Source organism: Nocardioides marinus (assembly GCF_013408145.1).
Classification (GTDB): Bacteria; Actinomycetota; Actinomycetes; order Propionibacteriales; family Nocardioidaceae; genus Nocardioides; species Nocardioides marinus.
This window is the reverse complement of record NZ_JACBZI010000001.1, coordinates 1,019,010-1,075,271: the sequence shown is the minus strand read 5'-3', so window position 1 is coordinate 1,075,271 and position 56,262 is coordinate 1,019,010. Positions and strand designations below refer to the sequence as shown.

Below are 56,262 nucleotides of genomic sequence, written 5' to 3'. Positions count from 1 at the left end.
AAGGACGTCGAGGAGGTGAACCAGTAGGCGGCGCCGATGTAGAGGCCGACCGCGGGGGCCGACAGCGCGCCGCGACCGGTGCGGGCGAGCGCGAAGATCAGCGTCACCAGGCCGGCGGTCGCGACCACCTCCGAGAGCCAGAGGTGCCCGGCGGAGCGGTCGGTCGAGGCCAGCTCGGTGACCGGCACCTCGAACATCAGGTTGGCGACCACGGCACCGGCGATGCCGCCGACGACCTGGGCCGCGGAGTAGGCGCCCACCTCGCCGCCGGTCAGGGCGCCCGAGGCGCGTCCTCCCCCGGCCAGGCGTCCCATCAGCCAGTCGGCGAAGGAGACCGCGGGGTTGAAGTGCGCGCCCGAGGTCGGCCCGAAGACCCAGATCAGGGCGGTGAGCCCGAAGACGGTGGCCGTGGAGTTGGCCAGCAGCTGCAGGCCGACGTCGTCGGAGAGCCGCTGGGCCATGATGCCGCTGCCGACCACGACGGCGACGAGCGAGGCGGTGCCGACGAGCTCGGCCGCCAGGCGGCGACTGAGGTCGGGTCGGGCGTCCGGACTGGTCATGCAGGGGCCCCCAGGGGTCGGAGTCGGTGGATCCGCCGCTCGATCTCGTCGGCGGCGGCGTCGAAGGCGTCGCCCTCGAGCGGGACGGGGTCGGGGACCGACCAGTGCAACGACCCGGGCAGGGCCCCGGTCGCGGCCCCGGCGACCAGCTCCTCGTGGGCCGCGTCGCACACGGTCACGACCAGGGCACCGCCCTCGAGGTCGGCCGGGTCGAGGGCGACCGGGCGCTCGGCCAGCTGCAGCCCGCGGCGTACGGCGACGCCGACGGCCCGGGGGTCGACGCGTGCGGCGGGGTGGGTCCCGGCGGAGCGCGCGACGGGGACGCCCTCCCCGCGGTGGCTGTTCCAGATCGCGGCGGCCAGCTGCGAGCGGGCGGAGTTGCCGGTGCACACGAACACCAGGTCCCCCGCCCCTGCCCAGGCCGGGGACGTCACGCTCTCCTGCGGGAGCGCCTCGTCGACGAGCCGGACGTAGGACCGCCGGCGGTCGGCCTCGGAGCGACGGCGCTCCACCAGCCCGGCCCGCTCGAGCACCGCGAGGTGGTGGGCCAGCAGGTTGGAGCCCAGGCCGAGGCGCTCGGCGATCTCGCGCGGCGAGGCGTCCTGGAGCGCGAGCATGTCGACCACCGCCAGCCGCGTGACGTCGGCCAGCGCGGCGTGGCGCGCGGCGCGGGTCTCCAGCTCGGTCACAGGACCGATGCTTTCACTCAAGTTTCATTGAGTCAATGAACGCTGAGTTAACTGTCCTCGACCTCAGGCTCCGCGCAGTCGCGGCACAGCCCGGACAGCGCCACGTGGTGCGGGTCGAGGCGGAAGCCGGCCGAGCGGTCGAGCCGCCGGCGTACGTCGTCGAGCACGTCGTCGGGGAGGTCGATGACCCGGTGGCAGGTGCGGCACTGCGCGTGCACGTGGGCCGGCATCCCGCCGGCGGAGTCGGCGAGGTGGTAGGCCGTGCCGGAGGCGAGGTGGACGTGGGTGACCACGCCGACCTCGGCCAGGGTCTCCAGGGTGCGGTAGACGGTGGTCAGGTGGATGCCCGGCCAGCGCTCGGCGATGTCGGCGGTGATCTGCTCGACCGTGGGGTGCCCCTCGGCGCGCGAGAGCGCGTCGATGACGGCCCGGCGCGGCATCGTGATCCGGTGCCCGCGCCCGCGCAGCGTCTGCAGCACGGCCTCCACGGCCGGCTCCCCGCTCACAGGACCGCCGCCCTCGGGGCCCGCTGCAGGCCCCGGCCACCGGTCGCGGCGAGCACCACGCCGAAGACGGTCGCGCCGGTCAGGACGATCGTGGTGCCGGAGGGCACGTCGAGGTGGTAGCTGAGGTTCATGCCGACCAGGCCGCAGACGGCACCGATCGCGCTGGAGAGCCACAGCATCGTCGCGAAGCGGTGGGTGAGCATCCGGGCCACCACGGCGGGGATGACCAGGGTCGCTGCCACCAGCGTCACGCCGATCACCGAGAGCGTCGCCAGGATCGCCAGCGAGAGCACCAGCATGAGCAGGGCGTCGGTGCGGGCGACCCGGACCCCGCTCACATCGGCGACCTCGGGGTCGAAGGTCGCGAAGAGCAGCGCGCGGTAGCGGGTGAGCACGACCCCCAGGGTGAGCGCGCTGACCGCTGCGAGGGTCCACACGTCGGCGGTCGAGATGCCGATGATGCTGCCGAACAGCGCCGCGTCGAAGCTGGGCCCGCGGTTGCCGAAGACGGTGAGCAGCGCGACGCCGAGCGCGAAGGAGGCGGTCGTGATGACGCCGATCGCGGCGTCGGCGCCGATGCGGTGAGCGCGGGCGACCCGGTTGATCGCCAGCGCCGAGGCGAACCCCCAGATGCCCGCGCCGAGCACGAAGTTCAGCCCGATCACGCTGCTCGCGGCGAAGCCCCCGAAGATCGCGTGCGAGAGGCCGTGGCCGATGTAGCTCATCCCGCGCAGCACGACGTAGACGCCGACCAGCCCGCAGAGCGCGCCGGCCATCGTCGCCACCACCACGCCCTTGACGAAGAAGGCGTAGGCGAAGGGCTCCAGCAGGGTCTCGATCACGTCGCCTCGGCCCGCTTGCGGTCCAGCACCACCGGCATGCCCAGGTGCTCCAGCACCTCCATGGGCGCCCCGAAGGTCCGCTCCAGCACGGCGGGCGTCATGACCTCCTGGGGACGACCCCGGTGCACCACGGTGCCGTGCAGGGCGACCAGCTCGGGGACGTGCGCGGCCACCCCGTTCAGGTCGTGGGTGGTGAGCAGGATGGTGGTCCCCTCGTCGTGCAGGTGCCCGAGCAGGTGCAGCATCTCGTGCCGGGTCGCGACGTCGATGCCGCTGGTGGGCTCGTCGAGCAGCAGCAGCTGCGGCTCGCGCAGCAGCGCCCGCGCCAGGAACATCCGCTGCTGCTGCCCCCCGGAGAGCTCACGGATGTGCCGGTCGGCGAGGTGGGCGATGCCGAGTCGCTCCAGCACCTCCCCCACCCGCTGCCGCTCGGCCCGCGTGGACCAGGGCAGCCAGCGCTCGCTGCGCACCATCAGCACGCACTCCGCCACGGTCACCGGGAAGGTCCAGCTCACCGTCTCCAGCTGCGGCACGTAGCCCACGCGCAGCCCCCGGGCCCGGCCGACCTCACCGGCACTCGGGTGCAGGGTGCCCAGGGCCAGTCGCAGCAGGGTGGTCTTGCCGGCGCCGGAGGGGCCGACCACGCCGACGAAGTCGCCCTGCCGCAGGTCGAGGTCGACCCCGCGCAGGACCGGCGCACCGTCGTACGCCACGTCGACGGAGTCCAGGCGCAGCAACGAGCGCGACCGCGCGCCGTCGAGCGGCACGACGCCCACGGGGTGCCCCTCGACGTCACTCACGGGACCATCCAACAGCACGCGTCACTGCGGGTAGTCCGCCTCGTCCTCGACGGCCGGGGTGACGTCGAGCGCCTCCAGCGCGGGGGCGCTGCCCCCGAGGCCGGTGATCATGGTGATGTAGTTGCCGCGCATCAGGCCCAGCCAGGAGTGCTCGGGGTCGCCGGGCGCGCCGGGGAGGTCGTCGTCGCGCAGGGTGTCCTCGTAGCGGGCGCCGGTCGCCCGGCCGATCTCCTCCAGCGCCGCGGAGGGGAAGACCTCCGACCCGAAGATCGTCGGCACCTGCTGGTCACGGATCTGGTCGATGAGCCGCGCGACCTCCTTGGGGGTCGGCTCCTCGAAGCTCTCGGGCTGGATCGCGCCGATCACCTGCCAGTCGTAGGTCTGGGCGAAGTAGGCGTAGGCGTCGTGGTAGGTCAGCAGCACCCGGTCCTCGGCAGGCAGCGACTCCTGGTCGGCACGCAGGGCCTCCGACAGCGCGGTCGCCTGCTCCTCGAAGGCGTCCAGGTTGGCGTCGTACGTCGCCGCGTTGTCGGGGTCGAGGTCGACCAGGTGCTCGTGGACCAGCTCGGCGTAGCGGATCGCCCAGGTGGGGTCGGTCCACAGGTGCGGGTTGGGCTTGCCGTCCTCCTCGGGGAAGGAGAAGTCGTAGAGGTACTCCGACTCCGGCAGCACCTCGGTGCCGAGCTCGACCAAGCGAGCACCCTCGCTCATGGTCGCCTCGGCCAGCTCGACGGTGGGCTCCTCGAGCTGCAGCCCGTTGACCAGCACCAGGTCCGCGCGCTCGAGCAGGGCCGAGGCGCTCGGCGGCGGCTCGAAGGTGTGGGAGTTGGTGCCCTCCGGCACCAGGCCCTCGATGACGGCGAGGTCCCCGGCGACGGCTGCGGTGATGGAGGTGATCGGCGCGACGGTCGTGACCACGCGCAGCTCCCCGTCGCCGGCGACGTCCGCGTCGGCGCCACAGGCGGTGAGCGGGAGCAGGGCGAGGAGTCCGGCGGCGAGGGTCGCGCGGGGGGCGCGCGGGACGGGGCGGAGGCTCATGCCACCGACCCTAGTCGAGAACAGGTTGCTCTTGCGAAATGCTTGCAACAAGCGCTTCCTCAGTGCGAGGGGAGCTCCCCGGTGAGCCGTGCGTGCCGCTCGGCGCTGGCCTCGTTGAGGCCCGTGATCTCGACCTCGGTCCCCCGCCGCTCGTACTTGGTGACGATCGCGTCCAGGGCCGCCACCGTGGAGGCGTCCCAGATGTGGGAGGCCGAGAGGTCCACGACGACCCGGTCGGGGTCCTCGGCGTACTCGAACTGGGTGTAGAGGTCGTTGCTCGAGGCGAAGAACAGCTCACCGGTGACCCGGTAGACCGCCTTGGCGCCCCGGTCGTCCTCCACCAGCTCGCGGTGGGTCTCGGTGAGGTGTGCGACCCGGCGGGCGAAGAGCGTCATCGCCACCAGGACGCCGACGCCGACGCCGATCGCGAGGTTGTGGGTGAGCACGGTGACCAGCACCGTCGCGACCATCACCGTGGTCTCGGACTTGGGCATCCGGCGCAGGGTGCTGGGCTGGATGGAGTGCCAGTCGAAGGTGGCGACCGAGACCATGATCATGACCGCGACCAGGGCGGCCATCGGGATCAGCGCCACGACGTCGCCGGCCCCGACGACCAGGACGAGCAGGAAGACGCCGGCCAGGAAGGTCGAGATCCGGGTCCGGGCCCCGGACACCTTCACGTTGATCATCGTCTGGCCGATCATCGCGCAGCCGCCCATGCCACCGAAGAAGCCGGTGATCACGTTGGCCGCACCCTGGCCCATCGCCTCGCGGGTCTTGTCCGAGTGGGTGTCGGTGATGTCGTCGACGAGCTTGGCGGTCAGCAGGGACTCCAAGATGCCGACCAGCGCCATCGCCAGCGCGTAGGGCGCGATGATCTCGAGGGTCTCCATCGAGAACGGCACGTCGGGCACGAACCACGCGGGCAGGCTGTCGGGCAGGTCGCCCTGGTCGCCCACCTCGGGGACGGCGACGGCCGCGACGAGGGTGAAGGCGGTGAGCGCGACGATGGCGACCAGCGGCGCCGGGACCACCGCGTTGACCCGCGGGAAGCCGACGATGATCGCGATGCCGACGGCCACCAGCGGGTAGACCGCCCACGGGACGTCGACGAGGTGCTCGATCTGGGCACCGAAGATGAGGATCGCCAGGGCGTTGACGAAGCCCACCATCACCGAGCGCGGGACGAAGCGCATCAGCCGGGCGACCCCCACCAGGGCCAGGCCGAGCTGCATCAGCCCGCCGAGCAGCACGGTGGCGATGAGGTAGTCGTAGCCGTAGTCGCGCATCACCGGCGCGATCACCAGCGCGATGGCGCCGGTCGCGGCCGAGATCATCGCGGGCCGGCCGCCCAGGAACGAGATCGCGACCGCCATCGTGAACGACGCGAAGAGCCCGACCTGGGGGTCGACCCCGGCGATGATCGAGAACGAGATCGCCTCGGGGATCAGCGCCAGCGCGACGACGAGGCCGGCCAGGACCTCGGTGCGCAGCAGCCGTGGCGAGCGCAGGGCCGCGCGCACGGTGATCTCCGTGGGGTGATGGGGGTGCTCGGTGGGGGTGACGCTCACCACGTTCTCCGTCCAGACGTGCCGAAGGCCCGGATCAGGACGTCCGGGCCTCTGCCCCCAGGGTACGGAACCGCACGCCCCACCGACGAACCGCGGATCCCGCAGCGCCCGGGCGCGACCCCCGCCCGAAGGCCTGCTTGACAGATGTGCCTGGTTTGTCAACCATGGCGGGACCGCCGACGATCTGGAGACCCATGTCCACCGCGTCCTCCCCCACCGCGACCTCCTCCGCGACCTCCGCCGAGCAGACCCGGCCGGTCTCCGGGCTGCCCGACCCCGGCGAGCGGGTCCCGCCGGTCGCCTGGCCCACCCTCGCGCTGTACGCCGGCACGCTGGCGCTGTTCGCCCTGGAGATGGTCGGGGTGCTGGCCGCGGGGTGGTCGCCGTGGGTGACGGTGCCGATGGGCACGGCGGTCACGTTCTTGATGTTCAGCGTCCTGCACGAGGCGACGCACCACGCGGTGAGCACCAGCGACCGGCTGAACAACCTGATGGGCCACCTCTCGGTGCCGTTCGTGGCGCCGTACGGCACCTTCGGGATGATCGGCTTCATCCACATCGAGCACCACCGCAACACCAACGAGCAGAAGTCGGTGGACCCCGACGCGTGGACCAGCGAGGGCCCGTGGTGGCAGCTGCCGTTCCGGTGGATGACGATCGACCTCTGGTACTTCGTGTTCTACCTGCGCCGCATCCCCCAGCGCCCGCGCGGCGAGGTGGTGGCCACGTCGTTGATGTTCGTGGCCGTGGTCGGCGGGTTCGGCTGGCTGGTCGCGGCCGGTCACGGCGCGACGCTGGCCGTGGCGTTCCTGGTCCCGCAGCGGCTCGGCCTCGGGGTCCTGGCGTGGTGGTTCGACTACCTGCCCCACCACGGCCTGCCGTTCACCGGCCGCCAGGACAAGTACCGTGCGACCCGGATCCGCGTCGGCGGCGAGGGGTGGATGACGCCGCTGTTCGTCTACCAGAACTACCACCTGGTCCATCACCTGCACCCGAGCGTGCCGTTCTACCGCTACGTGCGTGCCTGGCGACGCAACGAGCAGGCCTACCTGGACCACAACGCCGCCATCTCCACGGTCTTCGGCCGGTCGCTGACCCCGTCGGAGTACCGCACGTGGCGCCGTCTCACCGACACCTACGACGCCCCGGCCGCGACGACCGGCGGCACCGAGCGGGCGGTCCCGCGGTTCCACCCGCTGCGCGTGGCCACCGTCGAGCCGCTCACCTCCGAGAGCACCGCCGTGACGTTCACCGTCCCGGCCGACCTCGCGGCGGCGTACGAGCACCGCGCCGGCCAGCACGTCACGCTGCGCGCCGTCGTCGACGGCCAGGACGTGCGCCGCTCCTACTCGCTGCTGCCGGCCCAGGCGGGCACGCTGCGCGTCGCGGTGAAGCGGATCGAGGGTGGGGTGTTCTCCGGCTACGTGCACCAGCGGCTGCGCACCGACGACATCCTCGACGTGATGACGCCCGCCGGACGCTTCGGTCACGACACCGACGCCGATGCCCAGCGCAGCTACGTCGGCGTCGCTGCCGGCTCCGGCATCACGCCGGTCCTGGCGATCCTCGCCGACACCCTGGAGGCCGAGCCGCGCTCGACGGCCACATTGGTCTACGGCAACCGCACCACCGCCTCGACGATGCTGCGCGACGAGGTCGACGCCCTCGCCGAGCGGTACGCCGACCGGCTCACCGTCCACCACGTGCTCTCCCGCGAGCTCGGTGCCACACGCACCGCGCGCGCCGGCCGCATCAGCGCCGCCCTGCTCGACGAGCTGGTCCCCGGTGACGTCGACCGCTGGTTCCTGTGCGGTCCCGAGCAGCTGGTCGAGGACCTCTCGGCCGCGCTGCCCGCTCGTGGCGGGCAGGTGCTGACCGAGGTGTTCCACACCGAGCAGGGCCACGCCGACCTGGAGCTGGACGTGGAGAGCCAGGTGACCGTCACCCTCGCCGGCCAGGACACCACCTTCGCCCTGCGCTCCGGCAGCGACACCGTCCTCGATGCCGCACTGCGCGAGGGCGTGGACGCGCCGTACTCCTGCGCCGGCGGCGCCTGCGGCACCTGCCGCGCCAAGGTGCTGCTCGGCCGCGCCGTCATGGACCAGGACCACGCGCTCGACGACGCCGAGCGCGCCGCCGGCTACGTGCTCACCTGCCAGGCGCACCCGATCAGCGAGGAGCTGCGGGTCACGTACGACGAGTGACCGCGACGTCGCAACCGTGCCGCAGCGCGGCCCGACTGCTCGACGCGCACCCCGCGCCAGAAGGCAGCTCGGTCGGCGACCGACTCGGCGCCCGCCATCGGCTCGGGGTAGAACCACACCGCGTCCGGGTTGACCTCGCCGTCGACCTCGAGGCTGTAGAACGCGCTGGAGCCGGCAGTTCGTTCCCCGCGAGTGGGAGATGATCCAGGCGTGCGCGCAGTGGTGGTCGACGGAGTCCGAGCCCGACCCGAGGTGCGGGAGGTGCCCGACCCGGCCCCGCCGGCCGGCGGCGTGGTGGTGCGGGTCGGGGCGACGGGCCTGTGCCGCAGCGACTGGCATGCCTGGGCCGGGCACGACGACCTCGCCTATCCCCACGTCCCGGGGCACGAGCTGGCCGGCGAGGTCGTGGCGGTCGGAGCCGGTGTGCGGTCCTGGGGTGTCGGCGACCGGGTCACCGTCCCCTTCGTCTGCGGATGCGGCCGGTGCGTCTGGTGCCGCGCCGGCGACGCCCAGGTGTGCCCCGACCAGCAGCAGCCCGGGTTCACGCACTGGGATTCCTACGCCGGCGCGGGCCCGTGCCGCGTCGGGCCGGCCGGCCCCGAGCTGGTGGCCCTGCACGCGGCCGACACCAACCTGGTCGCCGTCCCGGAGGGCGTCGACGATGACACCGCAGCCTCGCTGGGCTGCCGGTTCGCCACTGCCTTCCGGGGTCTCACGAGCCGCGCGGATGTCCGCGAGGGTGAGTGGGTCAGCGTCGTCGGGGCGGGCGGGGTGGGCCTGAGCAGCGTCATGATCGCGCGCGCCCTGGGCGCGCGCGTGGTCGCCGTCGACCGGCACCCGGGCGCTCTCGAGCTCGCCCGCAGCCTCGGTGCCGAGCACACCGTCCTCGCCGAGCCCGGCGCCGACATCCCCGCCGCACTCGCCGACCTCACCGGGGGCGGCGCACACGTCTCGGTCGATGCGGTGGGTAGCGAGCAGACCCTCACCGACGCGGTCCTCGGCCTGCGTCGTCGGGGCCGACACGTCCAGGTCGGCCTGCTCCCCCACGACCTGACAGTCGTGCCGCTGGCCCGCGCGGTCGCCTGGGAGCTGGACCTGCTGGGCAGCCACGGCATGGCCGCGAGCGACTACCCGCCGATGCTGGCGATGGTCTCGGACGTGCGGCTGCGCCCCGACCTGCTCGTCGATCGCACCGTGGACCTCGACGAGGCGGCGGCGCTGCTGCCCCACCTCGACTCCGCGGTCACCGCTGGGATGGTCGTCGCGGTCCCCTGAGCCGGCGCCAAGGTGCTGCTCGGCCGCGCCGTCAGGGACCAGCAACGATTCCGGGACGACCGGGGACCCTCAGCAGCCCCGCTCGGGATCGATCTGGGCGAGCACCTGCTCGCAGGCCCGCCGCAGCGCGGCGAGGCCGTCGGGGTCGACGACGTCGACCACGAGCTCGCGCACCCGGCGTACGTGCCCGGGGGCCGCGGCCACCACGGCGTCGTAGCCGGCGTCGGTGAGGATCGCGCGGGTCCGACGCCCGGCACCGGGCAGGCGTTCGCGCTCGATCCAGCCGGCGCGCTCGAGCCGACTGACGGCGTGCGAGAGGCGCGAGAGCGAGGCGTTGGTGGCAGCGGCGATCTCGCTCATCTGGTCGCTGCGCCCCTCCTTCTCCGAGAGGACCGCCATGATCATGTACTCGAAGAAGCTCAGCTGGGCATCGCGCTGGAGCTGGGCGTCGAGCACTCCCGGGAGCTTGATGACCACGGCCGCGAGCGCCGTCCAGGCTCCCCGCTCCTCCGCACTGAGCCAGGGCACGTCGTCTGTCATGCGACGACCCTACGCCGCGCCAACTTGACTGTTCAAGTACGCGGCCCTACCTTCGTTGTTGAGCACTCAACAACTAAACGAGGAGCAACACCATGAACATCTTCCTGTGGATCCTGGCCGGCGTCCTGGCCGCCGTCTTCCTCATGGCCGGCGCCATGAAGGCCACCCAGCCGAAGGCCAAGCTGGCCGAGAACATGCCTTGGGTCGAGGACTTCAGCGACTCCCAGGTCCGCGCCATCGGCGTCGTGGAGATCCTCGGCGCCCTCGGCCTGATCCTGCCTGCGGCCACCGGCGTCGCCGTGGTCCTCACCCCGCTGGCCGCCGCCGGCCTGGCGCTCACCATGGCGGGCGCCGCGGTCGTGCACGCCCGCCGCAAGGAGTTCCCCAACATCGCCGTCAACGTGGTGCTGGGCGGGCTGGCCCTGCTGGTCGCGATCCTGCGCTTCGGCCCGCACGCCTTCTGATCCACCGCCCGGCCCAGCAGCGCTACTCCAGCAGCGTGACTGTCCCCCGGTCGCCGTCGACGCGGACGCGGTCACCGGTGCGCAGCACCCGGGTGGCTCCCTGGGTGTTGACGACACAGGGCAGGCCGTACTCCCGGGCCACGACGGCGCCGTGGGACACCGAGCTGCCGATGTCGGTGACCAGCGCGGCGATCAGGGTGAAGTACGGCGTCCAGCCGACGTCGGTCACGGGAGCGACCAGGACCTCCCCCGGCTGCAGGGCCTGGGCCTCCGAGACGGTCGAGGCCACCCGCACCACGCCCTCGACGACCCCGCTGCTGGCCGGGCGCCCCACGATGACCCCGTCCTCCCCGGAGGGCGGCGGCTGCGGGACGTGCGGCACCGGGCGCCCGACGCTGACGTCGGGGAACTCCAGCAGCTGCTGGAACGGCAGAGCCGCGCGCCGCGACTGGGCGGCGGACACCATGTCCGCGAGGTCGCGCTCGTCCCCGGCGCCCGAGGCGTCCACGAGCGCGGGCAGCTCGATCCGGTCGAAGAAGAAGACCAGGTCGGCGTCGGGGAGCACCCCGCGCTCGGCGAGCTGCTGGCCCAGCATCCGGTAGCCGCGCGAGAGGTGGTGGGCCACCAGGACCATGCGTGACTTGGTGGCCTCCCGCCCGGCCGCTCCCCAGCGGGCCCAGCGGGCGATCCGGCGTACGGAACCGGGCAGGTCGCCGTCGTCGACGGCCCGGGTGGGGCGCTCACCACGGTTGCCGAGCTGTCGCGCGTGCAGCATGGCCTGCATGATCGTGCCGAGCCCGTCGGGGTCGTCGCCCCACGAGGGGTCGCGCAGGCACAGCTCGCGGTAGCCACGGTGGCCGTGCCGGGCCAGGAAGTCCCGCAACGCCCGGGAGGTCGGCCCGTCGCCGTCGCGCACGTCGGCCACGGCGTCGGCCGGCGCCTTCGCCAGGAACCGCTCGGCGGCCTCGGCGTCGCCGGCCAGCGCCCCGACCACGTCGTCGAGCTGACCGAGCATGACCGCGCTCTCGACGTCGGTGCCGCCGGCGAGCAGGGCCGAGGCGCGCGCCCGCCCCTCCTCCTCGGTGCCGCCGGCCTTCACGGCCTGCTTGACCAGTGTCTGCTCCAGCACGTTCGCCGGGACGGCGGCGCGGGAGCTGGACCGCACGTGGGTGAGCGTCGCCTCGAAGTACAGCTCGAGCGCGGTGTCGAGCTCGGCGAGCAGGGCCCGGGGCTCCGACGCCGAGGGCGTCTCGAAGGTGGCCAGCTTGTCGTCGAGCCGGCGGATAGCCCGGCTGGCGGTGAGCGCGAAGGTCGTCAGCCGGACCGTGTTCGCCAGGCGCACCGGGAACGACTTCGGCGGCAGCGGGACCAGCTCGTCGACCACCCGGCCGCAGATGGACAGGGAGTACTGGTCGGCGGAGTTGCCCAGGATGCCCGAGCTCAGCCCCGTCCCCTCGGTCATGTTGAGGAACAGGTGGCCGGAGAAGTAGCCCAGCTGCAGCCAGCGGTCCTCGACGTAGGCGTCCTGGAACCCCGCCACGACCTGCACGGTCTGCATGGCGTACTCGATGGCCTGGCCGCTCACCGACGCCGTCAGGGGGCAGAAGGCGCCCGGCATCATCTCGCCGATGTTGCAGCGGGTGTAGACGTGGTCCTCACCGGCCAGCCGTGAGTCCATCGCGGACAGGTCGCCGGGCAGGGTCGTGATCGGGCGCGCCTGGAGCCAGCGCAGGCGCCCGGAGCGGTCGATGGCCCACTCCAGGTCCAGGGGCCGGCCCCAGCGCGCCTCGGCTGCGCGAGCGCCCGCCACGACCTCGGTCACCTCGTGCGGCTCCAGCGCCGGCAGGTCGCCCACCGCGCTGGCCACGACCGTGCCGCCGCTGTCGACCTCGTAGTGGTCCGACGTGGTCGAGCCGTCGACCAGCTGCTCCCCCAGCCCGCTCACCGCGTCGACGACGGCCAGGTCGCGGCGGGCACTGACGGGGTCGGCACTGAACACCACGCCCGCGGCACGCGCGTCGACCATCTCCTGCACGACCAGGTGCATGGTGCCCGTGATGCCGCTGTCGTGCTGGTAGGCGCTGGCCCGCTCCGAGCCGGTCGAGGCCACGCAGCGGCGTACGGCGTCGAGGAGCCCGACGTAGTCCCGGACGCCCAGGACCGTGTCGTACTGCCCGGCGAAGGAGCTCTCCACCCCGTCCTCGCCGGCCGCCGAGGAGCGCACCGCCACCGGCTGACCCTCCGGCGCCAGCTCCCGGTAGCGCTGCTCCAGACCGGGCGGCAGCGCGTCGGGGTCGGCGTCGGCCAGGACGAACGCCGCCGGCACGTCGAAGCCGGCGGCTCGGAGCTCGGCCAGGCCCAGGGCCTTGCCGCCGTAGCGGCCGTCGGTCACGTCATCGAGCTCGACGATGGCGGTGGTGAGGTGCGTCACACGACATTACGATACAGTTGGAACGGAAATGCGCAAGGAACCTGGACGACCCCGTGACGACCGCATCGACGCGGCGGTGCTCGACGCCGCCACCACGCTCCTGCTCGAGGTCGGGTACGCCGACCTGCGGGTCTCTGCCGTGGCCGATCGGGCCGGGACGACCCGGCCGGCGGTCTACCGGCGCTGGCCGACCAAGGCGCACCTGGTCCACGAGGCGGCGTTCCGCGACCACCCCCCTGCAGCCCCCGCCACCGCTCCCCCGCCGGCGGGGTCGCTCGACGACGACGTCCACCACCTGGTCCACGCCGTGGCCCTGCAGCTCTCCACCCCCCTGGCCCGCGCAGCGGTCCCGGGCCTGCTCGCCGACGCCGCCGGCGACCCGACCCTGCACGCCCAGCTGCTCGAGCGCTTCGCCCTCGCCGGGTGGGGCGGGGTCGACGCCCGGCTGGCAGCCGCCGTCGAGCGCGGAGAGGCCAGGCCCGACGTCGACGCCGGCACCCTGCTCGAGACGGCCATCGGCGCCGCCCTGCTCGCCACGTTCCTGCGCGGCGCCGACGCGCTGGACGACGACTGGGTGGCCCGCACCGCCGCGCTGCTGCTCCGCGGCCTGCACGCCTGAGCAGGCGGGTCCTGCTCTCGGTCAGCTCACCGACCCGGGCCGGGGGCCCGCCCCGTCGCGAGGCGATGGTGACCGGACTCGAGCTGCGGTGCGGCCTGCAGCAGCCGGCCGTTCTCCCACAGCCGGTGCACCACGACCGCGGCCGTGACCGCGCCGAGGACTCCGAGCCCGAGGTCGCCGAGCGTGTCGGCGTAGGCGAACCGGCGCTCCGACGACCCGTTGACGAAGGCGAAGTACTCCCCGATCTCCCACGCGATCGCGCCCGTCGCACCTACTGCGAGAGCACGCTCCAGCACGGCCACCAACGGCACGGTGCGGTGCATCGTCAACAGGACCACCGCTGCCGCGAGCAGACCGGTGTTCATGAAGTGCATCCAGTCGTCGAACCAGCCGATCGCGTCGTACAGGTCGAGCTGGTTGCCCAGGATGTCGGTGAAGCACGTGATGGTGACCAGGAAGTCGGCCAACCACGGGAACGACGCTCGCTCCTTCCACCACAGCATCCAGCAGACCGGCACCGTGAAGGCCAGCAGCGGGTACACCACCGCACGCGCCTCGGCACCCTTGTCCCGCAGGTGACTGGCATCGGGGAACAGCAGCGCCACCAGCAGCAGGACCAGCAGGCCCGCCTTCGCCGTCAGGTCAGCCGACCGCAGCACCGGCGGGATCGGGTGACGGATGATCGCCAGCTCGGTCATGCACGCTCCTGTCGTGGGGCCGACCGACTCGGAGCCTGCCAAAAACATCAGGCCCGGGATTCTCGAGGAATCCCGGGCCTGATCTCGTAGCGGGGGCAGGATTTGAACCTGCGACCTCTGGACCTCCAGCGCGTGTGCGTTCCGCCGCTGGCGCTTTTGACCCCACTTGCCGATGTGTGCTCTGACCTGCACAGATGCGCACAACCCGCCGTGTCGGCTCCAGATCATCTTGACGTTTTCTGCTCGGATCAGGCGGCTTGTGCTGGCGTTTTCGGGACATAAGCGCGGCGTGACTCGAATCGCAGTCGGCTCGGAGGATGAGCCACGATTCGTGCCTGTTCGTGCCCAACTAGGATCGGCGGCATGCGGGACCTCCGAGCACCGGCCGGGACACGCGGCGCGCGCTACGCGCTGGCCGCCGTGGCCGTCGCGCTGTTCGGTCTTCTGTCGATGCATGGTTGGGGATCTCACACCGGCGCCCACACCATGGGGGCAACATCCCCGAGTGCGAATGTCCTGATCGCCGCAAGCGGCCCCCTCAGTCATGACCACTCCGGGCCAGCGGCCAGTGAGCCGGATACCTCCGAACCGATCGTCGCGGGTCATCCAGTGAGAATGAGCTCTGAGGAGCCCATCGGCGAGAACGGTGCGGGGCTTCTTGGCCTCTGCCTAGCCGTGCTGGCCGGCCTGGTGCTCGGGATCGCACTCCTGCTGGTGCGTCGGGGTGTCCGCATCCCCCGGACCCTGCTGCCGGCATGGCAGCCCCGACTGTTCATCGGGCGTGACCGGGACCCGCCCAGCCTCGGCATGCTCTGTGTGATCCGCTGCTGACAGGCATTCGTCACGAGGCGCCCACGTTTGGGCGGCTCGTGGTCTCGCCTGCCCAGACCCGATCACACAGATGGAGAAACACTCATGCGCAAGTCGCTGATCACCGCCGTTGTGGCGGCCTCGCTGTTCACCCTTGCCGCCTGCAGCAACGACGACGACACTGACACCGCGGCCAGCCATAACGAGGCCGACGTCACCTTCGCCCAGGAGATGATCCCCCACCACCAGCAGGCCATCGAGATGGCCGACCTCGCCGAGTCACGAGCTGAAAGCCAGGAGGTCAAGGACCTCGCCACCGACATCGAGGCAGCCCAAGGCCCCGAGATCGAGACACTGACCGGCTGGTTGGAGTCATGGGGCGAGGACGTCCCGGATGAGGGCATGTCGGGCATGGATCACGGCGACATGTCCTCCGACGACATGGGCGGAATGATGACCGAGGACGAGATGGCCGACCTCGAGTCGGCGTCCGGCGCGGAGTTCGACCAGATGTTTCTCACCATGATGATCGAGCACCACGAGGGCGCGATCGAGATGGCGAAGACCGAGCAGTCCGAGGGCGAGTTCCCCGAGGCTGTCGACATGGCCAAGGAGATCGAGACGACACAGGCGGAGGAGATCCAGACGATGCAGGACCTGCTGAAGTCCTGATCTCGTCCCTGGTGCCGGGCAGGACGGAGCTACTCCGCCAGCCCGGCGCCATCCTCACCTCGGAGCCACTGTTATGTACCGACCCCATGTCGCCCTCACAGGCATCCTCCTCGGTGCCGTCCTCGTCTCGGGCGGTTGCGCCAAGGACACCCCAGCGACAGCGCCGCCCGCCGATGAGGACACGAGCGTCGGCCACATCCACGGTCTCGGCGTCGATCCGGCCGACGACAGCCTCTACGTCGCTACCCACTTCGGCCTCTTCCACGTCGACGAGAGCGGCCGGCCGAGCCGCGTCGCAGACCGGTATCAGGACACGATGGCGTTCACCGTTGTCGGCCCTGGCCACTTCCTGGGAAGCGGGCACCCGGACCTCCGCGAGGACCTGCCCGCCCACCTGGGCCTGATCGAATCCACCGACGCCGGAGAGACCTGGACCCCCCTCGCCCTCCAGGGTGAGGCGGACTTCCACATCCTCGAGCCCGCCGGCGACGCCCTCTACGCATACGACGCCACGTCCGGAAGCCTGCTGCGCACCGAGGACCGGAAGAGCTTCGACGAGACATACCGAGGTCCGCTGATCAGCGTTGCGGCGGTCGATGACAACGACTCGCTGATCGCTACCGACGCCAACGGCCAGCTCGTCAGCATCAACACCAGGTCCGGCGAGACCCGTGAGCTCGGCGGCCCGAACATGATGTACCTCGACACCACTCCCGACGGGAGCCTGGCGGGTGTCGACCCCGACGGCGTCGTTCGGGTCAGCACCGACACCGGTCGAACCTGGCGCGAGGTCGGATCGATCGATGGCCAGCCGGCCGCGTTCACCATCAGTGCCCAGCGCTGGTTCGCCGCGACCGAGACCACCGTCTACCAGTCCACCGATGGCGGCGACACCTGGTCCCGCGTGCTGTGACGGTGCCGGGACGATGAGTAGGCGCAAAGCCACGCATCGACGAGCGGGTTCCCATCGCGCGCCACGTCGGCGTGCCACGGCAGGGCTCACCGGCCTGGCGGCGCTGGCGACGACTGCCGCCGTGGCTGGACCCGTCGCGTTTCTCATCCCCCGCCCGACGGACACCGAAGACGCGGGCGGCCGCACTGCAATTGCCGCATCTCCTTCCGCTGAACAGGCTGTCAGGCGCGAGCGGACCGACGGCGAGGTGGAGGTCCGTCGAGATCGTGACCCAGATCCGAGTGGGCCCCCCTCCCCCGCCACTCGCATTCCGGAGCGCGGCGCAGGCACCTTTGAAGTCGCCGCCGCCGCGCCGCGCGGCTCGCAGAACGGGGTGACGTACCGGGTCGAGGTCGAGCAGGGCCTGCCCTTCAACACGGCGGATGTGGCGCGGCTGGTCGAAGAGACCCTGTCTGATCAGCGGGGCTGGGCGACGCGACACACGCTCGTCCGCGTCGATGGCCATGCCGACCTCCGGATCGTCCTGGCCACCCCAGAGACGGCCGATGAACTCTGCGCACCGCTCGACACGGGCGGTCGGCTGTCGTGCCGCAACGGCGACGACGTCGTCCTTAATGCCTGGCGCTGGCAGTTCGGCGCATACGGATACGCCGGTGACCTGCGGGCATACCGGCGCTACGTCGTCAACCACGAGACTGGCCACGCCCTGGGCTATCCCCACGTCGGGTGTCCCGGTCCGGGAAGGCTCGCGCCAGTGATGTTGCAGCAGACCAAGGGCTTGGCCGGTTGTCGGCCGAACCCGTGGCCGTCGCGAGTAGATCTCGTCCACTGACGGCACCATGGTTCGGACGGCCGACAGCAGCTTGCGTATGACCTCAGCGCCATAGGGGTACAGGTGGAGTGATGGACCGCCGCCAGCGACCGCCCTTCAGCCGAGCTCGAACGCTCGCCGGGTGTGTCCTGGCCGCTCTCTTCGTGCTCGCCGGTGCCTCAGGCGACAACCTGTTCGCCCGACACGTGGGCATGACCATGGTCGCGCCGGCGGGAGCCTCCGCCGCGACAGGAGAAGCCATGCAGGCGGCTTCCGTCGGGTCTGGCAGGGACGGCGAGGGTCTGCGCGGCGCCGGCTCTGACCACGGGCCTGGTAGCGAGAACGGAAGTGCACAGCTCCTGCACCTGCTGGGCGCCTGTCTCTCCATCCTTGCCGTCGGCATTCTGCTGTTACGCCGGGGCGGAATGTGGCGTGAACCGACCCGCCTGCTCAGGGCATTGCCCTCGCGGCGGCTCCTCGTCGCCCACTGGAGGGCAACCGCCCGCGGAAGTCCCCCGCCCCTCTCGCCGCCACGCGCGTCTCCGGTGATCCGGACCTGAGGGCTCTGTGCAGCCTGTGACACCACCACGGTGCCCGCTGCTGCGCACTCGATAGCCCACAGGACCACATCACGACGATACGGAGAAGCTCATGACCAGCACGATCAGCGACATGATGAAGACCTACCCGGCGGAGATCAACACCGACCGCGAGCTCTTGGCGCAATGCATAGAAGCATGCGTGGAGTGCGCTCAGGCGTGCACGGCGTGCGCCGACGCGTGCCTGAGCGAGGAAATGGTCGCCGAACTGACCAAGTGCATCCGCACGAACTCAGACTGCGCCGACATCTGCGAGGCCACTGGCCGGGTGCTGTCACGCCACACGGGCTACGACGCCAACATCACCCGCGCAGTGCTGCAGGCGTGCGCTCAAGCCTGCAGGTCCTGCGCGGAGGAGTGCGAGAAGCACGCCGAGATGCATGAGCACTGCCGCATCTGTGCCGAGGCGTGCCGCCGGTGCGAGGACGCCTGCAACCGCCTCCTGAGCGCCATCGGTTAACGCGGCCGCTTGGGATGACCGGATCCGAGAGGTTCGGTCATCCCATGCCGCCTGCACGCACCGACTTCGACCTTGAAGGACAACGAGATGAACCAGCGTCAGCAGAACGAACAGCAGCATGCCACCCACCCCGAGCCGGACGAACATTCCGAGCACAACAGCGACAACGGAGCTCACGACGGCAACTCCAGCGGACACCACGAGGCGAAGATGTATCTGCGTTTCGGACTGATGATCGCGACGTCGACTGTCGTCATGTTCGGGCTCACCTACACCAACGCGTTCAGCGCCGATCATGTCCGCTTCAGCGAGGAGCGCGTGTACATGGCACTCCTCATGGGCGCGGCGATGGCCCTCATCATGCTGGCGTTCATGTGGGGGATGATGTACCGGAACCGTGTGGTGAACGTCGGCATCGTCCTGGGCGCGATCGTGCTTGGCGGTACAGCTTTGTACCTGTCGCGCTCGCAGGTCCTCGTCGATGACGAGAGCTACATGAAGGCGATGATCCCCCACCACTCGATCGCCATCTTGACCAGCGAGAGAGCCGGAATCGAGGACGTCCGGGTCCGCGAGCTAGCGGACGGCATCGCGGCGCGCCAGCGCAAGGAGATCAAGGAGATGGACTGGCTGGTTCAGGACATCGAGGAGAACGGACCGGCTACGACGAAGGAAGAAGCCGACGCACGACCCGTCCCCGATTTCCAAGGCTCGGCCTCGAGCCTCCAGGATGCTCAATGGAGTGCCCGAGAGTTCCTGCGGGCGCTCTTGGCCCTGCCACTGCCAAAGGAGCTGGGTCAGCAGTGACTACATGCGAGGGCTTGCCGGCACACAGTTCGACAAGCCCTCGCAGGGGATGAGTGTCAGCCCACGGGCTGAAGGCGTTCGTCTCTTACCGGCTCAGCATCCGCGGGCTGTGCAGGCAACCGCAGGCGCTTGAGCAGGAGCGCGTTGACCGCGACCAGGAAGCTGGACCCGGACATCGACAAGGCGGCAACCTCCGGTCGGAGCACCAGCCCGAAGGCGGGCTCGAACACGCCCGCCGCGATCGGTAGGGCGATCGCGTTGTAGCCCACCGCCCAGCCGAGGTTCTGGCGCATCTTGCGCAGCGTGCCCCGGCCGATCGTCAGCGCCACTGGGACGTCCAGCGGGTCGGACCGCATGAGCACGACGTCTGCAGCCTCGATCGCGACGTCAGTGCCCGCGCCCACGGCGATGCCGACATCGGCCTGTACCAGCGAGGGAGAGTCATTGACGCCGTCGCCCACCATCGCGACGGTGCGTCCCTGAGCCTGCAGCTGCTGGACCTGGTGCGCCTTGTCCTCGGGCAGCACCTCGGCGATGACGTCGTCGATCCCCAGCTCCTCGGCGATCCGCTCGGCAGTTGCCCGGTTGTCACCGGTCAGCATGGCCACCCTGATGCCCGCCTGGTGGAGCGCGGCGATAGCCGCGGCGGAGGTCTCACGGACCGCGTCGGCAATGCCGATCACGGCGACGGCTCGGCCGTCGACGGCGACGAACACCGCTGTGCGGCCTCCGGAGGCGATCTCGTCGCGCCGCGCGCCGAGTCCGCCGATCGTGACGCCTTCGGACTCCATCAGGCGTCGGTTGCCGATGGCGACCTGGTGGCCGTCGACCTCGGCGAGGGCGCCGATGCCGGTGACGTTGCGGAAGCGGGTGGCGCGCAGCCGCGGGACGTCGGTGGCGTCGACGTATCGCACGACGGCGTCTGCGAGCGGGTGCTCGGACTCGCGTTCGAGTGCGCCGGCGAGGGCCAGCACCCGGTCGTGATCGAAGTCGTCGACCACCACCTCGGTGACCTCGGGCTCTCCCTTGGTGAGGGTGCCGGTCTTGTCGAACACGACGGTGTCGATGCGGGCGGAGGACTCGATCGCGGTGGCGTTCTTGAACAGGATTCCGCGCTTCGCCCCGAGACCGGAGCCGACCATGATCGCTGTCGGCGTGGCCAGACCGAGGGCGTCGGGGCAGGTGATGACGACGACGGTGATGGCGAACAGCAGGGCGGTCTGCACGCTGGCGCCTGCCGCGAGCCAGACCAGGAAGGTGCCGACTCCTCCGACGAGGGCGACGAGGACCAGCCAGAACGCGGCCTTGTCGGCGAGCCGCTGTCCGGGGGCCTTGGAGTTCTGTGCCTGCTGCACCAGGGCGACGATCTGGGCCAGGGCGGTGTCGGAGCCCACCTTGGTGGCGCGCACTCGAAGCGTGCCGCTGGCGTTGACGGTGGCGCCGATGACCTGGTCGCCCGGCGCCTTGTGCACCGGGAGGCTCTCGCCGGTGACCATGGACTCGTCGACCTCCGACTCGCCCTCTTCCACGGTGCCGTCGGTGGCAATCTTCGCCCCGGGCCGCACCAGCAGCAGATCGTCGACCTGGACCTCGGAGGTTGGGACCTCGACGGATTCACCCCCGCGGAGCACGACCGCCATCGGAGGGGCCAGGTCCAACAAGGTACGGACCGCGTCGTTGGCACCGCCTCGGGCCCGCATCTCGAACCAGTGGCCGAGCAGCACGAATGCGGTGAGCATGACCGCGGCCTCGTAGAAGACCTCGCCGCCGCCGGTGATAGTGACCCCGAGGGAATAGAGCCAACCGGCGCCGACGGCCACGGCCACCAGCACCATCATGTCCAGGGTCCGGGCCCGCAGGGCCCGCCAGGCGCCGTCGAAGAAGATCCACGCGGAGTAGAAGATGACAGGCAGCGACAGGATCAGGGTGAAGATGTCGTCGCGCATGCCGAACGGGGCGGCGGCGTCGAAGCCGAGCATGTCGCGCCCCATCGGCGAGTACAGCGAGACGGGTACGGCAAGCAGCACGGCGACCAGGAACCGGTTGCGCATGTCGCGGACCATGTCGGCCATCGACATCTCCCCGTGACCGCCGTGACCCATCGCGTCGTGCGGTGACGAGACGGGCGACTCCGGACCGGTAGCTCCGGCGTGACCGTGATGCCCGGCGTGCGCGTCGTGTGCGCCGTCCGTGCCCCGCCGAGCGTGGTCGACGGGGTGGTCATGACCTGGTTCGAGCATGGGGTCGCACACGTGGCTGGGAACGGACTGTCCCGCGCAGTGGAAGCCGCACTCGCGGACCCAGTCCCGCAGCTCACTGATGCTGGTGCGCTTCGGGTCGTAGGTGACGGTGGCGGTCTGCGCGACCGGGTTGGCGTCCACGGAGATCACGCCCGGCTGACGGGACAGCACGGCCTCGGCGACGTTCTTGCTGGTCGCCCATTGAACGCCGGAGACCTCGAGGACAGCGGTGGCGGCGCCGTCACGGTGCGCGTCCGCGTCGTGGTCGTGGCGGCCGCTGGGGTGCTGGTGCGTGGTCATCGTCCTGCCTCCACCTTGGAAGGGTTGGTCCTGGTCGAGTCGTGATCCAGGTGCGGTGTCTCGGTTGATTGCGTGGAGACCGCTTGGAACCGGCGAAGCCGCAGGCTGTTGGACACCACGAACACCGAGGAGAACGCCATCGCGGCGCCGGCGATCAGCGGGTTGAGCAAGCCGAGCGCGGCCAGGGGCAGTGCCGCGACGTTGTAGGCGAAGGCCCAGAACAGGTTGCCCTTGATCGTGCGCAAGGTGCGCCGGGACAGCCGGATCGCGTCGACGGCGGCGCGGAGATCGCCGCGGACCAGGGTGAGGTCGGAGGCCTCGATGGCGACGTCGGTGCCGGTGCCCATAGCGATCCCCAGATGCGAGGTGGCCAGGGCGGCGGCGTCGTTCACGCCGTCTCCCACCATGGCGACGGTGCGGCCCTCGCGTTGCAGGCGTTCGACGACGGCCACCTTGTCGGCTGGGAGGACCTCGGCGATGACTTCCGCGATGCCGACCTCTGCGGCGACGGCCCGGGCGGCGCGTTCGTTGTCGCCGGTGAGCAGCACCGGCTCCAGCCCCAGCTCCTTCAGCTCGGCCACGGCCTGGGCGCTGGTGGGCTTGATCGCATCCGAGACCACGACCACACCGCGCGCCGATCCGTCCCAGCCGGCGGCGATCACGGTCCGGCCTTGCTGCTCGGCGGTGTCGATCACCTGCGTCAGGTGCGCGTCCAGTGGCTGGCTCCACTCTCCGGCGAGCCAGGAGGGTCGACCCGCCACGACCGCGTGGCCGTCGACCACACCGGCGACCCCGAGGCCTTGCGTCGAGGTGAACCCCTCGACGTCGGGCAGCTGCCTGTCGAGTCGTTGGGTGGCACCGGTGGCGATGGCCTGACCGATCGGATGTTCCGAGGCGTTCTCGAGGGCCCCGACCAGTCGGAGCAGGTCAGCAGGGTCGACGCCGTCGGCGGGGACGACCTCGACCAGCTCCATCCGTCCGGTGGTCACGGTGCCGGTCTTGTCCAGGACGATGGTGTCGACCACCCGGGTGGATTCGAGCACCTCGGGGCCCTTGATGAGTACGCCGAGCTGGGCGCCGCGGCCGGTGCCGACGAGCAGGGCGGTGGGCGTGGCCAGCCCGAGGGCGCAGGGGCAGGCGATGATCAGGACCGCCACTGCGGCGGTGAACGCGGCGGTGACACTGTGGCCGCTCAGCAGCCACCCGGCGAGCGTGGCCAGGGAGAGGGCGATGACGATGGGGACGAAGACTGCCGAGACTCGGTCGGCGAGGCGTTGGACTTCGGCCTTGCCGTTCTGGGCGTCCTCGACCAGGCGGGCCATCTGGGCCAGCTGGGTGTCGGCTCCGACGCGGGTGGCCCGGACGACGAGGCGACCGCCGGCGTTGACGGTGGCACCGACGACGGAGTCGCCGGGCCCGACCTCGACGGGCACTGGCTCTCCGGTGAGCATGGAGGCGTCGACGGCCGACGTGCCGTCCTCGACGACACCGTCGGTGGCGACCTTCTCCCCCGGACGCACGATGAACCGGTCCCCGACCGCCAGCTGGCTCACGGGCACGCGCACCTCTGCGCCGTCACGGAGGACGGCGACGTCCTTGGCGCCCATGTCGAGCAGGGCGCGCAACGCCGCACCGGACTGGCGCTTGGCGCGGGCCTCGAAGTAGCGGCCCGCGATGATGAAGGTGGTGACCGCGGCCGCCACTTCGAGGTAGATGTGGACGTCCGCCTCGCCGTCGGGGAAGAGGTCGAACGGCATCCGCATCCCGGTCATCCCGGCGTGGGTGAACAGCAGTGCCCACAGCGACCACAGCCAGGCGGCGGTGACGCCGACCGAGATCAGGGTGTCCATGGTGGCGGCGCCGTGACGGGCGTTGGTCACCGCGGCTCGGTGGAACGGCCAGGCACCCCAGACCACGACGGGTGAGGCCAGGGTCAGCGAGATCCACTGCCAGTTGTCGAACTGCAGCGCCGGGATCATCGACATGGCCAGCACCGGCACCGTCAGCACGGCCGATACCACCAGGCGCTGCCACCACCCCGCGGCCTCGCGGTCCCGATCGTCCGGCTCGGTGGTGGCCACGCCCTCGTCACCGCTGGGCGCCCGGGTCGGCACAGTCGCGGTGTAGCCGGTGGCCTCCACCACCGTAACGAGGTCGTCGGGGCTGAGGTTTGTCGGGTAGCTGACCTTGGCCTTCTCGGTGGCGTAATTGACCGTGGCGGTGACGCCGTCGAGCTTGTTCAGCTTCTTCTCGATCCGCGCGGCGCAGGAGGCGCACGTCATCCCACCGATGGCGAGCTCGATGTCGTTGACGGTGTCGGACGCGGTGGTCTGCTGGGTCATGACTGTGCCTCCTGGGGGATGGATCGCGCTTCGGACGTGAGGGACCTGGCCCGTCAGGCGAGGTGGTAGTCGCCGGCCTCGTCGAGGGCTGCGGCGACCTGTGCCCGATCGAGGGGCTGGGCGCTGGTCACGGTGACCGAGGAGGTCCCGCCGGCGACGAGGTCGACGGAGACGTCGCTGACGCCGTCCAGGCTCTTGAGCTCGCTGGTGACGGCGCTGGCGCAGTGGCCGCAGGTCATCCCCGTCACGTCGTAGCTGGTCGTGGTCATTTCGTTTCCCTTCGTTGCGGCGGTGGCGGTCGATTCGATGGTGGTGCCGGTGGAACTACCGGTCTCGGTGTTGGAGCCGCAGCCGCATCCTCCGCAGCCGCAGCCACCGCCGTTCGGGGGGCTGTCGGCCAACTGGAGTTCGTGGCTGGTGTGTGGGGCGGGCATGGGTGCTCCTTCGTTGGTCGGGTCGGTCATGAGCGGACGAGTCGTCGGATCGCTGCGGAGGCCTCGTTGAGCTTCTGTTGGGCCTCGGCGGGGTCGGTGGCGTGGGTCAGGCAGTGCTCGAGGTGCTGGTCGAGGAGAACGAGCGCCACGCCTTCGAGGGCCTTCGTCGCCGCCGAGACCTGGGTGAGGATGTCGATGCAGTACTGCTCCTCGTCCACCAGGCGCTGCAGGCCGCGAATCTGGCCCTCGATGCGGCGCAGCCGGGTCAGCACTGCCTGCTTCTCGGTGAGGTATCCCGGTTCGGCTGCCATCGCGACCCTCCTCTGCCTGTACCCGGACGGGGTGTCTGCCTTCGCACTTGACTATACCCCCATGGGGTACTCCCACAAGGTGGCTGGAGAGACCTTCATCGAACCTTCATCGAGGTCGGTACTCTGCCTCGGTGGTCAGGCGCTGAGGTTGCTGCGGATCTCGTCGAGCAGGTCCTGGGGTGCCAGCCACATGGAGGGGTATTCGCCGTACCAGCGCTGTCGACCCTGCCTGTCGATGAGCACGAAGCTGTGCCCGGGCAGTCCGGCATGCATGCCTTTGCCGAGGGTTCCGTAGGCCTCGGAGACCGTGCCGTCGTCGAGCAGGAACGGTGTGGTGACTCCGTTGGCGGTCATGTCGGCGGTGATCTGCTCGCGGGTGTTCATCACGATCGGCAGCACGGTGACGTCGGCTGACCGGTCGTCGGCGCCGCGCAGCGCCGGGTCCGGTGTCGTCCAGTAGGACTGCACACCGGCGACTCCGGGCGTCTCGGCCAGCTGCTCGGTGAGCGCGCGGCCTGACTGTGCGACTTCGGAAGAGTTCAGGGTGCCAGTGGTTGTCTCGACGATCAGGACCAGGTTCGGGGGGTCGCCGGGGAACTGGTGGGTCAGGAGTTCGGCTGCCTGTTGTGACTCTGCCGAGGGGTCCAGGTAGGCACCAGAAACGAGCTTGTCGCCAGCATCCCGCCCGGCCACGCCAGCCAGAGCCATCAGCAGTAACGCCACCAGCAGCACCACGCCGCGGCGACGGAGCAGCAGACCGACGAACCACCCGGGCTCCGGACCCGACTCGCTCATCCCGCTCCGCTCGCGGCGCACCGCTGTCGTCGCCATCGTAGAACGCTCCTCAACCTGCTTCGCTGTCAGCGGGATTAGACGATCAATGTGGCGGACGCTATCATCGGCGCATGCCAATGACAACGCCCAAAGCTGACCCGGCGCTGCAGCGCGGCGCGGCACTGTTCCACGGGCTCGCGGACCGCAACCGGCTGGCGATCGTCCGACAGCTGTCCGCGGGCGAACGCCGGGTGGTGGACCTGACCAACACGCTCGGCCTGGCCCAGGGCACCGTCTCCGGGCATCTGGCCTGCCTGCGCGACTGCGGCTTAGTCGTCGGCCGACCCGAGGGTCGGCAGATGTTCTACTCCATCGCCCACCCCGAGTTGATGGACCTCCTCGCGGCGGCCGAGCAGCTCTTGGGCTTGACCGGCGAGGCCGTGGAGATCTGCCCCCGCTACGGCCCAGTGGACACCCACCCGCATCCTCAGACCGAGACCATTCCCACCACGACGGAGGAAGTAGCGCCGTGACGGACGCCTGCGGCTGCGGCCACGACGAGCCCCGCAACGACGACGGCGAGCTGGAGGAACACGAGCCCGAACGGCTCTGGGAGGTCACTGAACTCCGCTTCGCCGCTCTCGCCGGTCTCTTCCTGATCACCGGGTACATCGCCGACCTCAACGACGCCAGCCAGGGCGTGGTCACCGGACTGAACGCCGTCGCGCTGGCGCTCGGCGCCTGGACGTTCGTCCCCAGCACCCTCAAGCGACTAGCCAAGGGCAAGATCGGCGTCGGCACCCTGATGACGATCGCCGCGATCGGCGCGGTCATCCTCGGCGAGGTCGCCGAAGCAGCGATGCTGGCCTTCCTCTACTCCATCAGCGAGGGCCTGGAGGAGTACGCCGTCGCCCGCACCCGCCGCGGGCTGCGCGCCCTGCTGTCCCTGGTCCCGGCCGAGGCCACCATCCTCCGCGCCGGCGCCCAGGTCACCGTCTCCCCCGCCGACCTGGTGATCGGCGACCTGCTCCTAGTCCGCCCAGGTGAGCGCGTCGCCACCGACGGCGTCATCCGCACCGGCCGCACCGCCCTGGACGTCTCCGCGCTCACCGGCGAATCCGTCCCCGTCGAGGCCGGCGCCGGCGACACCGTCTACGCCGGCTCCATCAACGGCACCGGAGTCCTCGAAGTCGAGGTCACCACCACCGCCGAGGACAACTCCCTGGCCCGGATCGTCACCATCGTCGAGGCCGAGCAGTCCCGCAAGGGCAACGCTCAGCGCCTCGCCGACCGGATCGCCAAGCCGCTGGTGCCCGGGATCATGATCCTCGCCGCGATCATCGCGATCATCGGTAGCCTGCTGGGTGACCCGGCGACGTGGATCGAGCGCGCCCTGGTCGTCCTGGTCGCCGCCTCCCCGTGTGCGCTGGCGATCTCCGTGCCGGTCACCGTGGTCGCCGCCATCGGCGCCGCGAGCCGCATCGGCGCCCTGGTCAAGGGCGGTGCCGCCCTGGAGGCCCTCGGCCGGATCCGAACCGTCGCCCTGGACAAGACCGGCACGCTCACCCGCAACCAGCCGGCCGTGGTCGACGTCGCCACCGCTGCGGGCCACACCCGTGACCACGTTCTGGACGTCGCGGCAGCCCTGGAGTCCCGCAGCGAGCATCCGCTGGCCCGGGCCATCCTCGCCGCGGTCCCCGAGCACCGCGACGCCGAGGGGGTCGAGGCCGTCACCGGCGCCGGCCTGACCGGAACGGTCGCCGGGCGGCCCGCCCGGCTCGGACGGCCCGGCTGGATCCCCGCCGGCGAGCTCGCCGAGCCGGTCGCCGCCATGCAGGAGGCCGGCGCGACGGCGGTGCTGGTCGAGTACGACGGGGCCGTGATCGGCGCCGTCGCCGTCCGCGACGATCTCCGTGCCGAGGCCGCCGAGGTGGTTGCCCGGCTCCGCGACGGCGGCTACGAGGTCGCCATGCTCACCGGCGACAACGACCGCACCGCCGCCGCCCTGGCCGCCCAGGCTGGCATCGCCGACGTGCACGCCGAGCTCCGTCCCGAGGACAAGTCCACCATCATCGCCCGCCTCCGCGAGAGCCGGCCGACCGCGATGGTCGGCGACGGCGTCAACGACGCCCCGGCGCTCGCCACCGCCGACGTCGGGATCGCGATGGGAGCGATGGGCAGCGACGTGGCCATCGAGACCGCCGACATCGCACTGATGGGCGAGGACCTGCGCCACCTACCGCACAACCTGACCCACGCCCGCCGCGCCCGGTCGATCATGCTGCAGAACGTCGCCCTCTCCCTCAGCCTGATCGCCATCCTGATCCCGCTCGCCGCCCTCGGCGTGCTCGGGCTCGCCGCGGTGGTGCTGGTCCACGAGATCGCCGAGATCCTGGTGATCGGCAACGGCGTCCGCGCCGGCCGCGCCCGACCGCTACCGCCCGCACCAGCGGGCACACAGCCGACGCCGGCGCACATGCCGGCGGAAGCCGCCGCGAGGTGACCGCCGGTTCGAGCCAGGCCCCGACGCGAGCGGGAGCCGGTCGCGTGGCGGTCCTGCTGGCGGCCGCCACGGTGGCCGCGATCGACCTCAGCGCGAAGGCCGTCTCCGAGGCCCGGCTGGCCGACTCCTCGGTTGACCTCGGCCTGATCCAGCTGCGGCTGGCCTACAACCCCGGCGTGGCGTTCAGCATGGGCGACAAGCTGCCCGCCGGGGTGATCGTGGCCATCACCGCAGCGATCTCGATCTTATTCGCCGTCTACGCATGGCACCGGGCCCCCCAAGCGGGGTGGGTCGAGCGGATCGCCGGCGGCGCCGTGATCGGCGGCGCGGTCGCCAACGTGGTCGACCGCGCCCGCGACGGCGTGGTCACCGACTACCTGCACACCGGCTGGTGGCCCACCTTCAACCTCGCCGACACCTTCATCGTCACCGGATGCATCGCAATCGCTCTGCTGTACGCCCGCCCAGAACGCGCATCGAGCACGCCAGCGTCGGTGAAGGACGATTCCGGCGCACCTTCCATCTCCGAGCCTTGACCGGCGCTCGAGGGGGACCGGCCGGCTGCGCTGAGTGCCCGCAGCACCCGAGGCTCAGCCAGCTCAGCCTGCTAGCCACGACGGTTGCTGATGGCGAACTCAGGGGCCGTGCTCTCGCGACACAAGACGACCAGTGCGTCGACACTGCAGAACCCAAGGAGACATAGACATGATCGGCCCCGCGTTGCAGGCGATTGGCCTGTTTCTAGTCACCAACATCGACGACATCATCGTCTTGTCCCTGTTCTTCGCACGCGGAGCCGGGCAACGAGGTACCACCACCAGAATCATCGCCGGGCAGTACCTCGGATTCGGTGGCATTCTGCTGGCCTCCGTCGCGGTGACCTTCGGCGCGGGACTGTTCCTTCCCGACGAAGCCATCCCGTACTTCGGCCTCATCCCACTCCTTCTGGGTGTCTACGCGGGCTGGCGGGTCTGGCGAAACGGGGACGATGATGACGACGACAGCCTCGCCGACAGGCCGATCAGCGCCCTGGCGGTGGCTGCGGTCACCTTCGCCAACGGCGGAGACAACATCGGGGTCTACGTGCCGGTGTTCCTCGCGGTCGGCACCGGGGCGCTCGTGGCCTACTGCGTGGTGTTCCTGGCTCTCGTCCTCGTCCTCGTCCTGGCCGCGAAGTTCGTGGCCACCCGCAAGCCGATCGCGGAGGTGCTCGAGCGGTGGGAGCACATCTTGTTCCCTCTCGTGCTCATCGTGCTCGGCCTCGTCATCTTGATCGAGGGCGGTGCGTTCGGCTTGTGACCGCGTGGCCAACCCGCTCGCGAGGAGTTTGGACAGGGTCATGCAGAACGTCATGCCTGTCTAGGCGCAGAGCCGCCGAACAGCCAACGCCGACTCACTCGGTCGCCCACACTCCGGTCCGACAGCTTCGCGGCATGTCACCGTCCTCTCACCGGCGCATCGCGGCTATCGGCGCCGCCAGCTGCGAAGGCCACGCAGCCTCGGGAGTCCGCGACCGATCACCGCCGCGATGACAGCCGTGAGACCTGCCAGGACCAAGAGTTGTCGGATGAGCGAGCCGTAGCGCACTGCAGGCGTGTGTTCGTTGACCAGCGCGACCTGAGCGACCGCGATGTCGGTCGTCCTCGGTTCCAGCTGGGCCCGGACCGTGCCGTCCGGGCCGATGACGCCGCTGATTCCGTTGGTGGAGGCGACCACCACGGTGCGGCCGGTCTCCATGGCACGAGCCCGGCTGATGGTGAACTGCTGCATTTGCTGCGAGGTTCCGGTGAAGGTGGCGTTGCTGGTCTGCACCGTCACCATCTGGCCGCCGTTCTCGATCTGCGCGGCGACGGAGTCGTCGAACGCGACGTCGAAGCAGATCAGGTCCGCGACGCGTGTGCCGGCGATGTCGAGTGGCCGTGTGCGAGTGCCGGCGATCATGTCGCGCGGGATCATGTCCAGGCGCCCGATCTGGAGTCCGGAGAGCAGGCTGCGGAAGGGCACGTACTCGCCGAACGGCACCGGGTGGCGTTTGGTGTAGCGCTCCTTGGTCGAGCCGTCCGGCAGCCACGCCAGTCCCTGGTTGAGCACGGCGTCCGGGCGAGGACCGTCGACGATGGCACCCACCAACACCGGCACCCCGACCGCTGCCACGGCGCGGGAGATCCCTGCGTTGGTCTGCTCATCCGCGAAGGGGTCGACGGCGGTGGAGTTCTCCGGCCACAGCACGAAGTCGGGCCGGGGGACGGCGCCGGATTCGACCCGCTCGGCGAGGTCAACGGTGGCCTGGACGTGGTTCTCGGTCACCTGCTCATGGACGGCGACCAGGTCGTTCCCGGCGCCGGGAACGTCGCCCTGCACCGCGGCGACCGTCACGGTCGGCAGCCCGGCCTCCCATGACGACGTCAACGACTCGGGCCGGACCAGGACCGGCGCGGAGCCGACCAGCAGTGCGGCGCCAATGACCACGACCGCCCCTATCGGGCGTGCCTTGCCCTCCCGGACCACCCAGGCAAGCATGGCGCTGGCCAGGGCTACCAGGAAGCTGACGCCGCTGGCGCCGACCCACGGCAGCCACAGCGCGAACGGGGTGTCCACGGTGGCCCAAGCCAGCCGGGTCCACGGGAAGCCACCGAGCGGCCAGGTCGACATCGCGGTCTCGAGCGCCACCCACACGCTCGCGGTCCACATCGGCCAGCCGCGCAGCCGACCCGCCAGCGCGATCCCGAGGCCGGCGAGGGCGTAGTAGCCGGCGACAACGGGGCTCATCAGCAGCCAGGCGTCGGTGCCGACGGCCCGCATCCATCCCGTCAGGACGAGCGTGTATCCGAACCCGAACAGCAGCCCCATCGCAAACGCGTGGCGCAGCGGCTCCCGCTGCAGCAGGAGCACCAGCGCGGCGACCGCCAACGGTAGGAGCCAGCGCTGCTCCCACGGAGCGCTGGCTCCCGCGGCGGCAACCCCGGCCAGCGATGCCGCCGCGAGTCGTGCGAGCCGACGGCGGCGTCGAGGCCGGTCGACGGATGCCGGGGCCTTCTCACCCGTCTGGGCTGCGCGGGCCGCCATGGGCGTGGGCGTGCGAGGCGTAGGAGGCGTGGGCGTGCGAGGCGTAGGAGGCGTGGGCGTGGGAGGCGTGGGAGGCGTGGGCGCAGGTGTCACCGCTCACTCCGGCCCGGTGAGAGAGTCCAGGAGCCTGGCGAGCTCCTCGCTGGAAGCTTCCCCGACCTTCCTGGTCACCGGATTCATCGTGATCGCTCTCCTGCACGCCCGCCCCGAACGCACGACCAGTACCCCCGAGGCGGTGGAGGACCACATCGGCAACCCGGCCGTCGCTGACCGCCCCCCGCAGACATAGCCATCGTCTTCCGCGCTCGGCATCGCACCGCATCGGCGCCCTTGTCGATCCTGTCCTGTCGACGCCAGACGTAGATCGAGGCCTCGCTGATACCCAAGTCGTACGCGACCTGGCCGACCAAGCACCCTTCCTTAAGCAAGCCGATCACCTTGCGCCGAAACTCCGGCGGATAAGCCCGTCTGCCCACTGCTGCCTCCTGATGACAGGCATCAGAATCCAGTCAGCCGACTCCACCGAACCCGGGACACGCCACCGGGTGGAGTCCAGCAGAGTGGTGTACGAGCAGCCCCCGGTGAGTGAGTCCCTACCGACGTAGGGACTGCCACCGGGTGACCGGCGCTAACCCTGCAAGCCGGCCCCAGGCCAGCCGCGACGAAGACTTGCGGGCGATTCACTTGCGTGACCAGGGCTTCGTCACAGCTTCGCGTCAAGGTCGCCACGTCGAGAACCACCTTGACGACGACCACATCGGCGAGCTGATCGAACAGGCCCTCAGCCGCGCCGACCACGCGCGGCTCGGCCTCGTCGATCGCGACGACACGAACTCAGGACTCGACGCAAATCCCTGACACGTCAAGTCATCGCCCCATCAGTGTCGCGTCCACTCCTCGGTCTGGGTGAGTCGCAGCAGGTAGATCAACGGCGGTAACACCAAGACCACGGCGAACCCCACGGCAACCAGGAGGCCCTGCAAGGTGGCTGACGCGCCGGCGGCGGCACGGATCGTCACATGATCGACGAGCAGCCAGGGGTATTGGGCCACACCCCATCCTGACACCACAGACGCGACGGCGACGACCGCGGGCCATCGCGCCATCGAGTAGCGACGGCGCCACACCAGCACGAGCGTCGCCACGCCTGCCAGCCCGGCCATCACGACGAGTGGAGCCGCGCGCCCGGCGAGGCCGTCGGCCAGCACCGGCGCGTCCATCGAGATCGGCACCAGTGCGGCGAACACGAGCGCACCGGTCACGAGCCCCACTCCGAGCGAGCGCGCCCGAAGGTCCTCCGCCAGCCGTGATCGGCGACTGCGATGTGCATCGGCGGCGAGGAACACGCCGGCCAGGAACGCGCAGGTGCCGACCGCGATGGCCCCACCGAACAGAGACGTCGGGTTGAGCCAGGACGACCAACGGTCGCCATCCTCCTCCATCGGCACCCGACCTGACGCGATTGCCCCGGCGACCGTGCCGAGGAAGAACGGTGTGATGACCGAGGACACGGCGAAGATCACACCGAACAGCCGCGCCTGGCGCAGGGTGGCGGAGTACTTGCGGAACGCGAAACTGGCGCCGCGCAGCACGATGCCCAGCAGCGCCAGAAGCAACGGCACGACCAGCGTCGACATTGTCGCGGCGAACGACTCCGGGAATCCTGTCCACCAGATCACCAGCACGTAGATCAGCCACACGTGGTTGGCCTCCCACACGGGTCCGATGCTGTGGTCGACCAGGGTTCGCAGCTCGGCGCCACGCCGGCTGCTACCCGCCGTGAGGTCGAAGAATCCCGAGCCGAAGTCCGCGCCGCCCAGCACGGCGTACGCGATGACGCCCGCGAACATCGCCGCTGCGACAGCCACCTCGAGACTCATGACGACGAATCCACGGTCTCGGGCGCGTACGGGCTCGGGAGATCGGTCTCACCGCTGCGCCAGCGCCGGGCCATGGACCTGAGCACGATGACCGCGGCTGCGGTCATCCCGGCATAGATCAACGCACTTATCCCCAGCAACCACCACAATGCCGAGGTGTAGTCGCCGACCGCGTCCGGGGTGCGCATCACTCCGTACACGACCCAGGGCTGCCGTCCGACCTCGGTCGCCACCCATCCGGCCTCAAGCGCAATCACGGCCAGCGGACCAGCGGCCGCCGCAGCCCTGAGAAACCACCTCTTCGTGAGCAGGTCACGCCCTCTCCAGCGCTGGACCCAGAACCAGGTGACACCTGCGGCGAGCAACGTGCCGACGCCGACCATCGTCTGGAAGGCCAGATGCGTGATGTTGACCGGCGGTCGGTCCTCCTCGGGGATGGTGTCCAGGCCAGGCACAGGGTCGTCGAGCGAGTTCATCGCGATCAGCGAGCCGAGAACAGGAATGTCGATCGCACCCACGACCTCCCCGTCGACCACAACGCCGCCGAGCCGAAGCGGCGACGGGCTCTCGGTTGTCTCCGCCAGCTCGAACGCGGCCAGCTTCGCCGGCTGTCGCTCGTCCAACCCGAACCCGAGCACATGCCCCACGAACGGCTGGGTGACCGCGGCGATGGACGCGAAGACGAAGGGCACCATGAAGCCCAACCGGTGATGTGCGTCGCGGCGCCCGCGCAGCATCCCGGCCGCATAGACCCCCGCAACGCTGAAGCCCGCCACCATATAGGCGCCGACCCACATGTGGGCGAACTGAAGGAAGGCGTGCTGATTGAACAGCACCGCCCAAGGCTGGACGTCCGTGACCTCCCCGCCGACGAGGCGGAAACCGGTCGGCACGTTCATCCAGGCGTTCACCGCGACCACGCAGTAGGCGCCGACGATGCCGGTGATCGCCATCGGCAGGACCATCAGGACGTGCCGCTTCGCCGGCATCCGTCCCCAGCCGTACAGGTAGATGCCAAGGAAGATGGCCTCAAGGAAGAACGCCAGACCCTCGAACGCGAACGGCAGTCCGAGCACGTCCCCGTAAGTCCCCATCAGGCCGGGCCACAACAGACCCATCTCGAAGCTGAGCACCGTGCCGGAGACCGCGCCGATCGCGAAAAGCACTGCCGAGACCTTCGCCCACCTGCGGGCCAACCCCAGGGCGACCGGGTCCTCACGGCGGATCCCGCGCAGGTGCATCACGAAAATCATCGCCGGGAAGGCAACCCCGAAGCACGCCAGCACGATGTGCCATCCCAAGGACAGAGCCATCTGCTGACGGGCCGGGAGAAGCCCCGCGGGCTCCGCGGTCCCGGCGAGCTGCATTGCGTCGACGACGAGATCGGGAGTCAGCACGGCACTAACGCTACGCAATAGGTACGAGCCACCCACGGGCTTGTGAAAAGTTTCACTAACGGGTGCGAGGAGTTACCTTCGATGAGGCTCGTAGCGCCGGTGTCGCCGGTGTCGCCCGGAATCGTGCTGCATCCGGTAATGGAGATTCCGGAGCCCGTTGCGACGGCAGCGGCCCGGAACTGAGCGAGCGTGGGTCCGTTCACGGATGGTCCGTATCGGCGATGCGGGACTGCGGATTCGCCGCCTACCTCAGGCGGCAAAGAGCAGGTAAAGGCCACCTGAGGTGAAGGCGACCATGGCCATGAGTAGAGGCAGTTGCCCGAGGATCTGGTGACGAGGGGGCAGCAGTGCGACGGATCGGTCGTGAGACGCGATGGCTGCTACCACGTGGCCGACCACGACCGCTCCCACCTTGATGTTGGCGAGCAGGGTCGGGTGGTAGCTCAGCCAGTAGTTCACTTGCCAATCGCCGGTGCCGAGGTAGTCGGCACCGGTGGTGAGCGGGTCGCTCGCCTTGATCAGGGTGTCCTGGCCGACCTCGAACCAGTAGGACGCGTAGTGGGCCACGATGTACCCGAGGATGATCGGCACGATCGAGTGAGCGAGCATGGCCGGCAGGTCCCGACGACGCAGGTCGGGACCGGTCATGGTCGCCGCGGCGGCACCGGCGAACACGAGGGCTGGTGCGGCGCTGAAGACGAGCAGAGCGAGGGAGTCAGCGATGGTCGAGCCGTTCTCGAGGCCCGCGACGAGCTCGTTGGTCTGAGAAAAGCGCACCCAGAACGGGGAGTCCTTGAAGGAGTCGAACGCGGTGCTGCCGAACAGCACCGAGACGACCGCAAGCAGACCGGCCGTCGGGACCACGGTGCTGAGGTTCGCCAGCGGGGACCGCACCACGATCCTGCCCTCGTGGGTCCCCCAGACTGAGAGCTTGCCGATCAGGGTGGAGTAGACCTCGAACGGGTCGGCCTTCTCGTAGAACCCGTTGCCAAAGATCGCGCCGCCGAGCAGCATCACAGCGACGTACACCGCGCACCACAGCCGCACGGGGCCGAGCTCGGTGGAGTAGGGATAGACCAGCTCGAGCCACACGAAGGCGAACAGCCCCAGGGAAGCTGGCCAGTGGCCGAGTCGCGCCGGGTAGGCCAGCAGTCCCACGTCGGGGTCGGACCCAGAGATCTTCGAGAAGGCGAGGTTGATTGTGCGAACCGGGCTGATCGCCTTCCACACCGGGCCGAGCAGGGCGGAGGCGAAGACCAGGCCGATCCACCACCAGACGTAGAAGATGCCGAAGAACGGGTTGGTCAGCAGGTCCTCACCGAGCACCGCGGCAGCCGCGGAGTACAGAAAGACCACCATCCCTAGGACACGCGCCGCGACGGCGAAGCCGCGTGAGGTCAGGACACCATCCATCCAGTGAGGCACCCGACGGCCGGCCACCGGTCCGTCCGGATTCCCGTCGTACCGCGGTGTCCGCCACGCCAGCGCGAGCACCGAGAACGAGATGATCAGCGCCGCGACGGCACCGGTGATGGCGAGCTGGGGCGAGATGGGAAGGTCCTTGGCGCCGCCGATGCCGTGCATCGGCAGGGGAAGGGGGATCACGTGGCGTCCGATCGGTCGAGGGGCATAGCAGGAGGGGAACCGGCATGTGTGGGTGGGAGGCGGCGGCGGCGGCGGCGGCGGCGGCGGCGGCGGCGGCGGCGGCATGCTCGCCGGTCCTGGGCGAAGGTGACCAGCAGTGCCATCGAGATAATGATCCACGTCAACCGCAACGGTGCGGCGCCGAGTCGGACTGCCCACGTCTGCGACGTGTTGAGAGGCACGTCGAGGACGACCGATCCCGCTACACGCACCGGAAGCCGCTCGAGGACCGACCCGTCAGGTGCGATCGCCCCTGAGATGCCGTTGACCGAGGACACCACGACACTGCGGCCGAGCTCGAGGGCCCGCGCCCTGGACACCTGCCACTGCTGCTCGAGCTGGGCGGTGCCGAGGAACATCGCGTTGCTGGTCTGGACGCTGACCAGGTCCCCGCCCCGGGCCACCTGTCGACGCAGGACGTCGTCGTAGGCGACGTCGAAGCAGAGGGCGGTCGCGACACTGAAGGAGCCGACCTGGATCGGCTCGGGATCCCCGCCGGGCAGCATGTCCCGGGGAATGGCGGCCACCCTCGAGGACAACCGCTCGGCCAGCGACCGGAGGGGGACGTACTCCCCGAAGGGCACCAGCCGCTGCTTGGTGTAGCTCGCCCGCACTCCCCCGTCGTCCCAGAGCAGCGACTGGTTGAGGGCGTAGCGCGCGTCGGGTGCATCGACGACGGCTCCCAGGAGCAGCGGCGCCCTGGCTGCCTCCACAGCCGCTCGCGCCGCCTGGCCGGCGACCACGTCGGTCGTCGGGTCGACAGCCATGGCATTCTCGGGCCACACCACCAGGTCGGGCGCAGGACGCCCGGTGTCCGAGGCCGCGAGCTGCCTCGTCTGCCCGACCAGCACCTCGGTGAGGGCCCGGTGATTCGCCACGACTTCCCGGCCGGAACCCGGCAGCTCCCCCTGCACGATGGCGATCCCGGCCACCGGCCCGGTCGCCTGGTTCGGCGTCACCAGGACCCCACGTGCCATGGCCGGGACCGCCACCAGCGCCACCACTGCTGCTGCGGGGACCAGCCCGCGCAGGCTGCGCCGCGCCGCGTGCTCCACCACCGAAGCGATGAGGCACCCGAGCAGCGCGACCACAGTTCCTGTGGCGGCGACCCCGATGACCGCCACCCAGGCGGACCAGGGCGCATCGACGGCGGAGTACCCGAGCCTTCCCCACGGGACCCCGCCCCAGGGAACTGCCGCCCGTGCCGACTCGGCCGCCGTGAAGACGCCGGCGGCCCACAGCTGCCACCCGTGGAGTCGACGCACGCGCACCATCGCCACACCGGCCAAGGCGCCCCACACGCTCTGCGCAGCGACCATCGCGGCCCAGGCAAAGGGGGAGATGGCCTCGGCCAACCACCACAGCGTCATCCCGAGGAAGACCGCGGCGTGGGCGGCACCGAGGAGTGCCGCTCTGGTGGCTGAGGCCTCACGCAGCGCCAGGACCAGCATCGCCAGGCCCACCGGTGCCAGCCACGGCAGATCGAAGGGCGGGAAGCCGAGCGCCGTCGTGGCTCCGCCGGCAGCGGCGGTCAGGATGATGGGGCGTTCACCAGCCACTCGGGCACCGCTTTCGTCATGGCCTACTATCGCCGATAGTATGAACCACGTGAGGTCGTCCCCCGTCGCCGCCGAGTCGGACCAGGGCCCCCGTGCGGCGACGCCACCGGATCGCGGGACCCCGGAGCCCGCTCGGGTCTCGATGGGCTGGGGCCGCTGGGCCTGGCGGCGACTGACTTCCATGCGCACCGCCGTCGTCCTGCTGATCCTCCTGGCGGTCGCGGCGGTGCCGGGTTCGCTGCTCCCGCAGCGTGGCGTGGCGAGCGACCCCGCGGCTGTCGCGCTGTTCTACCGCGACAACCCCGACCTCGCTCCGTGGTTGGACCGGCTGTACCTCTTCGACGTGTACGCGGCCCCGTGGTTCGCCGCCGTGTACCTGCTGCTGCTGGTCTCCATGACCGGGTGCGTCCTTCCTCGATGTGCCCGCCTGTGGCGCGAGGTCACGGCGCAGCCGCCCGCGGCCCCCCGCAGGCTGGAGCGCGAGGACGCTCACGCTCCCCTCACGGTCGAGGAGGCCTCGGCCTCTCTGACGGCTGCCGCCGCGCACCTGCGGTCTCGGCGCTTCCGGGTGGTGGAGACCGACGGCGAGGTCCGCGCCGAGAAGGGCCACGTCCGGGAGCTCGGGAACCTAGCCTTCCACCTGTCGCTCCTGGTCCTCCTCGTCGGGGTGGCCGGCGGTCGATTGTTCGGCTACGAAGGGCGCGTGGCTGTCGTCGAGGGCTCGACGTTCACCAACATCGCGTCCTCCTACGACGCCCTGACCCGCGCCCCCCTGGCCGATCCCGCGGACCTGGAACCTCTCGAGTTCACCCTGCGCAGCTTCGATGCACAGTTCGAGACCAGCGGACCACGGCTGGGAGAGCCCCGTTCGTTCACGGCGGTCCTGGACTGGGTGACGTCCGACGGCGCGGGAACCACCGAGGTGCGACCGAACCAGCCCTTCGACGCCAACGGGACCAAGTTCTTCCTCACCGGTCACGGGTACGCCCCGCAGATCACGGTCCGCGACGGCCGCGGTGACGTGGCCGCATCCGGTCCTGTCATCTTCCTTCCGCAGGATCAGGCGTTCACCTCCGACGGGGTCGTGAAGGTGCCCGACGCTCGACCGACCCCCGTGGCACTGGAGGGTCTCTTCCTGCCGACCGCGGCCCGAGGGGCGGACGGGATCGACGTGTCGGCATACCCCGGCCTGGTGAATCCGGCGCTCCTGCTCACCGCCTACTCCGGTGACCTCGGACTGGATGACGGCGGGGCTCAGTCGGTCTACACGCTCGACCTGGACGGGCTGGTCGAGGTCACGGGGGACGACGGGGACCGATGGCGGGCCACGCTCGCCCCTGGCGAGACCGTCCGACTGCCCGACGGCCTGGGGACGGTCACCTTCGACGGCGTGACCCGCTTCGCCAACTTCCAGGTGGCCCGAGACCCGGGCAAGGAGATCTCGCTCGTGGCGGCGCTGCTCCTGCTCATGGGCCTGAGCGTCTCGCTCGGCGTGCCGCGGCGGCGCGTCTGGGTCCGCCGCGTCGACGACGCCACGGTCGAGGTCGGGTGGCGCCACCTCGGGCGTCGTCGCTGCGCCGACAGCGACTCGGCGGCCCTGACTGCCGCGCTCGAGCACGATCCCGACAACCACCCGGAGAGCACGACGTGATGCAAGCAGACGAGATGGCACTCTGGTCGGACCGACTGGTCCTCGCCTCGCTGGCTGCCCTGTCCGCCTGTCTGGTGACCTATGCCGTGGCCGCGGCCCTCGCCGCACGGTCCGCTGGCCGTGCACCGGCGCCCATACTCGTGGGCGGTCCCGAGGTCCTCACCGCGAGCCCCGCGCCCGTCACGTCGGGCGACAGGGCGAATGCCCTGCGCCCCGCGGGCACGTGGCTCATGGCTTCGGGTGCTGTGCTCCTCGTGGCAGCCGTGGTCGCACGGGGTCTCGCGGCTAGCAGGGCCCCCTGGGGCAACATGTACGAGTTCGGCCTCACCGCCTCCGCGGCGGTCGCCGTCACCTTCCTCGTGGTCCGTCGCGGTCGCCGGGTCGATGCCGTGGCCCCCTGGGTCGCGGCATTGGTGCTCGTCCTGCTCGGCGTCTCGGCCACCTCCCTCTACACCCCGGTCGACGATCTGGTGCCTGTGCTCGATTCCACCTGGCTCGTGGTCCACGTCGCCGCAGCAATCGTGGCGGGTGCGCTCTTCACTGTGGGGGCGTTGGCGACGCTAGCCCAGATGGTGCTCTCACGCGGTGGTCGCGAGGGGCGCGGGAGCTCCGAGCTCGGCGACCTCGCGCACACCGTCCACCTGGTCGCCTTCCCCATCTGGACCTTTGCCGTGATCGCCGGGGCCGTGTGGGCCGAGAACGCCTGGGGTCGCTATTGGGGGTGGGACCCGAAGGAGACCTGGGCTTTCATCACGTGGGTGCTGTACGCCGCTCATCTGCACGCCCTGGCCACCGGCGGGTGGCGACGTCGGGCTGGGTGGCTCGCCGTGGCCGGGTTCGCGGCCTTCCTCTTCAACTTCTTCGGAGTGAACATCTGGATCCCAGGCCTGCACTCCTACGCGGGGGTGTGACGTCGCATGGGCCAAGACCTCGTCTCGACCCTCGTCATCGGTGCCTTCACGCTGGGGTCGACGCTCGCCATCCTCTACCTCATCGCACGGGGCCGGTCATGACGCGGCGGCTCCTCCTCATAGCCACCCTGACCCTCCTGTCCTGGCCGACTCCGCCCGCATCGGCGCACACCGACCTGGTGTCGATCACCCCTGCTGAGGGCAGCCGGGTCGTCGGCGGCTGGCCACCGGAGGTCGTGCTGGCCTTCACCGAGGCCATCGACCCGACGCTCAGCGCCGCCTCAATCTCGGTCGACGGCCAGGACGGCACCCGGGTCCCTCTGATGGTTGGTGTCCGCGGCACCGAGGTCGTAGGGGACCTGCGTGCCCTCAAGCCTGTCGATCCCACGACGGACCACCGAGTCCGGATCAGCTACCGCGTGACGTCGGCTGACGGACACCCCATCGCCGGGACCTCGACCTTCACCATCGCGCCCGACGCAGGCTCGCCTCCGACACCGGGTGCCGCTGAGACAACCACCCCCGAAGCCGCTCCGGTGACTCCGACGCCCCCCTCCCGGACAGCCCCCGCCTCCGATGGGGCGTCCGCAACCGGCCTGGCCACCGGCGCCTGGGTCGCCGCCGGCCTGGTCGCACTGGTCCTGCTCTCCGCCGTCGTCTCCTCGCGCACCGGGCGATCCGAGAGCCGAGCCACCGACGGGAAGGCCGAGCAGTGACCCGGGCCGGGACGCGGTTGCTCGCGTTCGCGGGATGGTGGGTCGCGGTCACCTTGCTGGTGGCGTGGGCGACCGGCGCGCTCGCCCCACTCGGCATCGCCGGGCTGCCCGAGCCAGGGCCGGTCACGAGGATCGGACTACCTGTCGTGCAGGCCCTTCGTGACATGGCTGCGCTGCTCACCGTCGGCCTCCTGGTCGTGGCGGCCACGTGCCTGGCACCCGAGCCAGGCTCATCGGAGCGCAGCGTGACCGGCGTGCGTCGCCGGGCGGTGCAGCTGGCTCAAGGATCGGCCGCCGCCTGGCTGTCGGGCAACCTCGTGCTGATCGGCCTTGTCTACTCCGACGCCTCAGGGAGCCGGCTCGACGCACCCGGGTTCTGGGAGCAAGCGGCGTTCTTCGCCACCAGCTACGAGCTCGGTCGATACCTCTTGTGGGGGGCCGTGCTCGCCGCCGCCGTGGCCGCCACCTGTGCGCTGGCCTCGAGTGTCGCCTTCCTCGGCGTGGCCGCACTGCTCTCGCTCGCCGGGCTCTGGCCGATGGCGCTCACCGGGCATGCGGCGGGAACGCTGCAGCACATCGACGCAGTCAACCTGCAGATGTTCCACCTCGTCGGCATCGGCGTCTGGGCCGGCGGACTGCTGGCGCTGGTCCTGCTTCGCCCCTACCTGGGCACCGGCGCCGGGGCGCCGATCCGTCACTTCTCCACCCTCGCCACGTGGGGGCTGCTTCTCGTCACGGTCTCCGGTGTCCTCGGCGCAGCGCTACGGCTGCCCTCGCCCGGCGCGATCGTGTCGACGTACGGCGCGCTGCTCGGGCTCAAGCTCGCGGCTGTGGTCGTGCTCGCCGGTCTCGGGCACCGCCAACGACACCGGCTGGCCAGCGAGGCCGATCTGGGCGGGCGCACCCGCTTCTGGAGGGTCCTCGCGCTGGAGGCCGCGATCCTCGTGGGTGCTGCCGGCACGGGCGTGGCGCTGACGCGGACCGCTCCTCCGGCCCCCTCCGGGTCGCCCCGTCCGTTGACCGCCGCCGAGGCGATGCTCGGCTCGTCGCTGCCACCGCCCCTCGACGCCGGGGCGTGGTGGTCCGGCTGGAGCATCGACAGCCTCTTCCTGCCGTTCGGACTCGCGGCCGCCGTCTGGTACGTCCTGGCTGTCCGGAGGCTCGCGACCCGCGGAGTGCGTTGGCCCTGGTGGCGCACGGCGCTGTGGCTGACTGGCTGCGTGCTCTTCCTGTGGGCGACCAACGGGCCTCCCGGGACCTACGGACGGGTCTTGTTCAGCATGCACATGATCCAGCACATGACGATCGCGACCGCTGTGCCTGTCTTCCTAGTGCTCGGGGCACCGGTCACCCTCGCGCTGAGGACCCTGCGCCGGCGCGACGACGGCTCGCGCGGACTTCGGGAGTGGCTGCTGCAGACGGTGCACTCGCTCCCGGCGCAGCTGCTGGGGCACCCGATCGTGGCCTCGGCACTCTTCGTGGTCAGCATGGTCGCGTTCTACTACTCCTCCCTCTTCGAGCTCTCCTTGGAGACCCACACCGGCCACGTGCTGATGACGCTCCACTTCCTGCTCTCGGGGTACCTCTTCGCCGAGTGCCTGGTCGGGATCGATCCCGGGCTCCGCCGCCCGACCTACCCCATCAGGACCCTGTTGGTGATGGTCACCTTCGGCTTCCACGCACTCTTCTCGGTCAGCCTCATGGCCAGCACCCGGGTTCTGGCCGAGGAGTGGTACGCCGCCCTAGGGCGCACCTGGGGCGACTCCCTGGCCGATGACCAGTACCTCGGAGCATCGCTGGGATGGCTGCTCGGGGAATATCCCCTCGCCGTCATCGCCGTCGCCCTTCTGGTCTCCTGGGTCTCCGCGGACCGGCGCGAGAGACGACGCTTCGACCGCAGCGAGGCGCGTGAGGGCGACCGTCAGCTACACGCTTACAACGCCTACCTTGCAGGTCTGTCCGCCAGGACGGATACGATGCAGCCATCCCAGAGCACGGCGGTCCTTGGGACTGCCGAGGAGGCCGATCGATCATGAGACAGCTGGGTCAGCTCGAGGCCGCGGTCATGGACCGGTTGTGGACGTGGGGCCGGCCAGTCTCGGTGCGGGAGGTGCTCGAGGACCTCGTGAGGGAGCGGCCACTCGCCTACACGACCGTCATGACGGTGATGGACAAGCTGCACTCAAAGAAACTCGTCCGACGCGAGAAGCACGGCAAGGCCTACTTGTACGCCGCCATCTCCAGTCGCGAGGAGCACACGGCGATGCTGCTCGACGAGGTCCTCGCTGCGAGTGAGGACCGTTCCGCGGCCCTGCTCCATCTGCTGGGCCGGATGGACCGCTCGGAGGTGGACGAGCTTCGTGCCGCCCTGCTGGACGACGGTACCGACCGGTGACCGCGGCCGTGCTGCTGCTCACCTGGGCGGTCATCGCCGCCACCTGGGGCGGTCGTCTGATCGATCGCGGGTCCTGGCAGTACCTCTCCCCGCGCAACGGTGTCCTTGCCTGGCAGGCCGTCTCCTTTTCGGTCGTGCTCGCCGCCGCCCTGGCGGGAGTCGTCCTCGCTCTGCCCTGGCTACCGCTCGAGGCCTATCTCGCGGACAAGCTCGGTTCCCACTCACCCGTGGTCATCGCGCACTACGAGACCCCGCTCGGGGCATGGCCCGGGATCGTGGGACTGACCGCGGTCGGGATGTTCCTGGGGGCGCTCGGCTTCTCAGTGGTACGCCTGAGCCTGCGTGACAGCGCCCGTCGCCGCCGCCAGCGAGCGCACCTCCAGCTCGTCGGCCATACCCACCCGGACGGGTTCACGATCATCGACACCGACGTACCCCTTGCCTACTGCCTTCCCGGCCGGGCTGGTGCCGTGGTGCTCTCGAGCGCCGCTGTCGACCTCCTGACCGATGCCGAGCGCAGACTGGTGGTCGGACACGAGCATCGACACCTCTCGGCACGCCACCACCTGCCGATCGTCCTGGCCGAGGCGCTGCTGCGCACCTTCCCGGCGGTGCCCCTGTTCCGGCTCGCGGCCGTGCGCGTGCGGGTCCTCGTGGAGATGTCGGCGGACGACAGCGCCAGCACGGCTGCCGAGCGGCGGGACCTGGCCCGCGCCCTGGTCACCATGGGCGCTGGCGCGCGTCCGGAGGTAGCCCTCGGTGCGAGCGACACCGCATCGGTGCAGCGGGTCAGGCGGCTCGCAGCCACCCCGGCACGCAGGTCGTGGACCGGCGTCCTCGTCGCTCCGGCCATCGGCGTGGTGCTCGCCATGCCCATCGCGCTCGCGGCTGCCCCCGGCATCGAGGCCGCGACCCGCGACTGCTGCCGGCTGGACGCCGCAGCGGTCGCCCGTCCCTGACCTGCCCGGACCTCAGCTTCCTCCCACCTCGGCCGGGGACGGCCAGACCGACCGTCGGCACCCCTGCAGCCCGTAGGTCTGTTGCTGCATCACCGGTGCCGGCGATCCCGGCCCCGGACACCGCTGGTGTGGCCGCCCCAGCGCGTGCCCCACCTCGTGATTGACCACGTAGGTGCGATAGCTCGACACTGCGTCGGCGTACCAGGGAACCGCCGAGGCCCAGCGCACGGCATTCAGCACGACCAGCGGGCCGTTGCGACAGGACACGCGCCCCGCTGTGTCGAGCGGAGCGCACAGGGCATCGGTCGTGGCAGGTGTGGCCAGCAGGATGCGTAGACCGGGCCTTGCTTCGACCCGGCGCAGGGTGACTCCCAACCTGCCTCCCCAGCTCCGGGGATCCCTCAACGTGGCCTCGACCTCGCGCGCGACCTCGGCCGGGGTGAAGGGCAGTGGCCGCTCGACCTCGACCGTGTAGGCCACGTCGGCAGAGCCCGGCAGGAGGTCCGGGGCTGCGGCGACCTCGAACTCACCGGAGCCGGCTTCAGGCACCGCTCGCGGCTCCTTCCGCTTCACCACGGCGCCGGGGTGCACGGGCTGGGCCCCCACCAGCCCAGGACCGACCTGCGCGTCGGGTCGACGAGGCTGGTCGACGTCCACGGGTAGCGCACCGCGATCGCTCACGCCGGGGAACAGCGGAGCACCAGCCAGGACGCCCCCCGTCGCGAGGACCATGAGCAACAGGCCGGCGCGGGCACTCCGGTACGAACGCGCCGCCCGTCCCGCTCTGTGCCGCGGTCCGTCGGGGTGGGCCCTCAACGATCTCGACCTCACGACCTACCTCGAGGCACCGAGGGCGTCGAGGACCAGGCCGCGCAACGTCGCGGCGTCCACCGGGCCGACGACCCGCGCGGCGACCCGGCCCTGCTCATCGAGCACCACGGTGCTGGGGACCGCCGCCGCGGTCAACGCCCCGTCGAAAGCCAAGATCGCAGTACCGGCGTCGTCCGGATGCACGCTGGGATAGGGGATCTCGAAGGCTCGCTCGAATGCTTGCGCCGACGCCGGGTTGTCACGGACGTTGATCCCCAGGAAGTTCACCCGATCTCCTAGCCGGCGCGCCACCCGGACGAGGTCAGGGGCCTCGGTACGGCAGGGTCCGCACCACGATCCCCACACGTTGACGACGCTCACCGTCCCGATCAGGTCGGACTGGTCGAACCGGCGACCGTCGAGCAGCTCCACAGAAAAGTCCCCGAGAACGCGACGTTCCTCCGGTAGGAACTGCTGCACCAGGTCAGTGGACTGACCGCGCCCCCCACCGTCCTCTGCTTGCCGCAACGCCAGGGCCAGCGCCACGGCGCTGGCGAGCACGCCAAGGACGGCGAGGAGCACCACGGCTCGACCCCAGCGGTTCACAGCGGCGCCTGCCAGTCGACGATGAGGCCCTGCAGGGAGGCGACCAGCACCGCCCACACCCCTGCGACCTGGAGCACCCCCAGGACCACCATCATGGAGCCGCCTGCCGCGGCGATGCTGCGTGCGTGCCGTCGTACGCCGGTGAAGACCTTCATAGCCGAGCCGACCGTGAAGGCGGCGACCAGGAACGGCAGGCCGAGGCCCAGCGCGTAGGCGAGCGACAGCACCGCGCCTCGCTCGGCTGAAGCAGCCGAGGTCGAGAGCGTGAGGACTGCGGCCAGGGCGGGTCCCATGCACGGGGTCCAGCCCACCGCGAAGACCGCCCCCAGCACGGGAGCGCCTGCCAGGCCCGCGCGGGGCGCGAAGCGCGGGCGGAGGGTGCGGCGCACCCCCGGCACCCTCGCAGCAGCGCCAGCAAAGAGCAGGCCGAGCACGATGGTCACCACGCCCGAGACCCGCCACACCGTCTCCTGGTGCTCCAGGAGCAGGGACCCGAGGGAGCCCAGCGCCACGCCGTAGCTTGTGAACACCAGCGCGAAGCCCGCCACGAAGAGTGCCGTGCCCAGCACCAGACGCGCCCTCGGCGGACGCAGGGTCCCGGCCTCGCCGCTCTCCGGACCGAAGCCGGCCATCCCGGCGACGTAGGAGAGGTAGCCCGGCACCAGGGGGAGCGAGCACGGCGTGAAGAAGGAGAGCAGACCGGCCAGCGCGGCCACCGGCAGCGCGAGCACCATGGATCCGTCGAGGATCGCTCCCTGTGCCCCCCCGTTCATTGGGCTTCTCCCTGCATGTCGATCACCCGGTCCAGAAGGACCAGAAGCGGACCAGGACGGCAACCATGACCGCGGCGTACGGCAGGAGGGTCACTAGGCCGTGCCACTCCTGGGCGCGGGCCACCACGGGCGACTCCGCGCCCCAGCGCCCCAGCGCCCCGGAGCGCAGATTGCGCAACGTGACGTACCACGCAATCGGCCACACCACGGCCCAGACGACCATGCAGTACGGGCAGAGCGCGCCGATGCGGTAGAGGCTCTGGAACACCAGCCACCCAACCAGCGCCAGCCCTGTGAGCACCCCGACCTGCAGGCCCTGCCAGAACCAGCGCGCGAGCACGGCACCGCTGAGCAGCGCCATCCCTGTCGTGATCACAACAGGGAAGGCTGCCACGCCGATCACCGGGTTGGGGAAGCCCAGGAGTGCGGCCTGCCACGACTCCATGATCGACCCGCAGCTCAGCACCGGGTTCACGCTGCACGAGGGGATGTACGCCGGGTCGTCGGCCAACCGGAATCGCTCGACGAGCAGCACCGCAGCCGCCACCAGGCCCACCCCGCCACCCGCGGCCAGGCCGAGGCCCAGGCGCTGGTCCCCCGTCACGACGACGCCAGCGCCGCGTCGATCGCGGAGGTGAAGTCCTCGTAGGTCCGCGGCTGCAGCGGCTCGCCGTCGACGTAGAACGTCGGTGTCCCCTGCACCCCGAGCTCCAGGCCGTCGTCGACGTCGCGCTGCACCCGGGCGGCCACCTCATCCGAGGCGTAGTCGGCGTCGTACTGCTGCATGTCGAGGCCGATCTCCTCGGCGAAGCCTCGGAAGAGGTCGTCGTGCGGCACCTGCGCCTCGCCCCACTCGGCCTGGGTCTCGTACATCCGCTGGTACATCGCCTCGAGCTCGCCCTGTCGCGCAGCCGACTCCACGGCGCGCGCGGCTCGCTCGGCGTTGAAATGACCCGGCAGCGGGAAATATCGCGCGACGAAGGTGACCTCGCCGGCGTACTCCTGCCGCAGTTGCTCCACGGCCGGGTAGGCGGCGGCGCATGCCTCGCACTCGAAGTCCAAGAACTCCACGACGGTGACTCCGCTGCTGCCCTCCTCCCCGAGGATCCGGCTGTCCTCGCGGACCAGCATCGACTCTTCCGGCGAGCCGGTCGCGACCGGTGCGGGTTGGTCACCTCCGCGGGACTGAACGACCAGCAGCATCGCTACCACCGCGATCGTCACGAGGACGCCGAGCGCGACCGCGGCCTTGTTCTGGTTGGTCATGGGAGTTCCCTTCATGTCTACTATGGACGATAGTAGCCAGTGATCGAACACGGACGAGGGGACGCGTCATGGGAGCCGGGCACGCACACGGACACGCAGGTGCGCGGCACCGCTGGAGGCTCGCGGTCACCTTCGCCATGGTCGCCGCCTTCTTCGTGGTCGAGCTGACCGTCGGAATCCTCACCGGCTCCTTGGCCCTGCTGTCCGACGCCGGTCACATGGCGGCCGACGTGGTCGCCCTAGGCGCGGCCCTGCTGGCCACCGCCATCGCCACCCGTCCAGACCTTTCGGGGCGGCGCACCTACGGCTCGTACCGCGCCGAGGTCCTCGCCTCCGGCTTCACCGTCCTGGTCATGCTCGGGGTCGCCGCCTACATCCTGGTGGAGGCGTGGTCCCGCCGCGGGGAGCCGGTCGAGGTGCAGGCCGGACCCATGCTGGTCGTCGGTGGCCTCGGACTGCTGGTCAACGTTGTCTCCCTCGCGCTTCTCCGGGCCGGCGCTCAGGAGTCGCTCAACGTCAAGGGCGCCTACCTGGAGGTGATGGCCGACGCGCTAGGCAGCGTCGGGGTGCTGGTCGCCGGCGTGCTGGTGCTGACGACCGGGAGCTCCGGCTGGGACGCACTCCTGGCCGTCGCCATCGCCGCCTTCGTCGCTGTGCGCGCGCTCCTGCTCGGGCGCGAGGTCCTGGCCGTGCTAGGACAGCACGCCCCCGCGCAGCTCGACATCGACTCCCTGATCCGCGACCTCGAGTCGCTTCCGGGCGTCCGCGACCTGCACGACCTGCACGTGTGGACACTCACGTCCGGCATGGAGGTCGCCACCGCCCACCTCGTGGTCGAGGCAGGGCCCACGGCCGATGACATCCTCGCGACCGCCCAACGAGTGCTCCAGGAGGACCACGGCATCAGCCACGCCACGCTCCAGGTGGAGGTCGACCCCGACACCGAGTGCCACCGGGCGACGTGGTGACGCACGTCCACTGACCGGCACGGCACGCGGCACCCATCTACTAGTACGTGTAGTAGATCGCCTCAGGCGGCCAGACGATCGACCGAATATGGAGTGCGTGGGCCGGACTGGTCCCACGGGTCGTCACCGGCCCCGATCGCGGACGAAGGGACCCCAGTCATGGCCACGAAGGACTCGACCTCGAGCCCGCCCGACGACGGTGTGGCGAAGACTCGCGGTCGACAGAAGATCCTCGCCCTCGTCGTGCTGCTGCTGGCGTCAGCAGGGGGTGCCTACTGGTTCCTGCTTCGCCCCGCACCCGAGCCTGCGGAGCCGGAGCCGGGAGAGGTCCTGGCCCTGGAGGCGATCCAGGTCAACCTGAAGGCCGGTCACTACCTGCGTATCGGCATCGCCCTGCAGTTGTCAGCAGAGGTGACGGAGGAGGTCGACGGGAGCAAGGCACTCGATGCCCTGATCAACGTCTACACCGGCGAGAAGGTCGAGGGGCTAGCCGAGCCTTCGCGACGTGAAGAACTCCGCGAGGTCCTGGTCGATCGGGTCGTCGAGCTGTACGAGGACGAGGTGCTTGACGTCTACATCACGGAGTTCGTGACTCAATGACGGACCGCGCCCGGTCGGCTCACAACTCGACCCGACACCGGGTCCCGCGAAGTCGCCCGGGTCGTCGCGCCGGGCAGCCCACGCCGGGGCGCCACGCCCAGCGGGCGCCTAGGCACCCCCAAGACGGCCGCTCCGTCGGCGATGGCCAGGCTGGCCAGGCTGGCCAGCAATCGTCCTTCAGCCGCCGGGGCGGCGATGCGCGCAGCGGTCTTTACCGTGGTGCCGCGCCAGACGTCTCTTCGCGGAACGGCGGGGCTGTGGTGAAGCCCTTGCCCGCAGCGCGGGAAAGGCGTCAATCGCCTGGCTCCCACTTCTTGCTCCGATGCGACCTGGCGAGGCGGCCCTCGTCGTGGTTTTCGGGGCCTCAACGCGACACGGTTGGGACTTCTGCACGATCAGGTGACATCTGACGCGAAGACATGCTCGGCCAGGACAGCGCAGACGAGGCGGACGATGGCCTCGCGGGTGGGGAAGATCCCCACGGCGTCGGTGCGGCGACGATCTCGCGGTTGAGTCGCTCGGCGGGGTTGTTGGACCAGATCTGGGTCCACACGTCCTTGGGGAAGTCGGTGAAGGCCAGGATGTCAGCCCGGGCGCCGTCGAGGTGGTCGTGGACCGCTGGGAGCTTTTCGGCGACGTAGTCCAGCAACCGGTCGAACTGGGCGTGCACGGCAGTGGCGTCAGGCTGGTCGTAAACGCTGTGCAGCATCGCCTTGACCGCTGGCCACATCGACTTCGGCGTCACCGACAGCAGGTCGCTGCGTAGTGGGTGCGGCACCGTTGCCAGGCCGCGCCGGGCAGGTTGGCTGCGACCGCGTCGACCAGGCCGGGGTGGGCGTCACTGGTCACGAGCCGGACCCCGGTCAGGCCGCGTACTGTGAGGTCGGCGAAGAATTCGTTCCACGCCGCACCCGTCTCGGATGTGGCTACGCGCATGCCGACGACCTCGCGGTGGCCGTCGCCGTTGACACCGGTCGCCAGCAGCACCACGGCGTTGATGAGCCGTCCGCCCTCGCGGACCTTCATCGTCAGAGCGTCGGCTGCGACGAAGGTGAACGGGCCAGCGGCATCCAGGGGCGGTGACGGAACTGCTCGACGTGCTCGTCGAGCTCAGCGGCCATCCGCGAGACCTGCGACTTCGACAGCGAGTCGATGCCGAGGGTCTTGACCAGCTTGTCCATCCGCCGGGTGGAAACGCCGGCGAGATAGCAGTCCGCGACCGCGGTGATCAACGCGGTCTCTGCCCTCTTGCGGCGCTCGAGCAGCCACTCGGGGAAGTAGGTGCCCTTGCGGAGCTTGGGGATCGCCACATCGATGGTGCCGACCCGGGTGTCGAGGTCGCGATGGCGGTAGCCGTTGCGCTGCGCCATCCGGCCCGGGGAGGGGCGGCCGTACTCGGCGCCGAGGACCGCGTCGGCATCAGCGGACAGCAGGGCGTTGATCATCGTCTGCAGCAGCGATCGCATCAGATCCGGGGACGCTTCGGCGAGGGCTTCGCCGAGCAGGCGCGCAGGGTCGACAATGTGGGCAGCGGTCATCGTGATGACTCCGTTCGAGTGAGCTGTAGGAGGTGAACTCGAAAGGATCACGCGGTGGCCGCGCCCACGTCTGCCGTACACGCCGGCGACGATCTCGGCGACCGCGTTACACCACTATCGGCGACTCAACTGAGCCTGCGCCGGCTAGGCGGTCGGGGGCCGCCTGCTTCACCGCCTATAAGCCGTGAAAGCTCAGGCGATCCGTGCACCAGACCCGCCCGACCCGTTACCGACTCCCGGTCTTCGCGGCAGTCAGGAGGCGGTCCGGCGCGGAAACGCACCGTAATCATTCCGGCGGTCGGTGCCACCGCCTCGGCCGGGCATCGTCTCTGTCGACGGTTCGGACCCGCCGACTGCGCAGGAGCATCCTGATGAGGCGTGACTCCGTCCGCGAGCCGCGGATCCAGGAAGGATGCCGCTCAGTCGTACGAGGCCCGGCTTGGCGAGGGACAGGGCTCCCAATGAACCCCGCTGACCTGCGGAGCAGCCGCGTCCCAGGCCAAACGGTGAAGGCTCCTCGAAGACGGCTCAACAACAAAGGCCGCATGGCAGCCCGGCGGGGCGGTCCACGGAAGCGCGAGGCGCCAAGTGAGATCACGCGAGAACTCGAAGGCCACGTCGGCGCTGAGCCTGTTCAGTAGCCGCGCCGCTTCAACTTGTTTCTGGTTGCAGCTGGGAGTGGGGCCGGTGAGCCGCGCAACCAATGGTGCGCTGAGCAGATGCACCCGCGCAGTTGCGGTGTCCCAGGGAACCGCGAGCTCGACTCGCTAGGTCTGGGGGTTCTCGGGGTAGTAGGGCTGGCCTGCGTAGTGAACGGCAGCGCAGGCGACAGAGTCTGCGAACCCGGTCTCTTCTGCCACCGGGGAATCTCCTGCTGGGCAACGGAGTGAACATGCCGTCGTCGTCGAGGACGAAAACCAGCCCGGACACCAGTTCGACGGTGCGTCGCAGCCGTTCCGCTGCCTCCGAGCACGTGATCGGTACGCCGTGGCGTGCAACATTCCGGGCGGCCTCCGCCGTTCGTCGACGTCGGTGCGAGGGGTGCTCATTCCTGGCCTCCCCACAGTAGGTCGAGGTCGGGTTCGTGGATGACGTCAAGGCGCTTGTCGGGGGCGTAGGCCGCGGGCTCGGGCACGACCAGGCGTCGCAGCTGTCGCTCGGTGGCGCTGTGTTGCACCGGGGTGTCGTCGTCGTGGTTCATCGGGGTCCTCCTCAGCGGCCCGGGGTCGGGCGGTCGGTGACGGGCTGCGTGCCCGGGATGTCGCGCTGCTGGCCGGGTGGCTTGGGGACGAAGGACTCGTCTAGGTCGGCGGCGATGTCGCGCATCTGGGTCTGGTATCGCTCCCACTCGCGGGGGTGGATGCCGTTCTGCAAGGCCGAGGCGACGATGGCGGCCATGGAGTAGGGCCGGTCGGCGGGCACCTGGTCGAGCGCGCACCAGGCCTTGGCGCCGTCGCCGTGCAGCCAGCTGGCGAAGCCGAGCATGGAGGCCGGCGCCGCGCGGACCTCGTCCGGGCCGCGGCGGGTGAGGTCGGTCCAGATGGCCATGTGGAAGGTGGAGTTCTCCCGACTCATGTCCTCCCAGAGCGCGTCCCGGGTGCTGATCGTCTCCAGCGCCACCAGCATCCGCGCGCCGTCGACGTCGGAGAGCCGGTTGCCGTCGGCGTGGAACTGCTCGAGGCGGTCCAGTGCCCAGTCCCGCTCGAGGGCGGGAGGGCTGTCCGCGGCCGCGGCCCGGGCCGCGGGGAGGAGCTGGGCGATGGGCTCGCGGTCGCCGACCATCGAGGCGGCCAGGGACTCGCGGCTGGCGGCCGGCTGGGCGGCGCCGGTGAGCACGGTCGCGGCCGCGATCCGCTCAGCGGTCGAGGGGGTCTGCAGCCCGGTCTGGCCGGTGTTGAACTCGCGCCAGCGCTCGCCGTCGGACCACAGCCTGATGTGGGTGGTGATGCCGACGTCCTGGAGACGGTTGGACAGGTGCTGGCTGGCCAGCTCGGCGCTGCGGCGGTCCTCGGTGATGCAGATGATGGCGAGGCGGGCACCGGGCCGGGCGTGGCGGCCGTACGGGCCGCTGAGTGCGTCCCAGACCTCCTCGCGATCGGCGGCGGTCCGGGGCAGGTCGACGCGGGTGATCGGCAGTCCGGGCCGGAAGGGCACCAGGACGATCGACTCCTCGGGCTTGAAGCCGAGGACGTGCGGCACCGCGGCGAGCAGCTCGTCCGGGGACTGAACGACGAGATCCATTGGAGCGAACCTCCTCAGCTGGCCTGGGCCGCGTGCGGGGCGCGGTCGATGCGCGCGGACACGTACTTGAGCGAGATGCCGACCTCGCCGAAGCGGTTGTCGACGACCACGACGTCCTTGGTGCGCTTCTCGCCGGTCTCCTTGTCCGGCCAGCTCTCGGTGCGCTCGAGGCCGTGGACGAAGATCGGGTCACCGGATCCGCAGCTGTCGTGTACGTGGGTGGCTGCCGAGCCGAAGATCTTGACGTTGTGGGCGGTGGGCTCGTCGCTGACCCACTCCCCCTGGTCGTTCTGGATCCGGCGGTTGACCAGGACGCGGCAGGTGACGAACGGCTTGTTGTTCTCCCGGGTGTGGTGCAACTCCGGTGCCTCGGCCAGGTTGCCGGCGAAGGTGACGGTGGTGGACATGGCTTCCTCCTAGGTGACTGCGAGACGTTGATCGGTCCCGCAGTCACCTAGGTGTCATCCAGGCCCGGCAGCGATCACACCGGCCGAAGTCGTTTCCACCGCTCGAGCTCGGCGGGCGGCCAGCGGGAGATCACCCAGGGGACGCAGAAGCGCCCCGACCGGCTCTCGGGTACCGGATCGGGGCGCTGGGAAGCACGCTAGGACGAGGTGCCGACCCAACTGCCGGCGTCGTCCTCGCCGGCTACCGGGCAGGCCGGCGCCGCGGCGGTCGGTTGCTGAGCTTCTGCGGTGGCGGCGGCAGGTCGCGGCCCAGCCGCCGGCGGGCCTCCTCGGCCGCGGCGATCACTGCCTCCTGGGCGAACGCCGAGCGGGCGAGCATCCGGCCGAGCTCCTGACGGTCGGCCACGAGCGCGTCTTCGACCGCCTCGATGGTCGAGGCGGGCAGGTCGTGCTTCTTGTTGAAGCTCTTGCGGGTCACGCTGACCAGGGCGGGATGCTTCTCACCCGCGGCCGCGAGTTCGGACCGCTGCTGAGGTGAGCGCCGGGCGTGGAGTTCGAGCGCCTGGGCGAGCCAGCCGACGAACGAGCCGGGTGACTCGGCGTCGGTGTCCAGGTCTGCGAGGTAGGCCGATCGTGCGAGGTCCCACACGCCGGGTTTCCAGTAGATCCCGACCGGGATCGTGGTCTGGCTCGTCACCTGATCACTCCCCTGGTGTCGTCCGCCGGCGTCGAGCTGCTGCGGCTAACACCAACGCCGCTGCATTCCCGGTCGAGGCCCTGCTCAGCCGTTCCCACCCTCGCTCGATTCCTTCCGTTCCAGCCAGCTACGAGGTGCAGCCGCGCCGCGCCGCCGCAGCAGAGTCCGCGCCCGTGAGGCCGGGCTTTCCCCACCCTCGCCGGGCGCCCACCTTTCCACAGGTTCGCCCTGTGGCCCGGTAGGCGTCGGCCTCCGCTGGGAGACTTAGTCCTGTCAGTTCTTTCTATTCTACTCACGGAGGACAGCCGCATGACCCACACCATCCAGACCCCCGCCGACACCGCCGCCGACGAGGCCACCGAGGCCGCCGAGCCCGTCCAGGCTGAGGAGTTCCTGTACCTCGACCCCGCCGAGATCATCATCGGCAGCAACGTCCGGACCGACCTGCGCCCCGACCACAAGGAGTTCCGCAAGTCGATCAAGGAGCGCGGCGTGCTGGAGGCCGTCACGGTCTACTGCAACGAGGCCGGCCAGTACGTCCTGCTGCGCGGCCAGCGCCGCACCGTGACCGCCGCCGAGGTCGGCACCCCCACCGGCCTGATCCCGGCCCGCGTCGTGCCCCAGCCCGCCGACGCCGACCGGATCGGTGACCAGATGGTGGAGAACATTCACCGCGCCGGGATGCGCGAGGCCGAGATCGTCGCTGGCGTGGAGCAGCTGGCCCTGCTCGGCGTGAGCGCCGCGCAGATCGCCAAGCGCACCAGCATCGACCGCCCGACCGTGAACGCCGCCCTGGCGGTCACCAAGGCCGACCAGAGCCGCAACCGGCTCGACTCCGGTGACCTGACGTTGGAGGAGGCCGCGATCTTCGCCGAGTTCGAGCACGACCCCGAGGCCGTGCAGCGCCTGGAGAACGCCAAGCGGTGGCGTCGCTCGCTCGCCCACGAGGCCCAGCGGCTGCGCGACGAGGCCGCCGAGCGCGAGGCCGACGCCGCCGAGGTCGAGCGGCTGCGCGCCGAGGGCCTGCCGGTGCTGAGCGCCGAGGAGGTCGCGGAGGCCGACGAGGTGCTGCGCATCGAGCGGCTGGTCACCGAGGACGGCGAGCCGCTGCCCGAGGAGGAGTGGCCCAACGTTCCCGGCGCTCGCGTCCAGGTCGTCAAGGAGTGGGTCTACCCCGAGGACGAGTACGACGAGGAGAGCGAGGACGGCAGCGACGAGGAGGACGACGATTACGAGCCCGCCGAGCCCTACCAGCAGTACGTGCCGGTGTGGGTCGTCACCGACCTCGCCGCCTCCGGCCTGCGTCGTCGCGGCGGCGGGTCCGGCAGCACCACCGCCGACAGCGGGGACGAGAGCGAGAGCGAGGAGGATGTCGAGGCCCGCCGTGAGGAGCGCCGCCGCGTGATCGCCAACAACAAGGCCTGGGCGAGCGCGGAGACGGTGCGCCGCGAGTGGCTGGCCGGGTTCGTGGCCCGCAAGACCGCCCCGAAGGGAGCCGAGGCCCTGATCTGCGAGGCCGTCGTCACCGGCCACCACTCGCTGAGCAAGGCCATGGACCACCGGCACCCGATGATCTTCACGCTGCTCGGGATCGACGTCCCGACCGGCTACTACGGCGCGGGCCACGACGAGTGCCACAAGATCGCCACCAAGGCGAGCACGCCGAAGGCCGCGACCATGACCACCCTCGCCGCGATCGTCGCCGCGTGGGAGGCCACGACCGGCAAGCACTCGTGGCGCAACCCGACCGCGTGGGATTCCCGCGTGCTCGGCGCGCTCGTGGAGTGGGGCTACCAGCCCAGCGAGGTCGAGCGGATCCTGCTCGGCGAAGAGCCGCAGCCGAGCACCGAGGACGACAGCGACGACGACGCCGACGAGGCCAGCGACAGCGCCACCTGATCGGCTCCCCCTCCCCCACCTGAGGGCGGTTCTTCCTGTGGAGAACCGCCTAAGTGGAATAGAAAC

At 70.5% G+C, this 56,262-nt stretch carries 56 protein-coding genes and 1 pseudogene (1 of these 57 cut by a window edge); 24 read left to right on the top strand and 33 right to left on the bottom strand.

Going from position 1 to position 56,262, the window contains the following annotated elements:
* The 7 genes in view from BKA05_RS05195 to BKA05_RS05165 are tightly spaced (at most 59 nt apart) and all read right to left on the bottom strand, a layout consistent with a single transcriptional unit that may run on beyond the window.
* On the bottom strand, nucleotides 1-560 hold the 5' portion of the coding sequence (locus BKA05_RS05195; protein ID WP_179530474.1) for an MIP/aquaporin family protein. The gene continues 229 nt to the left of window position 1, outside the view; the window shows 560 of its 789 coding nt (coding positions 1-560); it begins with the start codon at nucleotides 558-560; the stop codon falls past the left edge of the window.
* A complete protein-coding gene (locus BKA05_RS05190; RefSeq protein ID WP_343045526.1) occupies nucleotides 557-1,249 on the bottom strand; it encodes an arsenate reductase/protein-tyrosine-phosphatase family protein in 693 nt (230 codons plus the stop codon). The genes BKA05_RS05195 and BKA05_RS05190 overlap by 4 nt, the downstream gene beginning before the upstream one ends.
* Before the next feature lie 47 nt (nucleotides 1,250-1,296).
* Nucleotides 1,297-1,755 carry a Fur family transcriptional regulator gene (locus tag BKA05_RS05185; RefSeq protein WP_343045525.1) on the bottom strand — a complete coding sequence of 153 codons (459 nt, stop codon included), beginning with the start codon at nucleotides 1,753-1,755 and terminating at the stop codon, nucleotides 1,297-1,299.
* Entirely contained in the window at nucleotides 1,752-2,597 is an 846-nt protein-coding gene (locus BKA05_RS05180; RefSeq protein WP_218842307.1) for a metal ABC transporter permease, read from the bottom strand. The genes BKA05_RS05185 and BKA05_RS05180 overlap by 4 nt, the downstream gene beginning before the upstream one ends.
* The gene (locus tag BKA05_RS05175) at nucleotides 2,594-3,397 is read right to left on the bottom strand and encodes a metal ABC transporter ATP-binding protein (protein WP_218842305.1); all 804 of its coding nucleotides are present in this window, start codon (nucleotides 3,395-3,397) and stop codon (nucleotides 2,594-2,596) included. The genes BKA05_RS05180 and BKA05_RS05175 overlap by 4 nt, the downstream gene beginning before the upstream one ends.
* Nucleotides 3,398-3,418: 21 nt before the next feature.
* A complete protein-coding gene (locus BKA05_RS05170; protein ID WP_179530473.1) occupies nucleotides 3,419-4,435 on the bottom strand; it encodes a metal ABC transporter substrate-binding protein in 1,017 nt (338 codons plus the stop codon).
* Nucleotides 4,436-4,494: 59 nt separating this feature from the next.
* Nucleotides 4,495-6,006, bottom strand: coding sequence for a SulP family inorganic anion transporter (locus BKA05_RS05165; protein WP_298753617.1), 1,512 nt, complete (start codon nucleotides 6,004-6,006; stop codon nucleotides 4,495-4,497).
* A 194-nt stretch (nucleotides 6,007-6,200) separates the two neighbouring features.
* Here BKA05_RS05165 and BKA05_RS05160 point away from each other — a divergent pair, with 194 nt between their 5' ends.
* Nucleotides 6,201-8,210, top strand: coding sequence for a fatty acid desaturase (locus tag BKA05_RS05160; protein ID WP_179530471.1), 2,010 nt, complete (start codon nucleotides 6,201-6,203; stop codon nucleotides 8,208-8,210).
* Here BKA05_RS05160 and BKA05_RS20465 read toward each other — a convergent pair.
* Nucleotides 8,147-8,539 (bottom strand): DUF427 domain-containing protein, encoded by a 393-nt coding sequence (locus tag BKA05_RS20465; protein ID WP_179532999.1) that lies wholly within the window; start codon nucleotides 8,537-8,539, stop codon nucleotides 8,147-8,149. The genes BKA05_RS05160 and BKA05_RS20465 overlap by 64 nt on opposite strands.
* Between BKA05_RS20465 and BKA05_RS05150 the strand changes: the two genes are divergently transcribed.
* Entirely contained in the window at nucleotides 8,421-9,485 is a 1,065-nt protein-coding gene (locus BKA05_RS05150) for a zinc-binding dehydrogenase (protein WP_179530470.1), read from the top strand. The two genes, BKA05_RS20465 and BKA05_RS05150, sit on opposite strands and share 119 nt — an antisense overlap.
* Nucleotides 9,486-9,554: 69 nt before the next feature.
* On the opposite strand, the gene BKA05_RS05145 is transcribed toward BKA05_RS05150, so the two are convergent.
* Nucleotides 9,555-10,025 carry a MarR family winged helix-turn-helix transcriptional regulator gene (locus BKA05_RS05145; RefSeq protein WP_179530469.1) on the bottom strand — a complete coding sequence of 157 codons (471 nt, stop codon included), beginning with the start codon at nucleotides 10,023-10,025 and terminating at the stop codon, nucleotides 9,555-9,557.
* Nucleotides 10,026-10,117: 92 nt separating this feature from the next.
* Between BKA05_RS05145 and BKA05_RS05140 the strand changes: the two genes are divergently transcribed.
* Nucleotides 10,118-10,489: a DoxX family protein gene (locus tag BKA05_RS05140; protein ID WP_179530468.1), complete on the top strand. Its 372-nt coding sequence runs from the start codon at nucleotides 10,118-10,120 to the stop codon at nucleotides 10,487-10,489.
* 22 nt (nucleotides 10,490-10,511) lie between these two features.
* Here BKA05_RS05140 and BKA05_RS05135 read toward each other — a convergent pair whose 3' ends face one another.
* Complete coding sequence (locus BKA05_RS05135) at nucleotides 10,512-12,920, bottom strand: PEP/pyruvate-binding domain-containing protein (RefSeq protein ID WP_179530467.1); 2,409 nt, start codon at nucleotides 12,918-12,920, stop codon at nucleotides 10,512-10,514.
* A gap of 28 nt (nucleotides 12,921-12,948) precedes the next feature.
* Between BKA05_RS05135 and BKA05_RS05130 the strand changes: the two genes are divergently transcribed.
* Nucleotides 12,949-13,539: a TetR/AcrR family transcriptional regulator gene (locus BKA05_RS05130; RefSeq protein WP_179530466.1), complete on the top strand. Its 591-nt coding sequence runs from the start codon at nucleotides 12,949-12,951 to the stop codon at nucleotides 13,537-13,539.
* A gap of 26 nt (nucleotides 13,540-13,565) precedes the next feature.
* Here the strand turns inward: BKA05_RS05130 and BKA05_RS05125 are convergent, their stop codons facing one another.
* Entirely contained in the window at nucleotides 13,566-14,237 is a 672-nt protein-coding gene (locus BKA05_RS05125; protein WP_179530465.1) for a DUF2238 domain-containing protein, read from the bottom strand.
* A 615-nt stretch (nucleotides 14,238-14,852) separates the two neighbouring features.
* Here BKA05_RS05125 and BKA05_RS20205 point away from each other — a divergent pair.
* The 6 genes from BKA05_RS20205 (at nucleotide 14,853) to BKA05_RS05095 (ending at nucleotide 19,309) form a co-directional block, all read left to right on the top strand.
* Entirely contained in the window at nucleotides 14,853-15,068 is a 216-nt protein-coding gene (locus tag BKA05_RS20205) for a hypothetical protein (RefSeq protein WP_292608337.1), read from the top strand.
* An 84-nt stretch (nucleotides 15,069-15,152) separates the two neighbouring features.
* The gene (locus tag BKA05_RS05115) at nucleotides 15,153-15,719 is read left to right on the top strand and encodes a DUF305 domain-containing protein (RefSeq protein ID WP_179530463.1); all 567 of its coding nucleotides are present in this window, start codon (nucleotides 15,153-15,155) and stop codon (nucleotides 15,717-15,719) included.
* 73 nt (nucleotides 15,720-15,792) lie between these two features.
* Nucleotides 15,793-16,632, top strand: a complete 840-nt coding sequence (locus tag BKA05_RS05110; protein ID WP_179530462.1) for a F510_1955 family glycosylhydrolase — start codon at nucleotides 15,793-15,795, stop codon at nucleotides 16,630-16,632.
* A gap of 121 nt (nucleotides 16,633-16,753) precedes the next feature.
* Nucleotides 16,754-17,464 carry a DUF3152 domain-containing protein gene (locus BKA05_RS05105; RefSeq protein WP_179530461.1) on the top strand — a complete coding sequence of 237 codons (711 nt, stop codon included), beginning with the start codon at nucleotides 16,754-16,756 and terminating at the stop codon, nucleotides 17,462-17,464.
* Nucleotides 17,465-18,094: 630 nt separating this feature from the next.
* Complete coding sequence (locus tag BKA05_RS05100) at nucleotides 18,095-18,502, top strand: four-helix bundle copper-binding protein (protein WP_179530460.1); 408 nt, start codon at nucleotides 18,095-18,097, stop codon at nucleotides 18,500-18,502.
* A gap of 87 nt (nucleotides 18,503-18,589) precedes the next feature.
* On the top strand, nucleotides 18,590-19,309 hold the full coding sequence (locus tag BKA05_RS05095) for a DUF305 domain-containing protein (RefSeq protein WP_218842303.1): 720 nt from the start codon (nucleotides 18,590-18,592) through the stop codon (nucleotides 19,307-19,309).
* Between the two features lie 56 nt (nucleotides 19,310-19,365).
* Here the strand turns inward: BKA05_RS05095 and BKA05_RS05090 are convergent, their stop codons facing one another.
* The 5 genes from BKA05_RS05090 to BKA05_RS19340 form a co-directional block, all read right to left on the bottom strand.
* A complete protein-coding gene (locus BKA05_RS05090; protein ID WP_179530459.1) occupies nucleotides 19,366-21,849 on the bottom strand; it encodes a heavy metal translocating P-type ATPase in 2,484 nt (827 codons plus the stop codon).
* Entirely contained in the window at nucleotides 21,846-24,191 is a 2,346-nt protein-coding gene (locus BKA05_RS05085; RefSeq protein ID WP_179530458.1) for a heavy metal translocating P-type ATPase, read from the bottom strand. Before BKA05_RS05085 ends, BKA05_RS05090 begins: the two co-directional genes overlap by 4 nt.
* A gap of 53 nt (nucleotides 24,192-24,244) precedes the next feature.
* Nucleotides 24,245-24,460, bottom strand: a complete 216-nt coding sequence (locus tag BKA05_RS05080) for a heavy-metal-associated domain-containing protein (RefSeq protein WP_030485937.1) — start codon at nucleotides 24,458-24,460, stop codon at nucleotides 24,245-24,247.
* A 191-nt stretch (nucleotides 24,461-24,651) separates the two neighbouring features.
* Nucleotides 24,652-24,936, bottom strand: coding sequence for a metal-sensitive transcriptional regulator (locus BKA05_RS05075; RefSeq protein ID WP_179530457.1), 285 nt, complete (start codon nucleotides 24,934-24,936; stop codon nucleotides 24,652-24,654).
* 135 nt (nucleotides 24,937-25,071) lie between these two features.
* Nucleotides 25,072-25,767, bottom strand: a complete 696-nt coding sequence (locus BKA05_RS19340) for a peroxiredoxin family protein (protein WP_218842301.1) — start codon at nucleotides 25,765-25,767, stop codon at nucleotides 25,072-25,074.
* 74 nt (nucleotides 25,768-25,841) lie between these two features.
* On the opposite strand from BKA05_RS19340, the gene BKA05_RS05065 reads away from it, so the two are divergent.
* From BKA05_RS05065 to BKA05_RS05050, 4 genes are all read left to right on the top strand, one after another.
* On the top strand, nucleotides 25,842-26,243 hold the full coding sequence (locus tag BKA05_RS05065; protein WP_218842299.1) for an ArsR/SmtB family transcription factor: 402 nt from the start codon (nucleotides 25,842-25,844) through the stop codon (nucleotides 26,241-26,243).
* Entirely contained in the window at nucleotides 26,240-28,213 is a 1,974-nt protein-coding gene (locus BKA05_RS05060; RefSeq protein ID WP_179530456.1) for a heavy metal translocating P-type ATPase, read from the top strand. The genes BKA05_RS05065 and BKA05_RS05060 overlap by 4 nt, the downstream gene beginning before the upstream one ends.
* Nucleotides 28,214-28,257: 44 nt before the next feature.
* Entirely contained in the window at nucleotides 28,258-28,749 is a 492-nt protein-coding gene (gene lspA, locus BKA05_RS05055; RefSeq protein ID WP_292608365.1) for a signal peptidase II, read from the top strand.
* Between the two features lie 169 nt (nucleotides 28,750-28,918).
* Complete coding sequence (locus BKA05_RS05050) at nucleotides 28,919-29,512, top strand: cadmium resistance transporter (RefSeq protein WP_218842297.1); 594 nt, start codon at nucleotides 28,919-28,921, stop codon at nucleotides 29,510-29,512.
* Nucleotides 29,513-29,677: 165 nt separating this feature from the next.
* On the opposite strand, the gene lnt (BKA05_RS05045) is transcribed toward BKA05_RS05050, so the two are convergent.
* The 3 genes from lnt (BKA05_RS05045) to BKA05_RS20460 form a co-directional block, all read right to left on the bottom strand.
* Nucleotides 29,678-31,279 carry an apolipoprotein N-acyltransferase gene (lnt, locus tag BKA05_RS05045; RefSeq protein WP_281364561.1) on the bottom strand — a complete coding sequence of 534 codons (1,602 nt, stop codon included), beginning with the start codon at nucleotides 31,277-31,279 and terminating at the stop codon, nucleotides 29,678-29,680.
* Nucleotides 31,251-31,379, bottom strand: coding sequence for a hypothetical protein (locus BKA05_RS19990; RefSeq protein ID WP_281364769.1), 129 nt, complete (start codon nucleotides 31,377-31,379; stop codon nucleotides 31,251-31,253). The genes lnt (BKA05_RS05045) and BKA05_RS19990 overlap by 29 nt, the downstream gene beginning before the upstream one ends.
* 76 nt (nucleotides 31,380-31,455) lie before the next feature.
* On the bottom strand, nucleotides 31,456-31,755 hold the full coding sequence (locus BKA05_RS20460; RefSeq protein ID WP_179530453.1) for a transposase: 300 nt from the start codon (nucleotides 31,753-31,755) through the stop codon (nucleotides 31,456-31,458).
* Between the two features lie 142 nt (nucleotides 31,756-31,897).
* Between BKA05_RS20460 and BKA05_RS05035 the strand changes: the two genes are divergently transcribed.
* Entirely contained in the window at nucleotides 31,898-32,137 is a 240-nt protein-coding gene (locus tag BKA05_RS05035; protein WP_179530452.1) for a helix-turn-helix domain-containing protein, read from the top strand.
* A 20-nt stretch (nucleotides 32,138-32,157) separates the two neighbouring features.
* Here BKA05_RS05035 and BKA05_RS05030 read toward each other — a convergent pair whose 3' ends face one another.
* From BKA05_RS05030 to lnt (BKA05_RS05015), 4 genes are all read right to left on the bottom strand, one after another.
* Nucleotides 32,158-33,159 carry a cytochrome d ubiquinol oxidase subunit II gene (locus tag BKA05_RS05030; protein ID WP_179530451.1) on the bottom strand — a complete coding sequence of 334 codons (1,002 nt, stop codon included), beginning with the start codon at nucleotides 33,157-33,159 and terminating at the stop codon, nucleotides 32,158-32,160.
* A complete protein-coding gene (locus tag BKA05_RS05025; RefSeq protein ID WP_292608368.1) occupies nucleotides 33,156-34,556 on the bottom strand; it encodes a cytochrome ubiquinol oxidase subunit I in 1,401 nt (466 codons plus the stop codon). The genes BKA05_RS05030 and BKA05_RS05025 overlap by 4 nt, the downstream gene beginning before the upstream one ends.
* A gap of 249 nt (nucleotides 34,557-34,805) precedes the next feature.
* Nucleotides 34,806-36,161, bottom strand: a complete 1,356-nt coding sequence (locus tag BKA05_RS05020; protein WP_292608371.1) for a hypothetical protein — start codon at nucleotides 36,159-36,161, stop codon at nucleotides 34,806-34,808.
* Nucleotides 36,158-37,759, bottom strand: coding sequence for an apolipoprotein N-acyltransferase (gene lnt, locus BKA05_RS05015; protein ID WP_179530450.1), 1,602 nt, complete (start codon nucleotides 37,757-37,759; stop codon nucleotides 36,158-36,160). The genes BKA05_RS05020 and lnt (BKA05_RS05015) overlap by 4 nt, the downstream gene beginning before the upstream one ends.
* A gap of 181 nt (nucleotides 37,760-37,940) precedes the next feature.
* Here lnt (BKA05_RS05015) and resB point away from each other — a divergent pair, with 181 nt between their 5' ends.
* The 6 genes from resB to BKA05_RS04985 all read left to right on the top strand — a co-directional run bounded on the left by resB (nucleotide 37,941) and on the right by BKA05_RS04985 (nucleotide 44,391).
* Nucleotides 37,941-39,410 (top strand): cytochrome c biogenesis protein ResB, encoded by a 1,470-nt coding sequence (resB, locus tag BKA05_RS05010; protein WP_218842294.1) that lies wholly within the window; start codon nucleotides 37,941-37,943, stop codon nucleotides 39,408-39,410.
* A gap of 308 nt (nucleotides 39,411-39,718) precedes the next feature.
* A complete protein-coding gene (ccsA, locus tag BKA05_RS05005; RefSeq protein ID WP_246289758.1) occupies nucleotides 39,719-40,321 on the top strand; it encodes a cytochrome c biogenesis protein CcsA in 603 nt (200 codons plus the stop codon).
* Between the two features lie 179 nt (nucleotides 40,322-40,500).
* Nucleotides 40,501-41,037: a copper resistance protein CopC gene (locus tag BKA05_RS05000; protein WP_179530449.1), complete on the top strand. Its 537-nt coding sequence runs from the start codon at nucleotides 40,501-40,503 to the stop codon at nucleotides 41,035-41,037.
* Between the two features lie 164 nt (nucleotides 41,038-41,201).
* Nucleotides 41,202-43,073 (top strand): bifunctional copper resistance protein CopD/cytochrome c oxidase assembly protein, encoded by a 1,872-nt coding sequence (locus BKA05_RS04995; RefSeq protein WP_179530448.1) that lies wholly within the window; start codon nucleotides 41,202-41,204, stop codon nucleotides 43,071-43,073.
* Complete coding sequence (locus BKA05_RS04990) at nucleotides 43,070-43,432, top strand: BlaI/MecI/CopY family transcriptional regulator (RefSeq protein WP_179530447.1); 363 nt, start codon at nucleotides 43,070-43,072, stop codon at nucleotides 43,430-43,432. The genes BKA05_RS04995 and BKA05_RS04990 overlap by 4 nt, the downstream gene beginning before the upstream one ends.
* On the top strand, nucleotides 43,429-44,391 hold the full coding sequence (locus BKA05_RS04985) for a M56 family metallopeptidase (protein ID WP_179530446.1): 963 nt from the start codon (nucleotides 43,429-43,431) through the stop codon (nucleotides 44,389-44,391). Before BKA05_RS04990 ends, BKA05_RS04985 begins: the two co-directional genes overlap by 4 nt.
* 12 nt (nucleotides 44,392-44,403) lie before the next feature.
* Here the strand turns inward: BKA05_RS04985 and BKA05_RS04980 are convergent, their stop codons facing one another.
* From BKA05_RS04980 to BKA05_RS04960, 5 genes are all read right to left on the bottom strand, one after another.
* On the bottom strand, nucleotides 44,404-44,967 hold the full coding sequence (locus BKA05_RS04980) for a DUF3152 domain-containing protein (protein ID WP_179530445.1): 564 nt from the start codon (nucleotides 44,965-44,967) through the stop codon (nucleotides 44,404-44,406).
* Nucleotides 44,968-45,225: 258 nt separating this feature from the next.
* A complete protein-coding gene (locus BKA05_RS04975) occupies nucleotides 45,226-45,786 on the bottom strand; it encodes a redoxin domain-containing protein (RefSeq protein WP_179530444.1) in 561 nt (186 codons plus the stop codon).
* A 17-nt stretch (nucleotides 45,787-45,803) separates the two neighbouring features.
* Nucleotides 45,804-46,580, bottom strand: a complete 777-nt coding sequence (locus tag BKA05_RS04970; RefSeq protein WP_179530443.1) for a cytochrome c biogenesis CcdA family protein — start codon at nucleotides 46,578-46,580, stop codon at nucleotides 45,804-45,806.
* A gap of 22 nt (nucleotides 46,581-46,602) precedes the next feature.
* A complete protein-coding gene (locus tag BKA05_RS04965; RefSeq protein ID WP_179530442.1) occupies nucleotides 46,603-47,184 on the bottom strand; it encodes a vitamin K epoxide reductase family protein in 582 nt (193 codons plus the stop codon).
* Nucleotides 47,181-47,846, bottom strand: coding sequence for a DsbA family protein (locus BKA05_RS04960; RefSeq protein WP_179530441.1), 666 nt, complete (start codon nucleotides 47,844-47,846; stop codon nucleotides 47,181-47,183). Before BKA05_RS04960 ends, BKA05_RS04965 begins: the two co-directional genes overlap by 4 nt.
* A 68-nt stretch (nucleotides 47,847-47,914) precedes the next feature.
* On the opposite strand from BKA05_RS04960, the gene BKA05_RS04955 reads away from it, so the two are divergent.
* Together BKA05_RS04955 and BKA05_RS04950 are read left to right on the top strand one after the other, a co-directional pair.
* Complete coding sequence (locus BKA05_RS04955) at nucleotides 47,915-48,814, top strand: cation diffusion facilitator family transporter (RefSeq protein WP_179530440.1); 900 nt, start codon at nucleotides 47,915-47,917, stop codon at nucleotides 48,812-48,814.
* Between the two features lie 159 nt (nucleotides 48,815-48,973).
* Nucleotides 48,974-49,414, top strand: coding sequence for a flagellar basal body-associated FliL family protein (locus BKA05_RS04950; protein ID WP_179530439.1), 441 nt, complete (start codon nucleotides 48,974-48,976; stop codon nucleotides 49,412-49,414).
* Nucleotides 49,415-49,836: 422 nt separating this feature from the next.
* Here BKA05_RS04950 and BKA05_RS04945 read toward each other — a convergent pair.
* The 5 genes and pseudogenes from BKA05_RS04945 to BKA05_RS04925 form a co-directional block, all read right to left on the bottom strand.
* Nucleotides 49,837-50,952: pseudogene (locus BKA05_RS04945) on the bottom strand (IS256 family transposase); the annotation flags it as partial.
* Between the two features lie 1,045 nt (nucleotides 50,953-51,997).
* On the bottom strand, nucleotides 51,998-52,153 hold the full coding sequence (locus BKA05_RS04940) for a hypothetical protein (protein WP_170124597.1): 156 nt from the start codon (nucleotides 52,151-52,153) through the stop codon (nucleotides 51,998-52,000).
* An 11-nt stretch (nucleotides 52,154-52,164) separates the two neighbouring features.
* Nucleotides 52,165-53,193 (bottom strand): DUF4192 domain-containing protein, encoded by a 1,029-nt coding sequence (locus BKA05_RS04935; protein ID WP_179530438.1) that lies wholly within the window; start codon nucleotides 53,191-53,193, stop codon nucleotides 52,165-52,167.
* A 14-nt stretch (nucleotides 53,194-53,207) separates the two neighbouring features.
* The gene (locus BKA05_RS04930) at nucleotides 53,208-53,600 is read right to left on the bottom strand and encodes a single-stranded DNA-binding protein (protein ID WP_179530437.1); all 393 of its coding nucleotides are present in this window, start codon (nucleotides 53,598-53,600) and stop codon (nucleotides 53,208-53,210) included.
* Between the two features lie 241 nt (nucleotides 53,601-53,841).
* Nucleotides 53,842-54,297 carry a hypothetical protein gene (locus BKA05_RS04925; protein ID WP_179530436.1) on the bottom strand — a complete coding sequence of 152 codons (456 nt, stop codon included), beginning with the start codon at nucleotides 54,295-54,297 and terminating at the stop codon, nucleotides 53,842-53,844.
* Nucleotides 54,298-54,606: 309 nt separating this feature from the next.
* On the opposite strand from BKA05_RS04925, the gene BKA05_RS04920 reads away from it, so the two are divergent.
* Nucleotides 54,607-56,196 carry a ParB/RepB/Spo0J family partition protein gene (locus BKA05_RS04920; protein ID WP_179530435.1) on the top strand — a complete coding sequence of 530 codons (1,590 nt, stop codon included), beginning with the start codon at nucleotides 54,607-54,609 and terminating at the stop codon, nucleotides 56,194-56,196.
* Nucleotides 56,197-56,262 lie beyond the last annotated feature (66 nt).

Coding starts and splice junctions, on each gene's coding strand:
- BKA05_RS05170 (WP_179530473.1), bottom strand. CDS start 4,435: ATGAGCCTCCGCCCCGTCCCGCGCGCCCCCCGCGCGACCCTCGCCGCC.
- BKA05_RS05160 (WP_179530471.1), top strand. CDS start 6,201: ATGTCCACCGCGTCCTCCCCCACCGCGACCTCCTCCGCGACCTCCGCC.
- BKA05_RS05145 (WP_179530469.1), bottom strand. CDS start 10,025: ATGACAGACGACGTGCCCTGGCTCAGTGCGGAGGAGCGGGGAGCCTGG.
- BKA05_RS05140 (WP_179530468.1), top strand. CDS start 10,118: ATGAACATCTTCCTGTGGATCCTGGCCGGCGTCCTGGCCGCCGTCTTC.
- BKA05_RS05130 (WP_179530466.1), top strand. CDS start 12,949: ATGCGCAAGGAACCTGGACGACCCCGTGACGACCGCATCGACGCGGCG.
- BKA05_RS05125 (WP_179530465.1), bottom strand. CDS start 14,237: ATGACCGAGCTGGCGATCATCCGTCACCCGATCCCGCCGGTGCTGCGG.
- BKA05_RS20205 (WP_292608337.1), top strand. CDS start 14,853: ATGAGCTCTGAGGAGCCCATCGGCGAGAACGGTGCGGGGCTTCTTGGC.
- BKA05_RS05115 (WP_179530463.1), top strand. CDS start 15,153: ATGCGCAAGTCGCTGATCACCGCCGTTGTGGCGGCCTCGCTGTTCACC.
- BKA05_RS05110 (WP_179530462.1), top strand. CDS start 15,793: ATGTACCGACCCCATGTCGCCCTCACAGGCATCCTCCTCGGTGCCGTC.
- BKA05_RS05100 (WP_179530460.1), top strand. CDS start 18,095: ATGACCAGCACGATCAGCGACATGATGAAGACCTACCCGGCGGAGATC.
- BKA05_RS05095 (WP_218842303.1), top strand. CDS start 18,590: ATGAACCAGCGTCAGCAGAACGAACAGCAGCATGCCACCCACCCCGAG.
- BKA05_RS05090 (WP_179530459.1), bottom strand. CDS start 21,849: ATGACCACGCACCAGCACCCCAGCGGCCGCCACGACCACGACGCGGAC.
- BKA05_RS05085 (WP_179530458.1), bottom strand. CDS start 24,191: ATGACCCAGCAGACCACCGCGTCCGACACCGTCAACGACATCGAGCTC.
- BKA05_RS05080 (WP_030485937.1), bottom strand. CDS start 24,460: ATGACCACGACCAGCTACGACGTGACGGGGATGACCTGCGGCCACTGC.
- BKA05_RS05075 (WP_179530457.1), bottom strand. CDS start 24,936: ATGGCAGCCGAACCGGGATACCTCACCGAGAAGCAGGCAGTGCTGACC.
- BKA05_RS19340 (WP_218842301.1), bottom strand. CDS start 25,767: ATGGCGACGACAGCGGTGCGCCGCGAGCGGAGCGGGATGAGCGAGTCG.
- BKA05_RS05065 (WP_218842299.1), top strand. CDS start 25,842: ATGCCAATGACAACGCCCAAAGCTGACCCGGCGCTGCAGCGCGGCGCG.
- BKA05_RS05050 (WP_218842297.1), top strand. CDS start 28,919: ATGATCGGCCCCGCGTTGCAGGCGATTGGCCTGTTTCTAGTCACCAAC.
- lnt (WP_281364561.1), bottom strand. CDS start 31,279: ATGGCGGCCCGCGCAGCCCAGACGGGTGAGAAGGCCCCGGCATCCGTC.
- BKA05_RS05030 (WP_179530451.1), bottom strand. CDS start 33,159: ATGAGTCTCGAGGTGGCTGTCGCAGCGGCGATGTTCGCGGGCGTCATC.
- resB (WP_218842294.1), top strand. CDS start 37,941: ATGCGCACCGCCGTCGTCCTGCTGATCCTCCTGGCGGTCGCGGCGGTG.
- ccsA (WP_246289758.1), top strand. CDS start 39,719: ATGTACGAGTTCGGCCTCACCGCCTCCGCGGCGGTCGCCGTCACCTTC.
- BKA05_RS04995 (WP_179530448.1), top strand. CDS start 41,202: ATGGCTGCGCTGCTCACCGTCGGCCTCCTGGTCGTGGCGGCCACGTGC.
- BKA05_RS04990 (WP_179530447.1), top strand. CDS start 43,070: ATGAGACAGCTGGGTCAGCTCGAGGCCGCGGTCATGGACCGGTTGTGG.
- BKA05_RS04970 (WP_179530443.1), bottom strand. CDS start 46,580: ATGAACGGGGGGGCACAGGGAGCGATCCTCGACGGATCCATGGTGCTC.
- BKA05_RS04960 (WP_179530441.1), bottom strand. CDS start 47,846: ATGACCAACCAGAACAAGGCCGCGGTCGCGCTCGGCGTCCTCGTGACG.
- BKA05_RS04955 (WP_179530440.1), top strand. CDS start 47,915: ATGGGAGCCGGGCACGCACACGGACACGCAGGTGCGCGGCACCGCTGG.
- BKA05_RS04950 (WP_179530439.1), top strand. CDS start 48,974: ATGGCCACGAAGGACTCGACCTCGAGCCCGCCCGACGACGGTGTGGCG.
- BKA05_RS04940 (WP_170124597.1), bottom strand. CDS start 52,153: ATGAACCACGACGACGACACCCCGGTGCAACACAGCGCCACCGAGCGA.
- BKA05_RS04935 (WP_179530438.1), bottom strand. CDS start 53,193: ATGGATCTCGTCGTTCAGTCCCCGGACGAGCTGCTCGCCGCGGTGCCG.
- BKA05_RS04930 (WP_179530437.1), bottom strand. CDS start 53,600: ATGTCCACCACCGTCACCTTCGCCGGCAACCTGGCCGAGGCACCGGAG.
- BKA05_RS04920 (WP_179530435.1), top strand. CDS start 54,607: ATGACCCACACCATCCAGACCCCCGCCGACACCGCCGCCGACGAGGCC.